The following is a 55,175-nucleotide window of genomic DNA, read 5'->3' on the forward strand; positions in this document are numbered from 1 at the left end:
CTCGACAAAAAGCTCATGCGCTATATCCGTCAGTACAACAAGGATCCCAAACCATTGAAGTGGATCTACGCCGATCCGACACGGCGCATCACCGCCGATTCTTCTGATTCAGTGGACTAGGGCACGACAAGATTGCCGTGTTTGCCTACCGTGCGGGCGCAACTCCTGCGGCGTCGGCGCTCGTGCTGCAGACCACGTTCGACATCAGCCGCTATTACGAGCGCTGCCAGCGCTATCCGGCGGTTTGCCCGGAAGACGGCAACTGGAAAGACGGCGGCCACGACCTGTATCCGGTGCCGGGCACGCGCAAGCTGTTCGTGACCACCGGCGAACGCGTTTTCACGTTCGATCTGGACGCCAACCGGGCGGGTGGCGCCGCGGTGCTCGAGCCCTATGCGCCAATGTTCGCGATCGACAGCACCGTGTCGCGCGCGCTGGAGAAAAAGTCGTCAAAAACCGGCCGCAGCCGTGCCGGGGAATTGCGGGTGGTGCTCAAGAAGGGCGGCGTCAAGAGCATCTCCCAGGTTCCCGGCAGCCGGATCGTGCTGGCCCAGGCGGCGCCCTGGTTCGCCAGCGGCAGCGAGCTCAGCTACCACTACGACCGCAATACGCTGCTGGTGGCCACGCGAGCGAGCGACCGGCCCGATGTCGACCTGAGCGATGCACTCAAGATCCAGCTGCCGAAATCGACGTGGTTCTACAAGGCACGCGTGCTCGATTGGCAAACGCCAGCGACAGAATAGCCCGGCCGGAATAGCGGGCCGGCATCAGGCAGTGGCCAGCGGCACCACTTCCTGGTCGATCGCGCCGAAAATCGACCTGCCCTCGGCATCGGTCATCTCGATGCGCACGGTGTCGTGAAATTTCATGAATCCGGTTTGCGGCGCGCCATGCTCGATCGTCTCCAGCATGCGGCGCTCGGCGATGCAGGCACTGCCCTTGCTGCGATCGACATTGGAAATCGTCCCCGAGCCGACGATCGTGCCGGCGCCGACGTTGCGGGTGCGGGCAATATGGGCCACCAGTTGCGCGAAATCGAACACCATGTCGGTGCCGCAGTCCGGTGCGCCGAATTTCTTGCCGTTCCACTGCACCATGAGCGGCCGGTGCACCTTGGCGTCACGCCAGGCATCGCCCAATTCATCGGGCGTCACCGCCACCGGCGAGAACGCCGTGGCCGGCTTGCTCTGAAAGAAGCCGAAACCCTTGGCCAGCTCCGCCGGAATCAGATTGCGCAGACTCACATCATTGACCAGCATCAACAGGCGAATGCTGGCCAGCGCGCGCTCTCGACTCGCGCCCATCGGCACGTCGGACGTCACCACCGCCACTTCCGCCTCGAAGTCGATACCGAAATCCTCCGACGCGCAGACGACGTCATCGCACGGTCCCAGCAGATCGTCGCTGCCGCCCTGATACATCAGGGGATCGGTCCAGAACTCCGGAGGCATCTCGGCGCCGCGTGCCTTGCGCACCAGCTCGACGTGATTGACGTAAGCCGAGCCATCGGCCCACTGATAGGCGCGCGGCAGCGGCGCCATGCACTCACGCGGATCGAAGGCGAAAGAATGCCGGCCGCGACCATGGTTGAGGGCCTCATAGACCTCCTGGAGTTGCGGCGCGTAAAAATCCCAATCGTCGAGCACCCGCTGCAGGGTGGGTGCGATACCATCGGCGACTTGCGCGGTGGCGAGATCGCGGGAGACAACGATCAGCAAACCGTCGCGGGAACCATCTTTGAGCGTAGCGAGTTTCATCGTGAAATCAGAGCGGACCGAATTGGAGGCGAGGTTAGCACGCCGGCCAAAAATTATGATTAGTTAAATTTATTCTATAGTTGTGAATTACCTTCATGCTTGCCCAGGCGAGCCGACGTATATTTCATGAACAGTGTACCTAACGCCGAATCCGCCGATCTCGAACCGGAAGAAAAGCTGCGCTCCGGCATTCAATCCATCGAAGTCGGCTTCAAGCTGATCGAGGTCCTCACGCATGCCACGCAGGCATTGATGCTGCGCGATCTGGCCCAGTTGGCCGGCATGAGCCCGGCCAAGGCCCATCGCTACCTGGTGAGTTTTCAGCGACTCGGCCTCGTCATTCAGGACCCGATCTCGGGCCGCTATGATCTGGGCCCGTTCTCGCTGCGCATGGGCCTGGCCTGCCTGTCGCGCGTGGACGCCTTCAAGCAGGCCCGGATCGCTCTGACCGATCTGCGCGACACCATCGATCAGACGGTCGGCATCGCCGTCTGGGGCAATCATGGCCCGACCGTGGTGCACTGGATGGAGGCCTCGCACACGCTGCGCGTGAGCCTGCGTCTGGGCGACGTCATGCCGATGCTCACCTCGGCCACCGGCCGCCTGTTTGCCGCGTATTTGCCGCCTCGCCACACGGCTCCGCTGATCGAAGCCGAACTCGCCGAGGTGCAGGGCACGCGGCTGCAGGGCATGCCGACTACCCGCCAGGCCTATGACGCGCTGCTGGACGACGTGCGCGCCCATGGGGCCGCGCGGGTCGAAGGCACGCTGCTGCCATCCATCCACGCCTTCTGCATGCCGGTGCTCGATGCCACCGGCCAGCTGGTGATGGGGCTCCTGGCGCTCGGCTCGGAAGCCCGTTTCGACAGCCGCTGGGGCGGGCCGATCGACACCGCGCTGCGCACGCTGTCGCAACGGCTATCGGCGGATATGGGGTACATTGAAGGCTAGGCCGGTTCGCCAGCCCTGTTTATCCCAAGGTTTTCCGAGCCGGGCAGGCCCGCCCGGCGCCCCCGCATGCCCAGCCGCGCCGCCCAGTCCATCCCGTTTGCACCTGCCTTGCGCGCGCCGCGCAGGCCATGGCTGCGCTCACTGGCGGTGCTCGCGTTCGTGGCCTTGCTGCACCTGCTGGGCGGCGTCTGGTTTGCGCGGCGCGAAGTCATGCCGCCCTCACCGAACACGCCGCCACTGCGCGTCACGCTGATACCCCTTGCGCCGGTGGGTGACGCGCCGATAAAAAAACCTCTCCCTCCTCGGGCGGCGCCGCGTCGTCACGCCAAATCGCCGGGGCATGCCGTGAAAGCCCTTCCCAGACCGCCCGCTCGCCCCGGCCCGACTCCGTCACCCTTGCCGCCCACTGCGACCGGAGAGCAGGCGGCGCTGGGCGGCATGCCGGCGGCAACGGCGCCACCATCAGCCGGGCCGCCGCAGTCGCGCCAGGGCGGCGGCACCCCCTTCGCACCACCGCCCTCGGCCGATCTCGAATACGACGCCTTCGTCAATGGCGTACGCAACCAGACCGGCATGATCCGCTGGCACAACGACGGCCGCCATTACTCGCTGCAAGTTGCCATACCGCTGCTGTTCGTCGGCACCTTCAGCTATACCAGCGAGGGCGGCTTCGACGCCTACGGCATCGCGCCCGCCCGGTATGCCGAACAGCGCGGCAAGCATGCGCCGGCGGTCACCACCTTCGTGCGCGGCGCGCACCCCGAAATCACCTTCAGCAAGGTCGGCACCGTCCTGCCGCTGCCCGCCGGCGCACAGGACCGTTTCAGCATGGTGTTCGAGCTGGCGAGCCTGGCGCGCGGCGACCCCCGCCGTTACAGCCGCCCCGGTGCGACGCAGCCGTTCTATATCGCCGATACCGACAGCGGTGAAATCTGGCCGATCGAATACGTCGGCCCGCAGACAATGTCCGGTCCCGACGGGTATCTGGAGACCCGGCATTTCACCCGGCTGGCGCGCCGCACCGGCGACCGCCGCAAAATCGACGTCTGGCTCGCGCCGGCCTTGGGCTGGCTGCCCGTGCGGATCCGCCAGACCGAGCCCGACGGCACCGAATTCGACCTGGTGCTGCGCCGCGGTCCGGGCGCCGCCAATGGACCGGAACCAGGAACCGGCGCCCCGGTCTGGGAGTCAACGTTTAAACAGCCATGAACGTTAATTGAAATAACCACGTCACCACGGAGCGTTCTCAAGAAATCACGCCTGCAGGCCGTTAAATCATTCAAAGCGCCAGCACTCAGGGCCCTCTTGAATTCGTCCTTAAGAGCACCATTTACGTGCCGAGAATATTTTTGCAGGAATACCGGAGAGCCGTCATGCTGATGATCTACAACAGCCCTAATTACTGCGTCGTGGAGTTTGCCGCTCTGAGCGACAACCGCTCGCTTTCCGCGGGTGGCTACGAGATTGTCGACAAGCACGCGCGTCGAGAAATCTTCCTGGACGGCGAATTGGCCGCCCAATTTCGGCAAGAAGTACAGAAATTGATCGCCACCGAACCCTCGGAAGACGAAGTCGACGACTTTCTTGGCCAGTTCGACAGCCTGATGACACATCCCGTCATACTCCACTGACGTCTCGCTGGTTTACGGCCTACCACCAACCCCGCCGCCGGCGGGGTTTTTGTTTGCGCGGCGCTGGCTCAGCACTGCTCCCAGGGCAAACCCTCGCAGCGCCAGCCATTGGTCGCGTTGCGGTGATGGCGCGCATCGAGGTCGCCCTCGAAGCCGTGCAGCACACCATAGACGAGCGAAAAACCCTGTCGCTCGAGGGCCTCGCCGGCCGCCGCGCTACGGTTGCCGCTGCGGCAGATCAGGACGATCGGCCGGTCGGATCTGGCGCCCGCGAGCTTGCGCACCCCGACGACGAAATGCGGGTTGATTTCCCAATGCGGCCCGTCGTTCCAGGCCACGTGCGCGGCGCCGATCGGATGGCCGACGAACAGGTACTCCATCTCGCTGCGGCAATCGATAAACAGGGCATCGGCCCGCTGTTGAAGCAATTCGTGGGCGCGCGAGGGCGCGAGAAATTCCATTTGGCGTTCCGCTGGTCGAGGTGGCAGCCGAGAAAAAACCCTTCGCATCGTGCGCCCATCAGGGTAGCGCCCGATGCGTCAGGCGCAAAACCATTAGAATTATAGGTTTTAGCGCGGCCTGCGCCGACCGCTGCCGCCCAAAACCGGCAAGCGGCCCGCCGGCACTGCAGCACCGTCAGGACTCTTAGCGATGAACCAAAACGTTTCCCTTCCCCGCGAGCACGCCCAGACCGAACGCGGCTACACGCGCGGCCAGGCCCTGCCCGACCTGCTGCGGCAGCGCATCCTGATCCTGGATGGCGCGATGGGTACCATGATTCAGCGCTACAAGCTCGACGAAGCGCAATATCGCGGCGAGCGCTTTGCCGATTTTCCGCACGACGTGAAGGGCAATAACGAGTTGCTCTCGCTCACCCGGCCCGACGTGATCGGGGAGATTCATCGCCAGTATCTGGCCGCCGGGGCAGACATCATCGAGACCAACACGTTCGGCGCGACCCGGATTGCGCAGGCCGATTACCACATGGAGCATCTCGCCGACGCGATGAACGTGGCATCGGCCCGTCTTGCGCGCGCCGCATGCGACGAATTCAGCACGCCCGACAAGCCGCGCTTTGCCGCCGGCGCCATCGGCCCGACCCCCAAGACCGCCAGCCTGAGCCCGGACGTGAACGACCCCGGTGCACGCAACGTGACCTTCGACGCACTGCGCGATGCCTACTACGAACAGGCCAAGGCCCTGCTCGAGGGCGGCGTCGACCTGTTCCTGGTCGAAACGATTTTTGATACGCTCAACGCCAAGGCGGCACTGTTCGCACTCGACCAACTGTTCGAAGACACTGGCGAGCGCTTGCCGATCATGATCTCGGGCACCGTCACCGACGCCTCGGGCCGCATCCTGTCCGGGCAGACCGTTGAAGCATTCTGGAATTCGCTGCGCCACGCCAAGCCGCTGACCTTCGGGCTGAACTGCGCGCTGGGCGCGGCCCTGATGCGCCCGTACATCGCCGAATTGGCCAAGCTGTGCGATTGCTATGTGTCGTGCTACCCGAACGCCGGCTTGCCCAACCCGATGAGCGACACCGGTTTCGACGAAACGCCGGAGGTCACTTCCGGCCTGTTGCGCGAATTCGCCCAGGCGGGCCTGGTCAATATCGCCGGCGGATGCTGCGGCACCACGCCGGAGCACATCGCCGCAATCGCCCAGGCACTCAAACAGGTCAAGCCGCGCACCTGGCCCAACCAATATCGGGAAGCCTGAGCCCGCCAACCTTACTGCCGAACCGACACCATGCACACACCCATGCGCCTCTCCGGCCTCGAGCCGTTCCGTATCGACGACGACACACTCTTCGTGAACGTCGGCGAGCGCACCAACGTCACCGGCTCGAAGGCTTTCGCGCGCATGATCCTCAACGGCCAGTTCGACGAGGCCCTGAGCGTGGCGCGCCAGCAGGTCGAGAACGGCGCGCAGGTGATCGACATCAACATGGACGAGGCGATGCTCGACTCCAAGGCGGCGATGGTCCGGTTTCTCAACCTGATCGCCTCCGAGCCGGACATCGCCCGCGTGCCGATCATGATCGACTCATCCAAGTGGGAGGTCATCGAGGCCGGGCTCAAATGCGTGCAGGGCAAGGCGATCGTCAATTCGATCTCGCTCAAGGAAGGGGCCGACGCGTTCAAGCATCATGCCAAGCTGATTCGACGCTACGGCGCGGCGGCGGTGGTCATGGCCTTCGACGAACAGGGCCAGGCCGACACCTTCGAACGCAAAACCGGCATCTGCCGGCGCAGCTACGAGGTCCTGGTCAACGAAGTCGGTTTTCCGCCGGAAGACATCATTTTCGATCCCAATATTTTCGCCATCGCCACCGGCATCGAGGAACACAATAATTACGCCGTCGATTTCATCAACGCCACGCGCTGGATCAAGCAGAACCTGCCGGGCGCGAAAGTCAGCGGCGGCGTCTCGAATGTGTCCTTTTCGTTCCGCGGCAACGACGTCGTGCGCGAAGCGATCCATACGGTGTTTCTCTATCACGCGATTCAGGCGGGGATGGACATGGGCATCGTCAACGCCGGCCAGCTCGGCGTGTACGAAGATCTCGACCCGGAATTGCGCACGCGGGTCGAAGACGTCGTGCTCAACCGCCGTCCGGACGCCACCGAGCGCCTGCTGGAAATCGCCGACCAGTTCAAGGGCGGCGGCGCCAAGCGCGAGGACAATCTCGAGTGGCGCAACCAGCCGGTTGAAAAACGGCTGGCGCACGCGCTGGTGCACGGCATCACTCAGTTCATCATCGAAGACACCGAAGAAGTACGCCAGCAGATCGCGCAGGCTGGCGGGCGCCCGATCCAGGTCATCGAAGGGCCGCTGATGGACGGCATGAACATCGTCGGCGACCTGTTCGGCGCCGGCAAGATGTTTCTGCCGCAGGTGGTCAAGAGCGCGCGCGTGATGAAGCAGGCCGTCGCGCATCTGATCCCGTTCATCGAGGAAGAGAAAGCCCGTACCGCGGCCGCCGGCGGCGACGTGCGCTCCAAGGGCAAGATCGTCATCGCCACCGTCAAGGGCGACGTGCACGACATCGGCAAGAACATCGTCTCGGTGGTGCTTCAGTGCAATAACTTCGAAGTCATCAATATGGGCGTGATGGTGCCTTGCAGCGAGATTCTCGCCAAGGCCAAGGTCGAGGGCGTCGATATCGTCGGCCTGTCCGGCCTGATTACGCCCAGCCTCGAGGAAATGGCCTATGTCGCCTCTGAAATGCAGCGCGACGACTATTTCCGCATCAAGAAGATCCCGCTGCTGATCGGCGGCGCCACCACGTCGCGAGTGCACACCGCGGTGAAAATCGCGCCGAATTACGAAGGCCCGGTCGTCTACGTGCCGGACGCCTCGCGCTCCGTCTCGGTGGCCTCCAATCTGCTGTCCGACGATGGCGCGGCCAAATACCTCGAAGAGGTTCGCGCCGATTACGAACGCATCCGCGTCCAGCATGCCAACAAGAAAGCGCTGCCGATGGTCTCGCTGGCCACCGCGCGCGCCAACAAAGCGACCTTCGACTGGTCGGCCTACACTCCGCCCAAGCCGAAATTCATCGGCCGCCGGGTATTCAAAAACTACCCGTTGAACGAACTGGTCGACTATATCGACTGGGGTCCGTTCTTCCAGACCTGGGATCTGGCCGGCCCCTACCCTGCGATTCTCAACGACGAAATCGTCGGCGAATCGGCGCGGCGCGTGTTCTCCGACGCCAAGAGCATGCTCAAGCGGCTGATTCTTGGCCGCTGGCTTACCGCCAACGGGGTGATTGCCCTGTTGCCGGCCAATACCGTCAATGACGACGACATCGAAATCTACACCGACGACTCCCGCACGCAGGTCGCGCTGACCTGGCATAACCTGCGCCAGCAAAGCGAGCGCCCGGTGGTCGACGGCGTGCGGCGGCCGAACCGCTGCCTGGCGGATTTCATCGCGCCGAAAGACAGCGGCGTGGCCGACTACATCGGCATGTTCGCCGTCACCGCCGGGATTGGCGTAGCCGAAAAGGAAGCCCAGTTCCTGGCCGATCACGACGACTACAGCGCGATCACGCTCAAGGCGCTGGCCGACCGGCTCGCCGAAGCCTTTGCCGAGCGCATGCACCAGCGTGTGCGGCAGGAATTCTGGGGCTATGCGAACGACGAGCAATTGACCAACGAACAGCTCATTGGCGAAGCGTATCGCGGCATCCGGCCGGCGCCCGGCTACCCGGCCTGCCCGGAACACTCGGTCAAGCGCGCGATGTTCGACGCCCTGCACTGCGACGAGATCGGCATGAGCGTCACCGAATCTCTGGCCATGCTGCCCGCGGCCAGCGTCTCCGGTTTTTATCTCTCGCATCCCGACAGCACATACTTCAGTGTCGGTAAAATCCAGCAGGATCAGGTCGAGAGTTTCATCCAGCGCACCGGCTTCGACACCAACGCCGCGCGCCGCCTGCTCGCCCCGCTGCTGTAACGAGACGCTTCGGCAGGACCGCCGAAGCGCCTTACCCCCCCCACACGAGGCAATGCCTCGCGTCTTTTTCGCGCGCGTCGCCGGTTCGTCGCGGCGGCGCGCCTGCTTCGTCCGAATTTTGGAGCCACACGCCGATGAATGCGCTGGACAACTTCCACCTCTTGCCGTTTCTCAACACGCTCCTGATTCTGGCGGTAGCCTTCGTTCTGGGCGGCGTCATCGGCTTTGAGCGCCAGTATCGCCAGCGCACCGCCGGGCTGCGCACCAACGTCCTGGTCGCCGTCGCGGCAGCCGCGTTTGTCGACCTGAGCATGCGCCTGATGCCTGGCGACACGCGCGTAATCGCCTACGTGGTGTCCGGCGTCGGGTTTCTCGGCGCCGGAGCGATCATGAAAGAGGGCGCCTCCATCCGCGGACTGAATACGGCCGCGACGCTGTGGGGCTCGGCAGCGGTCGGCGCATGCGCCGGCTCCGGATTACTCGCCGAGGCCGTGCTGACGGCCCTCTTCGTGCTGGCGGCCAACACCCTGCTGCGTCCAATGGTCAACCGCATCAACCGCGCGCCGATCAACGAGAGCGCCACCGAGGCCTCGTACGCCTTGTCGGTCGTATGCGCGCGCGACGTGCAGCGCGAGGTGCTGGCTCAGGTCGAACAATGGCTTGAGCGCGCCAGCTATCCGGTGCGCGAGCTCGACATTCAGCCGTTTGGCGACAACGACATCGAAATCGAGGCCCAGTTGCTGCCGACTTCCGTGCGAAGCGACGAACTGGATCGCCTGTGCGACCAGTTGAAGCAATTGAGTGGCGTCAGCCAGGTGTTCTGGAGTAGCCGTTCGGACGACTAATCTATCGTCAGGCAACGCAGATCTAACACCGGATCATTACAAATGATTACAACTCCTTACAGCATGCATGGAGGAGCATTTTTATACTGAAGGCTCACTTTCCCAAGTGATAGTCCGCCAGGCAAGCAGGATCGCCTGCCGGACACAACCTCGAAAGGAGTGTTTCATGAAAAAATTGACGTTGACGCTTGCCGCAATTTCGCTGGCCGCCGCTTCGGCCCTGAGCTTCGCTCAAGCCAAAACCGAGGGCACCATGGCCAAGAGCCACGCGACCGAGCATGCCAAGAGCAAGAAGCAGAGCAAACATAGCAAGCTCAAGAAGAAAGAAGGCGAAGGCATGAAGAGTGGCGGTGCCGCCGACCAGGGCAGCATGGGCACCTCGGCGATGCCGGCGGCGCCTGCTGCGCCAGCCACCCCCGCCACCCCGGCCAAGCCGCAGTGACAGCACAAGCCGCACAGCGGCGCGGTTTAGGACTTACCTGAACCAACGGACGGGAAATGTCACCAGGGCAAGGCATTTCCCGCTCAAGCAGGCCTTGGTGCGGTTTCGTCGCCGAACGTGTGCCCCAAATGAAAAAAGCCCCCTGAATTCAGGAGGCTTTTTTCATTTGGGCGGGAGCGAGCCAACGCTCGCTTGACCTCGATACGCGGCAGCTGCCGCTCAGACGCCCCACATCACGTCAGCGTTTTCCTTCTTGGCTTCACGCAGCATGTCGAGCAACGGGTAAGCGCGCTGCGACAGTCCCAGCAACTCCTCTTCGTCCCGCTCCTCCGGATCGCTGTGCTCGGCCTTCATTGCTTCGATGTGCTGCTTATCCTGTGCCATCGCCGCTTCGAGCTTGGCAATCGCCACATCCATCTCGGTGTGCGAGATCACGCCGCGTTCCCCCAGCTTCTTGTCGATCAGGCCCAACAGGAAGCGGGCCAGGTCGGTTTGCATGATCAGCGCGGGGGCCGCGGTCGACTTGAAAGTAATCAACATGTTGCACCTACCTTTCTGCTCTTATGATTGAATCCAGGTCTTGGCCCTTGCGTTACGGCCTCTGGAACATGATACACCTGTTAAAATTCACAACTCTCGAAAATGTCTCCTACATCCGGAAAATTCCGGATACTCCGGACTCTCCGCTATGTTGCCAGCACAGAAAAACACTATTGCCGCCCTCTTGGCCGACGCCGTCGCACCATTCGTCGAGGCCGGCTCGAGCTTGCCGTCGATCATCCTGGAGCGGCCCAAAGCCGCCGCGCATGGCGATCTCGCTTGCAATATCGCGCTGCAACTGGCCAAGCCGCTCAAGATCAACCCGCGCGAATTGGCGCAACGCATTGCCGCCGCCGTTCAGGCTGCCCCCCGTGCCGCCGGTCTGATCGAGCAGACGGAAATTGCCGGGCCCGGTTTCATCAATCTGCGATTGAGTCCGGCGGCCAAACAGGCGGTCGCTCGTGAGATCGTCACGCAGGGCGACGCCTTCGGCTGTCTACCGCTCGATAAAACCAGACACGTCCTGTTGGAATTTGTTTCCGCCAACCCGACGGGACCACTGCACGTCGGTCATGGCCGCCAGGCGGCGCTGGGTGACGCGCTGGCCAACCTGCTCGCCACCCAAGGGTGGGAAGTCTACCGCGAGTTTTACTATAACGACGCCGGCGTGCAGATCAATACGCTGGCCATCTCGGTCCAGGCGCGCGCCAAAGGGCTCAAGCCGGGCGACGCCAGCTGGCCGGAAGCCGCCTACAACGGCGACTACATCGCCGACATCGCGCGCGACTACCTGAATCGCCAGACCGTTCAGGCGGCAGACAACGCGCCCGTGACCGGCGCGGGCGAGCTCGACGATCTCGAAGCGATCCGCAAATTCGCCGTGGCCTATCTGCGTCACGAGCAGGACATCGACCTGCAAACCTTCGGGGTTCGATTCGATCGCTACTACCTCGAGTCGTCGCTCTACACCGAGGGCCGCGTCGAGCAAACGGTGCAAGCGTTGATCGCGGCAGGCAAGACCTACGAGCAGGACGGCGCGCTGTGGCTCAAAACCACCGACTATGGCGACGACAAGGATCGCGTCATGCGTAAATCCGACGGCACGTACACCTACTTCGTGCCCGACGTGGCCTACCACGTCAGCAAATGGCAGCGTGGCTTCACCAAGGTCATCAATATCCAGGGCTCCGACCATCACGGCACCATCGCCCGCGTGCGGGCCGGCCTGCAAGGCCTGGGCATCGGCATTCCGGCCGACTATCCCGATTACGTCCTGCACAAGATGGTCACGGTGATGAAGGGCGGACAGGAGGTCAAGATCTCCAAGCGCGCCGGCAGCTACGTGACGGTGCGCGACCTGATCGAATGGTCGGGTGGCCTGACCGAAGGCAATGCGCGCGAGAACCTGAGCGACGCGGCGCGCGAGGACGCCCTGCGGCGCGGGCGCGACGCCGTTCGCTTTTTCCTGATTTCCCGCAAGGCCGATACCGAATTCGTCTTCGACGTCGATCTGGCGCTCAAGCAAAACGACGAGAATCCGGTGTACTACGTGCAATACGCGCATGCGCGCATCTGCTCGGTGCTGACGCAGTGGGGGGGCGACCCCGCCACGCTCGATACGACCGATCTCGGCCCGCTGCGCGGCGACCACGCATTGGCGCTGCTCCAGCAGCTTGCCGAATACCCGGACGCGCTCACCCGCGCGGCCGAGGAACTCGCGCCGCATGCCGTGGCGTTCTATCTGCGCGACCTGGCCGGCGCCTTCCACTCGTTCTACAATGCCGAGCGCGTGCTGGTCGATGACGAGCCGCTTAAGCTGGCCCGACTGGCCCTGCTCAAGGCCACGCGGCAGGTGCTGCGCAACGGCCTGGCGGTGCTCGCCGTTTCGGCACCCGAGCAAATGTGACGGCACGCGCGACGGCGGCCCGATCGCCTCGCGCACTTTGCAGCGGCGACGTTCGCTGGCTGGTTATAATCGAACGTCCTGTCCGATTGAACCCCTGTAAGTACGGAAACGATTCCATGTCCAACAAACGTCGACCGGCCCGCCAATGGGGCGGCACCTTTCTCGGTATCGTACTCGGCCTGATCGTCGGGCTCGCGATAGCGGTCGTGGTAGCGCTCTACATCACCAAGGCGCCAACGCCCTTCGTCGAAAAAACGCCTCCCCAGCCCAGCAATTTGCCGGCCGCGCAATCGCCCAACCCGAACCAGGCGCTGCAGAATCAATCCGGGCTGCCGAACGCCTCGCAGAACATTCAGGTGCCGCTCATGCCGTCCGCGCCGCAGGCCGTGGCGATCCCGAACCAGGCATCGGCTGCCGCGCCGAGCCAGCCTTCCCCGGCGGATATCCTGAATGGCACGACCGGCACCTCGACCGCCGCGCAGCCGCAAACCGGCACGCAGGCCGCTGCATCCCAGCCGGCCGCGGCACCGACACCGGCGCCGGCGACCGCGGCGGACAACGGCAAGTTTGGCTACTACCTGCAGGTCGGCGCATACAAATCCAGCTCCGACGCCGAGCAGCAGCGCGCGCAATTGGCCCTGCAGGGTCTGGAAGCCAAGGTGACCTCGCGCAACGCCAATGGCCTGACGCTTTACCGGGTGCGCCTCGGGCCGTACAGCAAGCTCGATGAGATGAACCAGGTGCGTCAGCGGCTGGCCAGCGCCGGCGTCGAGACTGCCGTCATCCGCTTCACCAAACAGTAAGTCGCATTGAACCCGCCCGGGCGGCGTCTGTCTGATGGAAAGCTTTCCGTCGCAGCCGCCCACGGGCAACATGCGACGATCGCCGGGCGCGGGATGGGCACGGCGATCCCGGGTTTTTATCGCTTAACCAAACACGCACATGAAAAAAATCCTAGGCTCCCTATTCGCAGCACTCGGCCTGGCGCTCGCGCTTCAGGCACACGCCTCTCCGACCGACCCCAAAGCCGGTGTCGATTATCAGGTGCTGCAACCGGCCCAGCCGGTGAATGTGCCCGCAGGCAAGATCGAAGTCACCGAGTTCTTCTGGTACGGGTGCCCACACTGCGCCGCCTTCGACCCCAAACTCGAAGCCTGGATCAAGAAGCAGAATAAGGACGTCGTGTTCGACCGCGTGCCGGTCGCCTTTCGTAAGGACTTCGAACCGCACCAACGGCTGTACTATGCGCTGGTCACGCTCGGGCGCGAGCGCGAGATGACGCCGAAGATCTTCCACGAAATTCAGGTCAACAAGGATTACCTGCTGAGCCCGGCAACGCAGGCCGACTTTCTCGCCAAGCAGGGCATCGACCGCAAAGCCTTCCTGAATGCCTATAACGCATTCTCGATGGGCAGCCAGGTCGCGCGCGCCGACCAGATGATCCAGGCATACAAGATCGACGGCGTGCCGACCATCGCGATCCAGGGCAAGTACATCGTGTCGCCGTCGATCACCGATGCCGCGATGCAGAAGGCGGGCAATCCGCCCAAGACCGAGCAGGACATCTTCACCGCGACGCTGCAAACGGTCGACGCCATCGTTGCGCAGATCCGCGACAAGAAGCTCTAATTCTTCAAGCCGCCCGCCAATCCCGGCGCGGCGGCAATGCTCCATTCGAGGCCGTTCGCCATGCCGCCTGCCTCTGCCGCGCTCAAGGTTTTCATCACCGGCGCCTCAAGCGGCATCGGGCTTGCGCTGGCCCGTCACTACGCGGCCGAGGGCGCCATTCTTGGATTGGTGGGCCGCAACTCGGAGCGTCTGCAGGCGCTCGCCCAGAGCCTGCCACACCCGCACGCCGTTCAATGTTACGCGCTTGACGTGCGCGATGCCGCCGCGCTGCAAGCGGCCGCCCAGGATTTCATTACCCGCTTCGGGTGTCCCGACATCGTGATCGCCAGCGCCGGCATCAGCGCCGGCGTTCATACCGCCGACGCCGCCGACCTGCCTGGCTTCCAGGCGATCATGCAGACCAATTGGCTGGCGATGGTCGCGACGTTCCAGCCGTTCGTCAGCCTGATGAGCGAGCGGCGCAGCGGCACCCTGGTCGGCGTGGCCAGCGTGGCCGGCGTGCGCGGCCTGCCAGGCCATGGCGCCTATAGCGCGTCCAAGGCGGCTGTGATCTCCTATCTCGAAAGCCTGCGTGTCGAGCTTCGCGCGCACGGAGTGGATGTCGTCACGCTCGTGCCCGGTTATATCCGCACCCCCATGACCGACGGCAACCCGTTTCCGATGCCGTTCCTGATGGATGTCGACCGATTCGCCCGCAAGGCAGCCGGCGCCATCGCGCGGCACAAGCGCTTTGCCGTCTATCCCTGGCAAATGCGCGTGGTCGCCGCGCTGCTCGCCGGCCTGCCGCGCTGGCTCTACGACCGGCTGGCCAGTCGCGCTCCGCGCAAGCCGCGCGCGGCGAATCAAGCGGAGCATCGCCCTTCGAATCATGGCCAGTGACGTCGCCTCCACCCCGCTGATCGATGCGGCCGGGCAAGCGCATATGCCAGCAGGCGCGGATGCGCGCATCGTCAGCCTGGTGCCGAGCATTACCGAGCTGCTGTGCGATCTCGATCTCGCGCCGCAGCTCATCGGTCGCACGGGTTTTTGCATCCACCCGCACCACATCGTGCGCACCGTCACCAAAGTCGGCGGCACCAAGGCCGTCAAGCTCGACACGCTGCGCGCGCTGGCGCCGTCGCACGTCATTGTCAACGTCGACGAGAACGAAAAGCCAACGATCGAGCAAATCGCCCGGTTCGTGCCGCACATCGTCGTCACGCATCCGTGCGAGCCCGCCGACAATTTGGCGTTATATCGATTGCTGGGCGGGATCTTCGGCAGGCAACGCCAGGCCGAGGCGCTGTGCGGCGCGCTGTCGGCGCGGCTGGCGAGCCTGCACGCGCAGAATTTCCCGCCGCGCCGCGTGCTCTATCTGATCTGGAAGGATCCCTGGATGACCGTGGCGCCCGGCACGTATATCGCCGGCATGCTGCGCGAGATCGGCTGGCAAACGCTGCCGGCCGCACCGGCCGCGCGGTATCCGGCCTTCTCCCTCGATGCGCCGTGGTTGCGGGATGTCGACCTGGTGTTGCTCTCGAGCGAACCCTACCGCTTCCAGGCAAGTCATGCCGAAGCCCTGCGCGGCGAGCCGGTGCTGGCCGGCAAGCCCGTGCATCTGATCGACGGGGAAATGGTGTCCTGGTATGGCAGTCGGGCGATTGCCGGGCTCGACTATCTGCAGGCTTTCGCCCGGCGCATCGCGGCGGACCAAAGCGGCACCCCGTAGGCGGTTCAGGCCTGGCGCGGCGCGAAGCGCCACACCCCGTCGTCGCCCCGCTGGCGCGCCAGTTCGCCGTCGAGCCACAGCGCATGCAGATGCGCCAGCGCCTCGCCCAAGGCGAAAGTCATCTGATGCATGTCGAGCGGGCGGCGAAACATCACCGGCACGATATCGGCTGCGCTGCACGGCTTGGCCGCGCAGGCTTCGCGCACCTCCGCCAGACGCGCCGCGTGATGATCCCGCAATTGTCCCAGGCGCGTATGCAAGCCCTGAAACGGCTTGCCATGCGAGGGCAGTACCAGGCAGTCGGCCGGCAGCGGCTCGAAGGTTTGCAGCGAATCGAGAAACAGCCGCAGCGCATTGCCCTCGGGCTCGATATCGAACACGCTGACATTGGTCGAGATGCGCGGCAGCACCATATCGCCGGAAATCAGCACGTTGAGATCCTCGCAGTACAGCGACGCATGCTCCGGCGAGTGGCCGAAGCCGGTGATCACGCGCCAGCCGCGCCCGCCGATCGTCAGCACGTCGGCTTCGCGAATGCGGCGATACTGCCCCGGCACCGAAGGCACCAGATTCGAGTAATAGTTCTTGCGTTCGCGAATCTTCTGCAGCGTCGCCTCGTCGGTCAGCCCGTTCGCCTTGAAATGGCGCGCCGCGAAATCGCCGCCGGCATTAGAGCCGTGCGAATCGCCCGAGGACATCACGCGGCCCCATGCGTACTCGCCCAGCGTCATCCACAGGCGCGCCTGCCACCGACCCTGCTCGCCGCCTTCGCACAGCCAGTGCGCCAAGCCCAGATGATCGGGGTGGCAATGCGTGACAATCACCCGCAACACCGGCAACCCGCCGAGCGCATCGTCAAAAATACGCTCCCAGCACGCCTTGATCTGCTCGTGCGTAATGCCACAGTCGACCACCGTCCAACCCTCACGCCCATCGATGCGATCGCGCAGCAGCCACAGATTGATGTGATCCAGCGCGAACGGCAACGGCATGCGCGCCCACATCACGCCGGGGGCCACCTCCCGGACCGTGCCGCCGGCCGGCAAGGTATCGCCCATCGGGTAGTTCAACTGCTGCTCCAGAGCATTCACGAGGCGAGATCTCCTGAAAAATAAAAATGCAGCCGTCGCGATTGCGATTGCGCGGGGCTGCGCTTGACGATAACGTAAACGGCAATTCTATCTGCAAAAGTAAGCGACTGCTTAACAGGAACCCCATGTCCACCTACACCATCACCGACCTCGCGCGTGAGTTCGACATCACGCCGCGGGCGATTCGCTTCTACGAGGACCAGGGCCTGCTGACGCCGGCGCGCGAGGGTCCGGGCGGGCGCCATCGGGTCTATACCACGGGCGACAGGACCCGCCTGAAGCTGACACTGCGCGGCAAGCGCCTCGGACTGACGCTGTCCGAAATCCGCGACATTCTCAGCCTGTACGAATCGCCGAAAGACACCGTGCCGCAAATCAAACTGTTTCTCGCTACGCTGGCAAAGCATCGGCGCGTGCTCGAACAGCAGCTCGAAGACCTGCGCGTCACACTCGACGAGATCGCCCAGCACGAGGCGCAATGCCAGGCACTGCTCCAGGCCGCCGGCAGCGAAGCGGCCGCGGCGCGTGCCGTCCGCGCCAAATCGCCCGCCAAGGAACGCGCCTGAACCATCGCTTCGGGGAATCGGGGGCATTTCCTACTTTACGTTTACGTAAACGTAAAGTAGCATAGGCGACATTCATGATCATGCCCATCGAGGGGCGCCCATGTCAGCCACCGAACTCACTGCGGCCCAGTACGACAAGATCCACGCCAGCTTCGCATCCCAGGGCGTCATGACCGCCTGGGACGCGCGCATGACGGCGCTGCGCGCGGGTTTTTGCGAACTCACGCTGCCGTTTTCCGAGCGGGTCGCACAACAGCACGGTTTCTTTCACGGCGGCGTGATCGGCGCGCTGGCCGATTCGGCCGCCGGCTATGCCGGCTATACTGCGCTTGGTCCCGAGGGCGAGCTGGTCACTGCCGAATACAAGCTCAACATCCTCGCGCCCGGCCTTGGCGATACACTGATCGGGCGCGGCAAGATCGTAAAAAGCGGACGCACGCTGATCGTCACCACGGCGGAGGTCTTCGTTCGCCGGGACGGTCAGGAAACCCTGTGCGCCCTGATGCAGCAGACCCTGTTCGCGCTGCCGTCAACGCCCAAGCGGGCCTGAAGCGCAGCCGCCTCGCCATTCCGTATCCAGGAGACAATCCATGACCACCCTGCCCGGCCTCAAATTCGACCTCGGCGAAGACATCGACATGCTGCGCGACAGCATCGCCAGCTTCGCGCAAAATGAAATCGCCCCGCGCGCGGCCGAAATCGACCGCACCGACCAATTCCCGATGGACCTGTGGCGCAAGATGGGCGAGCTGGGCCTGCTCGGCATGACCGTCAAGGAAGAGTTCGGCGGCTCGGCCATGGGCTACCTGGCACACATGGTAGCGATGGAGGAAATCTCGCGCGCCTCGGCCTCGGTCGGCCTGTCGTACGGCGCGCACTCCAACCTGTGCGTGAACCAGATTCACCGCAACGGCAGCGCCGCGCAAAAGCAGAAATACCTGCCCAAACTGGTGTCCGGCGAGCACGTCGGCGCGCTGGCCATGAGCGAGCCCAACGCCGGCTCCGACGTGGTCAGCATGAAGCTGCGCGCCGACCGGCGCGGCGACCGCTACGTGCTCAACGGCACCAAGATGTGGATTACCAACGGCCCCGATTGCGACACGCTGGTGGTGTATGCGAAGACCGACCTGCAGGCGGGCCCGCGCGGCATCACCGCTTTCCTGGTGGAAAAGGGCATGAAAGGCTTCTCGGTAGCGCAAAAGCTCGACAAGCTCGGCATGCGCGGCTCGCACACCGGCGAGCTGGTGTTCGAGGACGTCGAGGTGCCGGAGGAAAACATCCTCGGCACGCTCGGCGGCGGCGTCAAAGTGCTGATGAGCGGACTCGACTACGAGCGCGCGGTGCTCGCCGGCGGCCCGCTGGGCATCATGCAGGCCTGCATGGACGTGGTGGTGCCCTACATTCACGAGCGCAAGCAGTTCGGCCAGGCGATCGGCGAATTCCAGCTGATCCAGGGCAAGGTGGCCGACATGTACACCACCTTGCAGGCTTGCCGTGCCTATCTCTACGCGGTCGGCAGGCAACTCGACACGCTCGGTACCGAGCACGTGCGCCAGGTGCGCAAGGACTGCGCCGGGGTAATCCTCTACACGGCGGAAAAGGCCACCTGGATGGCCGGCGAGGCGATCCAGATTCTCGGCGGCAATGGCTACATCAACGAATATCCGGTGGGCCGGCTGTGGCGCGATGCCAAGCTGTATGAAATCGGCGCCGGCACCTCGGAGATCCGCCGCATGCTGATCGGGCGCGAACTGTTCGCCGAGACGCTGTGAGCCGTCGCGATGCGGCGCTACAATCGACCTAGCGCCGCGTCCAACTCCAAGCTCCCCGATCGGTATGGCTCACTTCCCCAAACTGCTGTCGTCGCAGATCGCCTACGATGTGGCACGCACCATGCTCGACGGCTTCGACAAGCACTACCGCCTGTTTCGCGACGTCTCGGTCGACGCCAAGGCGCGCTTCGAGGCAGGCGACTGGCTGGGGCTGCAAACCCTGCAGCGCGAGCGAATCGCGTTCTACGACCAGCGCGTGCAAGAGACGGTCGAGACGCTTGAAGACGAGTACGATGCCGAAGACCTTGAGCAGGAAGTCTGGCAGCAGATCAAATTGCACTACATCGGCTTGCTGACCGATCATCGCCAACCCGAGTGCGCCGAAACGTTCTTCAATTCGGTGAGTTGCAAAATCCTGCAGCGCGCCTATTTCAATAACAATTTCATCTTCGTGCGGCCAGCCATCGCCACCGAATACATCGAAAACGACGAGCCGGCCAGCAAGCCCACCTACCGCGTCTATTACCCTGGCCATACCGGCCTGGCGAGCACGCTCGAGCGCATTGTCACTAACTTCCAGCTCGAACGCCCGTTCGACGATCTGCCGCGCGATGTCGGGTACGTCATGCGCGCCATCGAGGAAGAATTCGGCCGCTTCGACATCGCGCCGAATTTCCAGATCCATGCACTCTCGTCGCTGTTCTTTCGCAACAAGGCGGCCTACATCATCGGCCGCATCATCAACGGCGACAACCTGCTGCCCTTCGCCGTGCCGATCATGCACAATGCCGAAGGCAAATTGCGGCTCGATACGGTTCTCCTGCGCCGCGAGCAACTGCAGATCATTTTCAGCTTCACGCATGCCTACTTCATGGTCGACATGGAGGTGCCGTCGGCCTACGTGCAGTTCCTGCGCACCATCATGCCCGGCAAGCCGAAGGCGGAAATCTACACCGCCGTCGGGCTGCAGAAGCACGGCAAGAATCTGTTCTACCGCGACTTCCTGCATCACCTGAAACACTCCAGCGACCAGTTCATCGTCGCGCCGGGGATCAAGGGCCTGGTGATGCTGGTCTTCACGCTGCCCTCGTACCCCTACGTTTTCAAGATCATCAGGGATCGCTTCGGCCCGCCCAAGGAGACCACCCGCGCGCAGATCAAGGCCAAATACCTGATGGTCAAGCAGCACGATCGCGTGGGCCGGATGGCCGATACGCTCGAGTACTCCAGCGTCGCCTTCCCGCTGTCGCGCTTCGACGAGGCACTGCTCGACGAGCTCAAGCGCGAAATCCCGTCGCTGCTCGAATTCGATGGCGACCAACTCGTCATCCGGCACCTGTACATCGAGCGCCGCATGACGCCGCTCAACCTGTGGCTGCAACACGCCACCGACGACGCCATCGACCAGGTCATGCGCGAATACGGCAACGCCATCAAGGAGCTGATGGCCGCCAATATTTTCCCGGGCGACATGCTGTACAAGAATTTCGGCGTCACGCGCCATGGCCGCGTCGTGTTCTACGATTACGACGAACTCGAATACCTGACCGACTGCCAGATACGCGTGGTGCCTGCGCCACGCAACGAGGAAGAGGAAATGTCGGGCGAGGTCTGGTACAAGGTCGGGCCGCACGACGTGTTTCCGGAAACCTTCGAAACCTTCCTGATGGGCGATCCGCGCGTGCGCAAGGCGTTCATGCGGCACCACCCCGATTTCTTCGACCCGGCCCTGTGGCAGGCGCACAAGGACAATATCCTTGCCGGCCAAATGCATGACTTCTATCCGTACGATACGGCCCTGCGTTTCGTCAACCGCTACGAGACGGCTGCCGCGGCCGCCGCGGCCTAGACCATGCGCTCACTCTCTCGACTGCCAAGGCCAACGCCATGACCCCACCGGAAAATTCGCCCCTGATTCATCTGCTCGACGCCAACCGCGCCTGGGTGGGCAGCGTCAACGCCGACGATCCGACCTTCTTCGAAAAGCTCGCGCGCCAGCAAGCGCCCGAATACTTGTGGATCGGCTGCTCCGACTCGCGCGTGCCGGCCAATCAGATCACGGGGCTCGCACCGGGCGAAGTGTTCGTACATCGAAACATTGCCAATGTGGTCGTGCCGAGCGATCTGAACGCCCTGTCGGTGCTGCAGTTCGCCGTCGAACTGCTCAAGGTGCGGCACGTCATCGTGGTTGGCCACTATGGCTGCTCGGGGGTCGGCGCGGCGCTCGACGGCCTGCGCATCGGCCTGGCCGATAACTGGCTCGGCCATGTGCGCGACGTGCACGCAAAGCACCACGATCAACTCAGCGCACTGCCCGATCGCGACGCCCGGTACGACCGGTTGTGCGAGCTCAACGTCATCGAGCAAGTCACCCACGTTTGCGCCACCACCGTCGTGCAGGACGCCTGGATACGCCGCCAGCCGCTCAGCGTGCACGGCTGGGTATACGGCATTCGCGACGGCCTGGTACGCGATCTGGGCATCAGCGTCGCGTCGAACGAGACATTGCCGGCAGCCTATGAGCGCTGTGTCAATCATGTCAGCGCGGTTTGAGACCTCGATCCGACCGATACCACCTTTCGCAGCGCCTCGCGCCAACCCGCCAACCGGACTCAGGAGCCCATCATGAACACCGATTCGATCGTCATCGTATCCGCCGCCCGTACCCCGATGGGGGCATTCCAGGGCGTATTCAATTCAGTCACCGCGCCGCAATTGGGCAGCGCCGCGATTCGCGCGGCCGTCGAGCGCGCCGGCATCAAGCCCGAACAGGTCGATGAAGTGCTGATGGGCTGCGTGCTGCCCGCCGGCCAGGGCCAGGCGCCCGCGCGCCAGGCCGCGCTGGGTGCCGGGCTGCCGCTGGCCGCCGGCTGCACCACCGTCAACAAAATGTGTGGCTCCGGCATGCGCGCGGCGATGTTCGCTCACGACATGCTGCTGGCCGGCTCGTGCGACGTGATGGTCGCCGGCGGCATGGAGAGCATGACCAACGCCCCCTACCTGCTGCCCAAGGCGCGTGCGGGCATGCGCATGGGGCACGGGCAGGTCATCGATCATATGTTTTATGACGGCCTGGAAGACGCCTACGACAAAGGCCGCCTGATGGGTACCTTCGCCGAGGATTGCGCACAGCAATACCATTTCAGCCGCCAGGCCCAGGACGAATTCGCGATCGCTTCGCTGCAGCGCGCCCAGCGGGCCAACCAGGACGGCAGCTTCGCCTGGGAAATCGCTCCGGTGACGGTAGCCGGCAAAAAGGGCGATGTCGACATCGCGCAGGACGAGCCGCCATTCAAGGCCAACCTCGAAAAGATCCCCGGCCTGAAGCCGGCGTTTCGCAAGGACGGCACCGTCACCGCCGCCAATTCGTCGTCGATCTCCGACGGCGCGGCCGCACTGGTGATGATGCGCGAGTCCACCGCCGCGCGACTCGGCCTGTCACCGCTTGCGCGCATTGCCGGGCACAGCACCTTCGCGCAGGCGCCGGGGCTGTTCACCACCGCGCCGGTCGGCGCGATCCGCAAGCTGTTCGAGAAAACCGGCTGGCGCGCGGCCGACGTCGACCTGTATGAAATCAATGAAGCCTTTGCGGTGGTCACCATGGCCGCCATGCAGGAGCACCAGTTGCCGCACGACAAGGTCAACGTGCACGGCGGCGCGTGCGCGCTCGGGCATCCGATCGGCGCATCCGGCGCGCGCATCCTCGTCACGCTGCTCGGCGCGCTGCGCAAGCACGGCGCCCGGCGCGGCGTGGCCAGCCTGTGCATCGGCGGCGGCGAAGCCACGGCGATGGCCGTCGAACTGATGTAACGCCGTCTGCCGCCATAACCAATGCCCCGCCCGAGGAGACTGTCGTGCTGTTGAGCCAGGAACACCAAATGATCCGCGACGCCTTGCGCACCTTCGTGCGCGAGACCATCGTGCCGCAGGCCGCCGCCTGGGATCGCGACGGCACCTTCCCGCACGACGTGCACCGCCAGCTGGCCGGGCTGGGCGCCTATGGCGTGGCCGTGCCCGAAGCCTACGGCGGCGCCGGCCTCGACTATCTGGCGCTGGCGCTGATTCTCGAGGAAATCGCCGCCGGCGACGGCGGCACCTCCACCGTCATCAGCGTCAACAACTGCCCCGTGTGCAGCATGCTGATGGCATTCGCCAGCGAGGCGCAGAAGCAGCAATGGCTGGTACCGCTGGCACGCGGCGACAAACTCGGCGCGTTCTGCCTGACCGAGCCGCATGTCGGTTCCGACGCCGCGGCGCTGCGCACCACCGCCACACGCGACGGCGAGCACTACGTGCTCAACGGCGTCAAGCAGTTCATCACCAGCGGCCAGCACGGCGACGTGGCGATCGTCATGGCAGTCACCGACAAAAGCGCCGGCAAGCGGGGCATCAGCGCGTTCCTGGTGCCGACCGACACGCCCGGCTACACTGTCGCGCGCCTGGAAGAAAAGCTGGGCCAGCATTCGTCGGACACCGCGCAGATTCTTTTTGAAAACTGCCGGATCCCGGCGGCCAACCGGCTCGGCGACGAAGGCGAGGGTTATCGCATGGCGCTGTCCGGCCTCGAAGGCGGGCGTATCGGCATTGCCTCGCAGGCCATCGGCATGGCGCGCGCGGCGCTCGAGGCCGCGCTGGCCTATGCCAAAGAGCGGGAGAGCTTCGGCCAGCCGCTGTTTCAGCACCAGGCCGTGCAGTTCCGTCTGGCCGACATGGCCACCCAGATCGAGGTCGCGCGCCAGATGGTCTGGCATGCCGCCGCGCTCAAGGATGCCGGCTTGCCGTGCCTGAAGGAAGCGGCGATGGCCAAGCTGTTCGCCTCCGAGATGGCCGAGCGGGTCTGCTCCGACGCGATCCAGGTGCACGGCGGCTACGGCTACGTGAGCGACTTTCCGGTCGAGCGCATCTATCGCGATGTGCGCGTATGCCAGATCTACGAAGGGACCAGCGATATCCAGAAGATCCTGATCGCGCGCGCGCTGGCGCAGTGATCGCTCCATGACCCGAATGCCATCGACAAGGACGCTGCCGTGACTGCCACCTCCGCCATCGATTTTTATTTCGATTTTTCCTCGCCCTACGGCTATTTCGCCAGCACCGTGATCGACCAGCTCGCCGCGCGTCACGGGCGCAGCGTGCAATGGCATCCGATCCTGCTTGGCGCGATCTTCAAGACCACCGGCATGCAGCCGCCGGTGCAGTATCCGCTCAAGGGCGATTACATCTGGCACGACTTCGCCCGCAGCGCGCGCTTTCACGACATCCCCTATCGCCGGCCGAGCCGCTTTCCGCTGCCGACCCAGGCTGCCGCCCGGGCCACGCTGTGGGCGCACGAGGCGCTCGGTGACGAACGCGCCGTGACGCTCGCCAAGGCTATCTACCGGGGGTTGTTCGTCGACGACATCGACATCAGCGAGCCGGCCGAAGTCGTCAGGATCGGCACGGCGCTGGGCATCGACGGCAGCGCCCTCGAGCAGGGCATACAGCAGCCCTCGATCAAGGAGCAACTCAAGACCGGGGTCGAGCAGGCCCTGGCGCGCGGCGTATTCGGCTCGCCCTACGTGATCGTCGACGGCGAACCCTTCTGGGGCTTCGATCGTTTCGCGCAGATCGAAGCCTTCCTGCAAAATGGAAAGATCTGAGGCCCGCCCATGGACCACCCGAACCCAAGCCCGCCGGCCACACCCCTGGACTGCCCCTGTGGCGGCGGCCGCTATGCCGAATGCTGCGGCCGCTTCATCGACGGCGGCCAGGTGCCGGCAAGTGCCGAACAGCTGATGCGCTCGCGCTATACCGCCTATGCGCTCGCGCGCGGCGACTACCTGCGCGCCACCTGGCACGCCAGCACCGCGCCGGCCGAACTCGGCTTCGACGACGCCACGCGCTGGCTCGGCCTGCAAATCAGGCAACACGTGCAGCACGACGCCACGCACGCCGAAGTCGAGTTCGTCGCGCGCTACAAAGTCGGCGGCCGCGCCTACCGGCTGCACGAACGCAGCCGCTTCGAACGCGTGCCGCCCGAAGAGGGCGGGCGCTGGCTCTATCTCGACGGCACCCTATTCGACTAACCTCCACCCCATTTCAGACTCAGGTTTTTGCCATGCCGATCATCGAAAGCAAGCTCAATCCGCGCGCCGAGGAATTCCAGCGCAATGCCGCCGCCATGCAGGCCGTGGTCGACGATCTGCGCGCCAAGGTCGCCGCGCTGGCCGGCGGCGGCGGTGAAGCCGCCCGCAAGAAGCACCTCGCACGCGGCAAGCTGCTGCCGCGCGATCGCGTCCAGCAACTGCTCGATCCGGGCACCCCGTTTCTCGAATTCTCGCAACTGGCCGCCTACGACATGTACCGCAACGAAGCGCCGGGCGCGGGCGTGATCACCGGCATCGGCCGCGTGGCCGGCCACGAATGCGTGATCGTATGCAACGACGCGACGGTCAAGGGCGGCACCTATTACCCGATCACGGTGAAAAAGCACGTGCGGGCGCAGGAGATCGCCGAGCAAAACAACCTGCCGTGTATTTATCTGGTCGACTCGGGCGGCGCGAATTTGCCGAACCAGGACGAGGTGTTTCCCGACCGCGATCATTTCGGCCGCATCTTCTATAACCAGGCCAACCTGTCGGCGCGGGGCATTCCACAGATCGCCGTGGTGATGGGTTCGTGCACCGCGGGCGGCGCCTACGTGCCGGCCATGAGCGACGAGTCGATCATCGTCAAGAACCAGGGCACCATCTTTCTGGGCGGCCCGCCGCTGGTCAAGGCCGCCACGGGCGAGGAAGTCAGCGCCGAGGATCTCGGCGGCGGCGACGTGCATACCCGGCTCTCCGGCGTGGTCGACCATTTCGCGCAGAACGATGCGCATGCGCTGGCGATCGCGCGCGGCATCGCCGCCAACTTCAATCGCGTCAAGCCGGCCCAGATGGCCGTGCGCGCGCCGGTCGAGCCGCATTACGATCCGCGCACCCTGTACGGCGTGATCCCGGCCGATACGCGCAAGCCGTTCGACATCCGCGAGATCATCGCGCGCATTGTCGACGGTTCGGAGTTCGATGAATTCAAGGCACGCTACGGCACCACGCTGGTATGCGGCTTCGCCCACCTGTGGGGCTACCCGGTGGGCATCGTCGCCAACAATGGCATCCTGTTCTCGGAGTCGGCCCAAAAGGGCGCGCACTTCATCGAACTGTGCTGCCAGCGCAAGATCCCGCTGATCTTCCTGCAGAACATCACCGGCTTCATGGTCGGACGCAAGTACGAGAACGAAGGCATCGCCAAGCATGGCGCCAAAATGGTCACCGCGGTGGCCACCGCGCAGGTGCCCAAGCTCACCGTCATCATCGGCGGCTCGTTCGGCGCCGGCAACTACGGCATGTGCGGGCGCGCCTATTCGCCGCGCTTTTTGTGGATGTGGCCCAACGCGCGCATCTCGGTGATGGGCGGCGAGCAGGCCGCCTCGGTACTGGCGACCGTCAAGCGCGACGGCATCGAGACCAAGGGCGGGCACTGGAGCGCCGAAGAAGAAGAGGCGTTCAAGGCGCCGATTCGCGAGCAATACGAGAAGCAGGGCCACCCCTACTACGCCAGCGCGCGGCTGTGGGACGACGGCGTAATCGATCCGGCCGACACCCGCACGGTGCTCGGCCTCGGGCTGTCGGCCGCGCTCAACGCGCCGATTCCCGACACCCGTTTCGGCGTGTTCCGCATGTAAGCCGGCCTCGCCCCACGTTCTCTTATCGACAGGACATCCCCATGCAACTCGAGACCCTGCAGATCGCCATCGACAACCACGTCGCCACCGTCACGCTCAACCGCCCGGCGGTGCGCAACGCCTTCAATGAAACCGTCATCGAGGAACTGACCGGCGCGTTTCGCGCGCTGGGCGCGCGCGAGGACGTGCGCGCCATCGTGCTGGCGGCCAACGGCCCGGCCTTTTGCGCGGGCGCCGACCTCAACTGGATGAAAAAGATGGCGGGCTACTCCGACGAGGAAAACCGCGCCGACGCGATGACGCTCGCGACCATGCTCAACACCATCTACACTTGCCCCAAGGCGGTGGTCGCGCGCGTGCAGGGCGATGCCTACGCCGGCGGCTGCGGCCTGGTGGCCGTGTGCGACATCGTGGTGTGCGCCGACAGCGCGCATTTCTGCATCTCCGAAGCGAAGCTCGGGCTGAGCCCGGCGACCATCAGCCCGTACGTGATTCGCGCCATCGGCGAGCAGGCCGCGCGACGCTACTTCATCACAGCCGAGCGCTTCGACGCGGCCACCGCCCAGCGCCTGGGCCTGGCGCACGAAGTCGTGCCGGCCGACGGGCTCGATGCGGCCGTGCACGCCATCACCCGCACGCTGGCCGAGAACAGCCCGAATGCCGTGCGCGAGTGCAAGCGACTGGTGCACGACGTCGCCGGGCGTGCGCTCGACACCGCGCTGATCGCCGAGACCGCCGAGCGTATCGCACATATGCGCGCCTCGGACGAAGGCAAGGAGGGCGTGCGCGCGTTCCTGGAAAAGCGCACGCCGTCGTGGCGCTCATAAAGCGATGTCTTAAAAAAATTTCACGGCGCGGCGCGCGGGAGATGCCGAGCAATTGGTACCGGATTTTGCAAATATCGAATCATCTTCCGCCAATTCTTTTTATTTTTTGCTAATTTGCCGTCAAACTGACCTATTGATCGTTTTCGGATGCATCCATAACATGCCCCCATTCACTCTGCTTCGCCTCCCGGTTCGCCCGCTGCGCCTGTACGCGCACAGCGGGACGTGCCGGCGCCGTCCCGGCCGGCGGAGCGGGCTTTCGGGAGTCAACCATGGACGCTAATTCCAATACCGGCTGGCGCGAGCGCAGCCTGCGGCACGTCTGGCACCCCTGCACGCAGATGAAGCAGCAGGCCGAACTGCCGCTGGTGCCGCTGAGCCGCGGCCAGGGCCCCTGGCTTTATGACATGGCCGGCCAGCGCTATCTCGACGCCATCAGTTCCTGGTGGGTCAATCTGTTCGGGCATGCCAATGCGCGCATCAACGCGGCACTCGTCGAGCAGCTCGCCACGCTCGAGCACGCCATGCTGGCCGGTTTCACGCACGCGCCGGTCATCGAGCTCTCCGAGCGCCTGGCGGCGCTCACCGGCGAGGCGCTCGGCCATTGCTTCTACGCCTCGGACGGCGCCTCGGCGGTCGAGATCGCGCTGAAGATGAGCTTTCATTACTGGCGCAACCACGGCCAGACCGACAAGCGCGAATTCGTCTGCCTGCGCAACGGCTATCACGGCGAAACGCTCGGCGCGCTCGGCGTGACCGACGTGGCGATCTTTCGCGACGCCTATGACCCGCTGCTGCGCCACGCACACGTGGTCGCCTCGCCCGATGCGCGCGACGCGCGTGAGGGCGAAAGCGCGCGCGAGGTCGCGCAGCGCGCGGCCGACGAACTCGAGGCGCTGCTGCAGGCACGCCACGGGCAAATCGCCGCCCTGATCGTCGAGCCGCTGGTGCAGTGCGCCGCCGGCATGGCGATGTACGACACGCATTACCTGACGCTGGTACGCGCGCTGTGCGACCGCTACCAGGTACACCTGATCGCCGACGAGATCGCCGTCGGCTGCGGGCGCACCGGCACCTTTTTCGCCTGCGAGCAGGCGCAGCTGTGGCCTGACTTCCTGACGCTGTCCAAGGGCATCAGCGGGGGCTACCTGCCGCTGTCGCTGGTGATGACCACCGACCGCATATACGACGCGTTCTATCACGACGAGACGGTGCGCGGCTTCCTGCACTCGCATTCGTACACCGGCAATGCGCTGGCATGCCGGGCCGCACTGGCCACGCTCGACATCTTCCGCGACGACGACGTACTCAACGCCAACCGCGCCCGCGCGGCCCGGCTCACCGCCCTGCTCGCGCCGCTCGCGGCCCATCCGCGCGTGCGGCACTTCCGCCAGCGCGGCATGATCTGGGCCTTCGACGTCGCGCTCGACACGCTGGCCGAGGCCTCCGCCTTCGCGCGGCGCTGCCACGCAGCGGCGCTCGCGCGCGGCCTGCTGCTGCGCCCGATCGGCAACACCGTCTATCTGATGCCGCCGTATGTGCTCGACGACGACGCCCAGACCTGGCTGGCCACCCAAACACTGGCGGCATTGACCGACGCACTCGAGGCGCACTGACATGCAATTACTGGACTCCCTCGAACAGGGCCTGCAGGCGCTCGACGCGCAACACCTGCGACGCCGCCGGCGCACCGCCGACACCCCGTGCGCGCCGCACGTGCAGGTCGACGGGCGCGCCATGCTGGCTTTCTGCAGCAACGACTACCTGGGTCTGGCCGCCCATCCGGCCGTCACCGCCGCCTTCGCCGAGGGCGTGGCGCGCTACGGCGCCGGCAGCGGCGCATCGCACCTGATCAGCGGCCATGCGCGCGCCCACGCGCAACTCGAGGAACGGCTCGCGGCCATCATGGCGCCCCACCTGGAGCAGGCCCGGGCGCTGTATTTCTGCACCGGCTACATGGCCAACCTGGCGGTCTTGAGCGCCCTGGCGGGCAAGGGCGCGGCGATCTTCTCCGAAGCGCTCAACCATGCGTCGCTGATCGACGGCGCGCGACTGGCGCGCGCCGAGGTGCACGTGTACCCGCACGGCGACACCGGCGTGCTGGCCGAACAACTGGCCGCGTGCCGGGCCAGCACCAAGCTGATCGTCACCGACGGCGTATTCTCGATGGACGGCGACATCGCGCCGCTGCGCGAACTGCTGGCGCTGGCCGAACGGCACGGCGCCTGGCTGGTGGTCGACGATGCGCACGGCTTCGGCGTACTGGGCGACCAGGGTCACGGCGTGCTGGAGCACTTCGGCCTGCGCTCGCCGCATCTGGTGCTGATGGGCACGCTCGGCAAGGCGGCCGGCGTGGGCGGCGCGTTCGTTGCCGCGCATGCGACGGTCATCGAATGGCTGGTCAACCGCGCGCGGCCCTACATCTTCACCACGGCCGCAGCGCCCGCCCAGGCCCACGCGCTGCTCACCAGCCTGGACATCATCGAAGGCGACGAAGGCCGCAGCCGACGCACGCACCTGCAGGCGCTGATCGCGCAACTGAAGGACGACCTGCGCCTGCGTGGCTGGCAGCACATGGCCTCGCCCACCGCGATCCAGCCGATCGTGCTGGGCGCCAACGAGCATGCGCTGCGCGCGGCCGCCGCGCTCGACGCCGCCGGCCTGTGGGTGCCGGCGATCCGCCCGCCCACCGTGCCGGCCGGCACGGCCCGCCTGCGCGTGACGCTGTCGGCCGCGCATACTGCCGACGACGTCGGGCGGCTCGTCCAGACGCTCAACCAGCTCAACGCGGAGATCTGAAATGGGCGCCAAACACGCCTTTTTTGTTACCGGCACCGACACCGAGATCGGCAAGACGCTGACCTCGGCGGCCCTGCTGCACGCATTCGCCCGGCGCGGCCTGTCGACTGTCGGCTATAAATCGCTGGCCGCCGGCGCGACACAGCGCGAGGGCCGCTGGGTCAACGAAGACGTCGAACTGCTCAGCCAGGCCAGCAGCGTCGCGCTGCCGCCCGAGCGATACTGCCCCTACGTACTGCACGACGCCACCGCTCCGCACATCGCCGCGGCCGGCGAGGGCATCGCACTCGACCCGGCGGTGATCCGCGCCGGCTACGCGCAGCTCACGACCCTGGCCGATGCGGTCATCGTCGAAGGCGTAGGCGGCTTTCGCGTGCCGCTCACCGACACGCTCGACACCGCCGATCTGGCGATGCAACTCGGCCTGCCGGTCGTGCTGACGGTGGGTATCCGGCTGGGCTGCATCAGCCATGCGCTGCTCACCGCCGAGGCCATTGCCGCGCGCGGCCTGCGCCTGGCCGGCTGGGTCGCCAATCAGGTCGATCCGGCCATGCGCCACGCGCAGGCCAACGTCGAGACGCTGGCCGTGCGGCTCGGCGCGCCGCTGCTTGGCAACATCCCCTATCTGCCCCACCCGGACCCCGCCACCGCGTCCGGCTACCTCGACATCGCTCCACTGCTGGCCGAACAACTTTGAACCAAGGAACTCCCATGCAAACTCACGCCCACACCGCCGCCGCCCACCAGGACGACCTGCGCAAAAACGCCACAGCATGGCGCACCGCCGACGTGCTGGCGCTGTTCGAACTGCCGTTCGCCGATCTGATTTATCGCGCCCAGCAGGTGCATCGCGAGCATTTCGACGCCAACGCCGTGCAGCTCTCGACGCTGCTGTCGATCAAGACCGGCGGCTGCCCGGAAGACTGCGCCTACTGCCCGCAATCGGCACGCTACGACACCGGCGTCGAAGCCGACAAGCTGATGCCGCTCGACGAAGTGCTGGCCGCGGCGCAACGCGCCAAGGACAACGGCGCGACGCGCTTTTGCATGGGCGCGGCCTGGCGCTCGCCCAAGCCGCATCACCTCGAGGCGGTGCAGGACATGGTGCGCGGAGTCAAGGCGATGGGGCTGGAGACCTGCGTCACGCTCGGCATGCTCAAGGAAGGCCAGGCCGAAGAACTCAAGAATGCCGGCCTCGACTACTACAACCATAACCTCGATACCGCGCCGGAGTTCTACGGCCAGATCATCACCACCCGCACCTACCAGGACCGGCTCGATACCCTCGAGCGCGTGCGCGAGGCCGGCCTCAAGGTGTGCTGCGGCGGCATCGTCGGGCTGGGCGAATCGCGCCGCGAGCGGGCCGGGCTGATCGTACAGCTGGCCAACATGGACCCGTACCCGGAATCGGTGCCCATCAACAACCTGGTGCAGGTCGAAGGCACGCCGCTAGCCGGCAGCGAAGCGGTCGATCCGTTCGAGTTCGTGCGCACCATCGCGGTGGCGCGCATCACCATGCCGCGCGCCATGGTGCGCCTGTCGGCCGGGCGCGAGACCATGGACGACGCGCTGCAGGCGCTGTGCTTCCTGGCCGGCGCCAACTCGATGTTCTACGGCGACCAGTTGCTGACCACCGGCAACCCGCAGGCCGAGGCCGACCGCCAGCTGCTGGCGCGCCTGGGCATGCACGCCAGCACCGAGGCGCAATTGAGCGAGCGGCTCGGCGAAGCGGGTTCGTCCGACGGGTGCGGCGCGGCCTGCGCATCCCACTGAGCCCGAGATACCCCCTGCGTTGAAAACGACTGGAGACGACATGTTCGACAAGATCCTGATTGCCAACCGCGGCGAAATCGCCTGCCGCGTCGCGGCAACCTGCCGCCGCCTCGGCATCAAGACCGTGGCGGTCTATTCCGACGCCGACGCGCAGGCCAAGCACGTCGCGGTTTGCGACGAGGCCGTGCATATCGGCGGCGCGGCCGCGCGCGACAGCTATTTGCGCATCGATGCGGTAATCGACGCGGCGCGGCGCACTGGCGCGCAAGCGATTCACCCGGGCTACGGATTTCTGTCGGAAAACGAAGCGTTCGCCGCCGCATGCGCGAGCGCCGGACTGGTCTTCATCGGCCCGCCGGTCGAGGCGATCCGGGCAATGGGCAGCAAAAGCGCCGCCAAGAGCCTGATGGAGCACGCCAACGTGCCGCTGGTGCCGGGCTATCACGGCGCCGAGCAGGCGCCCGAATTCCTGCAGGCACAGGCCGACGAGATCGGCTATCCGGTCCTGCTCAAGGCCAGCGCCGGCGGTGGCGGCAAGGGCATGCGGGTGGTCGAGAGCGCCGCCGACTTCAAGGCCGCGCTCGCCTCGTGCCAGCGCGAGGCGCAAAGCAGCTTCGGCGACGACCGCGTGCTGCTGGAAAAATACCTGACCCGGCCGCGCCACATCGAAATCCAGGTATTCGCCGACACGCACGGCAACTGCCTGTACCTGTTCGAGCGCGATTGCTCGGTGCAGCGCCGGCACCAGAAGGTGCTCGAGGAAGCGCCGGCCCCGGGCATGACCGAACAGCGCCGCCGCGCCATGGGCGAAGCGGCGGTGGCCGCCGCGCAGGCGGTCGGCTACGTCGGCGCCGGCACGGTCGAATTCATCGCCAACCAGGACGGCTCGTTCTATTTCATGGAAATGAACACGCGCCTGCAGGTCGAGCATCCGGTGACCGAAATGATCACTGGCCTGGATCTGGTCGAATGGCAATTGCGCGTGGCCGCCGGCGCACCGCTGCCGCTGCGCCAGGAAGAGCTGCGCCTGCACGGGCACGCGCTGGAGGCGCGCGTCTACGCGGAAAACCCCGACAACAACTTCCTGCCCTCGACCGGCACGCTCAAATACCTGCGCACGCCCGCGGCAGTCGCTTTCGAGCGCGGCGCGCAGGGCAGCGACCCGGCGCCGGTGCGGATCGACGCCGGCGTGCGCGAGGGCGATACGATCTCGCCGTTCTACGACCCGATGATCGCCAAGCTGATCGTCTGGGGGCGCGACCGCGCCGAAGCGCTGGCGCGCATGCGCCAGGCGCTGGCCGAGTATCGGGTGGCCGGGGTGGCCACCAACATCGCCTTTCTCGACCGGCTGGTGGCCAGCGAGCCGTTCGCCACCGCCGATCTGGACACCGGTCTGATCGAGCGGCATCACGATACGCTGTTTCCGGCCGCCGAGCCGGTGCCGGCCGCCGCGCTCGCGCTGGCTACCGCGGCCCTGCTCGAGCGCGAGCAGATCCGCCAGCGCAAACAGTATCTGGACAGCACCGATCCCCACTCGCCGTGGCATCAGCACAACGGCTGGCGCCTGAATGGCCATTACGAACGGACCCTGCAATTCGACCAGGACGACACGCGGCACGACGTGATGCTCGCCTATCTGGGCGACCACAGCACGCTGGCGGTGGCTGGCCACACGCTACCCTTCGCGTACCGCCATGAGCAGGGCGCCCTGCAGCTGACGCTGGGCGACACGCGCACGCAGGGCCACGTGCATATCGACGGCGCGACCTACCACGTGTTTTACGAGGGCCGTCACTGGACGCTGCAATGGCATGACCCGCTGGCCCAGCAGGCGGGCCACGAAGGCGGCGAGGGCAAGCTCACCGCGCCGATGCCCGGCAAGGTCATCGCGGTGCTCGCCGAGAAAGGCGGCAAGGTCACCAAGGGCATGCCGCTGATCGTGATGGAAGCCATGAAGATGGAGCACACCATCAGCGCCCCGGCCGACGGCGAAATCGACGAAGTGCTGTACGGCGTCGGCGAGCAGGTGCAGGAGGGCGCGCAACTGCTGTCGCTCAAGGCGGCCGAGTAGCTCGCACATCTGGACGGGCCGCCCCGGAAAATGCAGATCCCTCCTGGGCGGCACCTAAGACATTTTAGAAAAATTTTCAGACACCTCTCGGGGTCGAGCCAGCCCGGCCCCGAGCGCAATCCGTGGTTGCGGACTCAGCGCCTGGATCTGAAGCGCGTGGCCAGCACCTTCACCAGGCTGGCGACCAGCGCCTGATCCTCCGGATTCATTTTGCCCACCGCGCGCGAGATCGCCACCATCGGGTCATTGGGATTGCCGTATGGCGTCAGCACCTGCTCGACCCTCAGGCTGCTGTTGTGCTCGAAGTTGAGTAATTCGGCGGGTGCGACGTTCAGCGTATCGGCCAGCACGCAGATATTGACCAGCGCGACGTTGCGCAGGCCGCGCTCGATGCCGCCCACGTAGGAGCGCGCCAGTCCGCTTTCAAGGGCCAGTTTTTCCTGCGACCAGCCGCGTGCCTTGCGGAACATCGCCAAGCGTTGACCAAACAATTTGAGAGGATCTTGATCCATAAGCCGTTGTGCGACGAGAGGCTCCACAGGCTAAGAATTTGCTCAACACAACACGACGCCTTTTATTAAGACACACTATAAGTAACAAATTGTCGCGTCATTAATTTGTGCGCGTAAAGCCCCAAAAACCCCGAGAAGGCCGGTAAACTCGTGCCGGCACCGTCAACGGCTATTCAATAGTTATCTATAATAGGCCGCACCATCGGCAACAACCCGGTTGCCGCGTGGCCGATGCCGCCCCGCCGCCTGCCCAGACACCCCGACCGGCGTCGGCGACCGGCCGTCGTTGTGCTCCGCTTCCCCCCGCGGCCCGCATGGCTGTCCCAATGACCATCGCGCAGGGAAACCCCATCATGTTCACTCCGCTGTCCTCCTTTTGCCACAACCCGCTGTTCGCCCTGAACTGCGCCGCCGATCTCGCCCAGCATTTCGACGCCCCCGGCGAGTCCGAACCGGCCGGGAATATCGACACCATCGACGCGCCCTGCCGGCAATGGATCGAGGCCGCGCCATTCGCGCTACTGGCCACGGCCGGCCCGGCCGGCCTCGACTGCTCGCCGCGCGGCGGGCCGCCCGGCTTCGTGCAGGTGCTCGACAGCCAAACCCTGCTCATGCCGGTTCGCCCCGGCAACAATCGCATCGACAGCATGCATAACCTGCTGGCCGATCCGCGCATGGCGTTGCTGTTCATGATCCCCGGCATCGCGCAGACCCTGCGCGTGAGCGGCAACGCGACCCTCTCGATCGATCCGGTCCTGCTCGGCACCTGCATGGCCGACGGCCAAGCGCCCAAGGTGGTGCTGGTGGTACAGGTCCAGCGAATCCTCTTTCAATGCACCGGGGCCGTGCGGCGGGCCGGTTTGTGGGGTTCGGATCGGCTTGCCGCGCCGGGCACGCTGCCGAGCGACTAGCAGCCGCTTGCGGCCGCATCGGCTATGCTTCGGGTCTGACCGACACCTTGCAGGATGCGCCGCCCCCTCATGGCACTCAAAGCCACCATCTACAAAGCCGATGTGCAAATCGCCGACCTCGATCGGCAGTATTACCAGGATCACGCGCTGACCATCGCCCGCCATCCGTCGGAGACCGACGAGCGGATGATGGTGCGCCTGCTGGCCTTTTTGCTGCACGCGCACGAGCACCTGAGCTTTGGCAAGGGCTTGAGCACCGCCGACGAGCCCGACCTCTGGCAACACGACCTGACCGGCGCGATCGCCTGCTGGATCGACGTCGGCCTGCCCGACGAGCGGCGCCTGAGCAAGGCGTGCGGGCGCGCCGAGCGCGTTTATGTCTATGCCTACGGCGGGCGCGCCGCCTCGGTCTGGTGGGAGCAGAACGCCGGCAAGCTGGCGCGCGCCGAACGGCTGACCGTCAGGCTGCTGAGCGACGACGACCTGGCCACGCTGGGCCGGCTGGCGCAGCGCAACATGCGCCTGCAATGCACCATCCAGGACGGCAGCGTGTGGCTCTCCGACGGCCAGCACAGCGTGCCGGTCACGCCCGAGACGCTGCTCGCGCCGCGCGCCGATCATTAGCGTCCCGCGTCCGGCCGGCCTTTGTTACACTTGACGTATACGTCATATATGCCGCCCGCTTAGGCCATCCCCGCTTCGTTATGGATATCCTGATTTACAGCCCCGAAGAGCAGCGCCAGCGCTGGGTCGCCGGCTTTGCCGCCGCGCTGCCCGAGGCACGCGTGCGGGCCTGGGCGCCGGGCGAGCGCGGGCATGCCGACTACCTGATACTGTGGCGGCCGACCGCCGACGTGCTGCGCCATCGCCGGGGACTCAAGGCAGTCTTCAATCTGGGCGCCGGGGTCGACGCCGTGCTGGCGCTGCTGGCGCAGGAGCCCGGCCTGCTGCCGCCGGAGGTGCCGCTGGTGCGGCTCGACGACGCCGGCATGGGCGCGCAAATGGTCGAGTACGTCACGCATGCGACGCTGCGCTATTTCCGCCGCTTCGACGCCTATGACAGACAACAGGCCCAGGGCGTCTGGCAGCCGCTCGCGCCTTACCCGCGCGAACAGTTCGCCATCGGCCTGCTCGGGCTGGGCACGCTGGGCGCACAGGTGGCCACGGCGCTCGCCCGCTTCGGTTTTCCGGTGCGCGGCTGGAGCCGCACGGCCAAGACCCTGCCCGGCGTGACCTGCTTTGCCGGCGCCGCCGGACTTGGCGATTTTCTTGCCGGCACGCGCGTGCTGGTCAATCTGCTGCCGCTCACCGCCGCTACCGCCGGGCTGCTCGATCGCCGCGTGTTCGACCGGCTGGCCCAGGGCGCGTACCTGATCAACGTGGCGCGCGGCGAGCACCTGGCAGAAGACGACCTGCTGGCGGCGCTGCGCAGCGGGCAACTGGCCGGCGCGACGCTCGACGTGTGCCGCACCGAACCGCTGTCCGCCGGGCATCCGTTCTGGCATACGCCGGGATTGACGCTGACGCCGCACATCTCGGCACTGACGTTGCATGAAGAGACGATCGAACAGATTTCGCGCAACATCCGCGCCATGGAGCGCGGCGAGCCGCTCGCCGGCGTGGTCGACCGGCAACGCGGCTATTAGAGGCCATGCATGACAGACATTGCGCCCGGCGTCCGCCGGCGCGCCGAACAGGAGGCAAATATGAGTGCGACGCAGTTACCCCGGCAGGTCAAGGTCATTGAAGTCGGACCGCGCGACGGCCTGCAGAACGAGAAGCAGCTGGTGCCGCTGGCCACCAAGATCGAACTGGTCGACCGGCTCTCGGCCGCCGGTTTCGCCAACGTCGAGGCCGCCTCGTTCGTCTCGCCCAAGTGGGTGCCGCAAATGGCCGACGGCGCCGAGGTCATGGCCGGCATCGCGCGCCGCCCCGGCACCATCTACTCGGTCCTCACACCCAACATGAAGGGCTTCGAGGGCGCGCTGGCCGCGCGCGCCGACGAGGTGGTGATCTTCGGCGCCGCCAGCGAAGCTTTCTCGCAGCGCAATATCAACTGCTCGATCGCCGAGAGCGTAGCCCGCTTCGCGCCGGTCGCGCGCGCGGCCAAGGATGCCGGCCTGCGCCTGCGCGGCGCGATCTCCTGCTGCCTGGGCTGCCCCTACCAGGGCGAGGTGCCGGTCGCCGCGGTGGTCGACGTGGTGCAACGTCTGCAGGCGCTGGGCTGCGACGAAATCGACATTGCCGACACCATCGGCGTGGGCACCGCCGGGCAGACGCGCACGGTCATCGAGGCGGCCGCCAAGGTATTTCCGATCGAGCGCCTCTCGGGCCATTTCCACGACACCTACGGGCAGGCGCTGGCCAATATCTACGCGGCACTGCTCAGCGGCATCACGATTTTTCATTCGTCGGTGGCCGGCCTGGGCGGCTGCCCCTATGCCAAGGGCGCGACCGGCAACGTCGCCACCGAAGACGTCCTGTACCTGTTGCAGGGCCTGGGCATCGAGACCGGCATCGACCTCGAGCAGGTCGTCGAGACGGGCGACTTCATCTCGCAGGCGATCGGGCGCGCCAACGCCTCGCGCGCCGGCCGCGCGCTGCTCACCAAGATGCGCGATCGGGCCGCGGCCGCCAGCGCATGAATCCAGCCAGCACGCTTGCCATGAATATCGATACCTCCCTGCCCGAGAGCGCGCAACGGGTCGCGCGCCTGCTCGCCGAAGCCGGTCACGACAAACCGGTGGTGATGCTGCCGCAAACCGGCAAAACCTCGGCCGAAGCGGCCGCCGGCCTGGGCTGCGACGTGGCCCAGATCGCCAAGTCGATCATCTTCCGGCGCGCCGCTGACGACGCCCCGGTGCTGGTCATCGCCAGCGGGGCCAACCGGGTCGACGAACGCAAGGTCGCCGCGCAGGTCGGCCCGCTGGCCAAGGCCGATGCCAAGTTCGTGCGCGACAAGACCGGCTATGCGATCGGCGGCGTGTGCCCGATCGGCCATCTGACACCACCGGTGATGCTGATCGACGCCGATCTGTTCGCGCTAGACAGCCTGTGGGCCGCCGCCGGCCATCCCCATGCGGTGTTCAACCTGAGTCCGCAGCAGCTCGAGGCGATGACCGGCGCGCCGGTGGCCGACGTCGCGCTGCGCGATTGACCGATCCTTCATTTAACCCTTTTGCTGGAGATTCGCCGATGCAAGCTGCCCTGCAACCCGGCTTCGCGTTCGAATGGACTTACCAGGTGCCGCGCAAGGCCCTGGTGCCCGAACTGTACGACGACATCGCGCCATGCCGCGAGATGCCGGCGGTGCTCGCCACCGGCTACATGGCCGGCATCATGGAATGCGCCTGCCTGCAGGCGATCCAGCCGTACCTGGACTGGCCGCAGGAACAGTCGCTCGGCACGCTGATCTCGTTCTCGCATCTGGCCGCCACGCCGGCCGGCGACACCCTGCGCATCCAGGGGCGGCTGGTCGAGATCGACGGACGCCGGCTCAAATTCGAAGTCGAAGCCTGGGACGGCCTCGACAAAATCACCGAAGGCGTGCACGAACGCATGCTGGTCGATAACACGCGCTTTCACACCAAACTGCGCGAAAAGGCCGACAAGCTCGGCCTGGCCATTTAATACGTTGCGCCGCATGCCGTCCCGCCCCGCCTCGCCACCTCACGTGCCGCAGATGCCGCCCTGCTCGCCGGTGCCGTCGCCCTGCACCAATATCTGCCGGATGAACCCGGCCACCGGCTGGTGCGAAGGCTGCTGGCGCACGCTCGACGAGATCGCCGCCTGGTCGACGCTCTCCGAGGCAGCCAAGTGCGACGTGTGGCAAGCACTCGACGCCCGGCGTGCGCAGCATGCGCGCGAATCCTTCTGACACCGACTCGATAACCCATGGGACGCATCGTTCAAATCGGCGAAACCTTCTGCGACACGTTCTCGTTTACCGCCGAGAACATCAAGACCTTTGCCCGACTGGCCAACGACAACAACCCCCTGCATCTGGATGACGACTACGCCGCCGCAAGCCGTTTCGGCGGATTGATCGCCTCGGGCACCCAGCCGATGTCGTATTTCTGCGCGATGCTGGCCACCCACTACTCGATCGATCGCCAGCCTCTGGGCCTGGAGTTCGACGTGCGGCTGAAGAAGGCGGTCGGCGTCGGCGACACCGTCACCATGCAATGGACGGTGGACGAGGCCGTATGGAAGGACAAGCTCGGCGGCGACATCGTCACGCTGCACGGCAGCGCCATCAACCAGCGCGGCGAAACGGCCCTGCTGGGCACCGCCACGATTCTCGTCTGCCCGCGCTCACAGCCCGGCACCGAGCCCGCATGAGCACACCGCCGCTGCCAGCCTCGATGCGCGTGCTGCAGCGCGGCTGGCTGTCGTCCAACAACATCCTGTTCCTGGACGAAGAACCGACGCTGGTCGACAGCGGTTATGTTTCGCATGCCGAACAGACGCTCGCGCTGGTGGAAAACGCACTCGCCGGATACCCGCAAGGACTCAGGCGAATCATCAATACGCATCTGCATTCGGACCACTGCGGCGGCAACGCGCTGCTGCAGCAGCGCTACGGCTGCCGCACCCTGATCCCGGCCGCCGAGGCCGATGTCGTGCGCGACTGGGACGAAGCGCGCCTGAGCTATCGGGCCACCGGGCAGCAATGCGCGCGCTTTGCCTTCGACGGCACGCTGCGGCCAGGCGACACGCTGACGCTCGGCCACCTTGCCTGGGAAGTGCTGGGGGCGCCGGGTCACGACCCGCACTCGCTGATGCTGTACTGCCCGGCCGAGGCCATTCTGATTTCCGCCGACGCCCTGTGGGAAAACGGCTTCGGCGTGATCTTCCCGGAACTCGACGGCGCTTCGGGTTTCGCCGAGCAGGGCGCGGTGCTCGATCTGATCGGCCGGCTCGAGGTGCGCTGCGTGATTCCCGGGCACGGTGCGCCGTTTGGCGAGCCCGCCCGCGCGCTCGACATCGCACGCGGCCGGCTGGCCTACCTGCGCGCCGACCCACGCCGCAATGCCCGCAACGCGCTGAAGGTGCTGATCGTATTCCGGCTGTTATCGGCGCGCCAGCTCGCGCGGGCAGAGCTGCAGGCAATGCTCGCTCAGGCGGATGTGATGCGTGCGGCCGCCGCGATGCTGGCGCCGCCCGCGGATTGGCCGGCGTTGCTCGATGAGCTCTGCGGCGAACTGGCACGCGCCGGCGCGGTTCGACTCGATGGCGACACCGTGAGCGCCGCCGGGCAACCTTGACTTAAGTCATGGCAATCGAGCGTGGGCGTGATAACCGATCAAAAAAAAGCATCGAATTGAGAGATAATCCGCGCAAGGGGCCCCTAGTTACTGCGACCACCGCGTACCGGTACTGAACGAGCGTCCCAATCGAAATGGGCCGCCGCCATGAAAACCAGTAAAGGGAAAGCGAAGCTTCGCCTGGCCGAAGACGCGCCCCCGCCACACTCCCCGACCGAGCCGCCTCCCGCGGCGTCGAGTCCGCCGACCACCGGCAAAGCGCTGGCCGGCAGGGGCAAAGGTTTTGCCCGCCGGATCTATCGGCTGCGCACGATGGGATGCGCGATCGGCTTTTTCTGCGTCGCTGGCGTGTTTCGCCAGTTGCACGCCGCTCCGTGGCTGTGGGCGCTGCTCGTGTTCCACGGCTACCTCTGTGGCCGCACCTCGCTTATCGCCTTGCGTTGCGCGCCCGCGTGCCCTATCGGGGCGAGCGCCGCAATCTGATGATCGACGCGGCATTCGGCGGTTTCTGGGTCGTCGCGATGCGTTTCAACCTGCTGCCAAGCCTGGTGCTCATCACCATGCTGTCGATGGACGATATCGGCGCAGGCGGCCTGGCGCTGTTCTGGCGAGGCCTGATCGCGCACGCGGCGGGCGCCGTCGTCGGCGCCGGCGTGCTCGGCCTGCACGTTGCCCCGACCTCCGACATGTTCAATATCGTGACCTGCCTGCCAATGCTGGTGCTTTATCCGATCGCGCTGGGGCAGGCGACCTACGAAATGTCGCAAAAGCTCGCCCAGCGCACCCGCGAACTCGAATACCTGAACCAGCACGACGGGCTCACGGGCCTGTTCAGCCGCTTCTACTGGGAAGCCTGCCTGGCCAGAACCTTCGATGAATGTCTCGCCAGCGGCCGGCCCGCCTGCCTGATCATGCTGGATCTCGATCATTTCAAGCAGATCAACGATACGCATGGCCATCTCGCCGGCGACCTGGTGCTGCAGAAATTCGCGGGCACGCTGCGCGAGAGCCTGCGCAGCGAGGACATCATCGGCCGCTATGGCGGCGAGGAATTCGGCGTGATCCTGCCCGGCGTGAACGCCGACCAGGCGGAGCCGATCATCGACCGGCTGCTCGCCAGGCTGCGCGCGCAAACCAGCCTCGATCGGGAAATGCCGCCCGGCTGCACCGCGAGCGCCGGCATAGTCGCCTTTTCCGCGGGATTCCCCAACCCCGACGCCTGGTTGCAACAGGCCGACCACGCGCTGTATCAGGCCAAGCGCCTGGGCCGGGATCGCCTGGTGGTCTGTTGAGCAGGCCATCATGCCTGGCTCGGCGCCACGCCGGCGACCTCGGTCCGGCGCGCCGGGTTCAACCCTGCTCGCGTACCTTCGCGCGCTGGCGATGCGCCGCCACCTTGGCGCGATTGCCGCAGATTGCCATGCTGCACCAGCGACGCGCGTGAGCGCGCGTGTGATCGGCAAACAGCAGCGTGCAGCGCGGCCCCTCGCACGCCTTCACGTAGGTGAAATCCTGCTCGCAGATCAGTCGCGCCAGCGCCTCGGCGATCGGCATCAGCAACGACGCTGGGGATTTCCAGCGGCGGCGCGAACGTAGCCTCAAGGCCGCGCCTCCGTCTGCCGCGCCGGCCACGACTTCGCCATATTGATCGTCCTGCGCGAGCAACCGGTTCAGCGGCTCGATCTCGCTCAATTTAACGGTATCCAGCGGCCGTCCCTTGCGTTTGCCGACGAAGGCGCGAAACCACTCGCGCAGTGCGCGCGCCTGCGCCGCCACTTCGTCGAGTTCGGCTGGCGCGGCCTGCGAGCGCATCTCGGCAAGCACTGAAGCCGGCACCAGATTCGCCTGGGCCAGCCATGCCAGCAAGCCTTCGCCGTCGGCGAGCCAGTCGACCGGCTCGTCCACCGGCGTGGCAACCGAATTCAGAAAGTCGAGGCCCGGTGCATCGGCCACGAATATCGCGGGAATCTGGCGGTAGTCCATTGGGGCAACGAGGAAGGAAAAATGATAAGAAAATTGTAACCTCTAAAAATAGCATTGACAAGTTACCAATTGATTGAATAACCTTTAAAAAACACAAATAGAGGTTACACATTTGCGGTACGTCACGATCTCCGGTAACGGCCGCCTTTCTCCAAAGGAGCAAGACATGTCTGTGAATAACGTAAGCGTTGTACTGGCGCACGGCGCATGGGCGGATGGATCGAGTTGGCGCAAGGTGATCGATATGCTGCGGGCGCAGCATATCGATGCCGTCGCAGCGCCCTTGCCGCTGACCTCATTGAGCGAGGACGTCGCCGCGCTCGAGCGCACACTCGAGCGAATCGATGGCCCGGTGGTGCTGGTCGGCCATGCCTACGCGGGCGCCGTCATTGCAGGCGTCCTCAATGAGCGTGTGGCGGCGCTGGTGTACGTCGCGGCGCTCGCGCCCGACGAGGGCGAAACCGTGGCCGACATGTTCTATCGCGCCGAGCCCCACCCGCAAGCCCCCCGCCTGGCGCCCGATCGCCATGGCCTGATCTGGCTGCCGCACGAAGCGTTCGCGACGGCGTTTGCTCAATATGCTTCGCCGCCTGAGCTATCGGTGCTCGCAGCGGTACAGCGCCCCATCGCGGCGGCATGCATCGGCCAGGCGCTCGAGCGCCCGCTCTGGCGCGACCGCCCCAGTTGGTTTCTGGTCGCCGGGCAGGACCGGATGATCCACCCCGAGACGCAGTCCTTCATGGCGCGCCGCATGGGTGCGCGCATCCATGCGCACCCGGTCGATCACACGCCGATGGTCAGCGCGCCGGGCGTCGTCACGGACCTCATTGTCGAAGCAGCCCGGACCATCTCAGCCAGCTAGCGACCTCACGACCTGCATTCCCCGCAATTGGGTGCCGCGTTTGGGTGCCCGTATCCCCCTCCTTTACTTTTCTTTGGGATGAAAATCATGACTGCCATTACCTATCGCCATGCCGACGTCGACGGTTTCAAGGTGTTCTACCGCGAAGCGGGCCAGCCGGGCACGCCGAAACTATTACTGCTGCATGGCTTCCCGAGCGCGAGCCATATGTTTCGCGACCTGATCCCCGAACTCGCGAACCGCTTCCACATCGTCGCACCGGACCTGCCCGGCTTCGGACAATCGGATATGCCCGGGCGCGATCGGTTTGCCTACACGTTCGACAATATCGCCAAGGTCATCGGGCGCTTCACCGAAGTGATCGGCTTCGAGCGTTTCGCGGTTTATGTGTTCGACTATGGCGCACCGACGGGCTTCAGGCTCGCGCTCGAGCACCCCGAACGAATCACCGCGCTGATTTCGCAGAACGGCAACGCCTACGAAGAGGGGTTGAGCGAGGGCTGGAATCCGATCCGCGCCTATTGGCAAGATCCGTCGCAAGCCAATCGCGAGGCGCTGCGCGCACTGCTCACGGACGAGACAACGGTCTGGCAGTACACGCACGGCGTGCCGAACCCGGCCAGCGTATCGCCGGATGGCTACTCGCTGGACGCGTTTTACCTGAGCCGGCCGGGTGCGCACGAGATTCAACTCGATCTGTTCGGCGACTATAAAAGCAACGTCGCGCTGTACCCGGCGTTCCAGCAATATTTCCGGACCCATCAACCGCCATTGCTGGCCGTGTGGGGCAGGCACGATCCGTTCTTCTTGCCGGCCGGCGCCGAAGCATTCAAGCGCGACTTGCCGAATGCGGTGGTGCGCATGTTCGACACCGGGCATTTTGCGTTGGAGACGCATGCGGCACAGATCGGCGCGGCGATCGTGGATTTCCTGACACGTTGAGCCGCGAGCCGGGCAATGCGCAGCGCGGTTGCCCGGCCATTCACGGCGCTCCGGCGCCGCACTGGCACGCCAGCGCCCCAGTGCGGCCAGCAGCAAGAACACCCCCCGAAATCAATCGACGCTGGCATACACGGAGGCCACGCAAATGAGCGGCCATCACCATGCATCCCATGCCGGCAAGGCGGGATTTTTCGTCATTCTGGTCACCTCGACTTTCCTGATGGGGTCGAGCTTCGTGTCAGGCAAGATCCTGCTGGCGCAGGGGTTTGCTCCCATGTCGCTGGTGGGCTGGCGGTTTCTGGTCGCCGCGCTCGCCACCTTGCCGCTGGCGCGGCTCGACAACCGCTCGCTGCGTGCGGCCCTGGTGCCCCGCGGCATGCGAGCGCGCGATGTGGCCCTGGTTGCCCTGATCGGGCTGACACAAACCGCGGCGGTGATGGGCCTGCTGTTTCTCTCCATGCGGTCGATCTCGGCAGCCACGGCGGCGATCCTGCTTTTCACCAATCCGATCTGGGTAGCGGTGTTGGGTCGGCTGTTTCTCGGCGAGGCATTGCATCGGCATCGGGCCGCCGGCCTGTTGCTGGGAATCGTCGGCGTCGTGCTCGCGATCGGGCTGGGCGCCGGCACGCTCTCGTCCCCGGGCGCCTTGGCCGGCGAGCTGATTGGGCTGGCCTCCGCGGTGTGCTGGGCGGCCGCCACCATCGTCAACAAGCGTGCCAACCTGCCAATGGGCGCCTGGGCCTTGAGCTTCTGGCAAATGCTGATCGGCTCGGTCGCCCTGTTGGTCATCGCGTACGCTAGCGGCGAGCACTGGCCCGCAGCGGTCAATCCGACCCAATGGGGATGGTTTCTCTGGCTGTCGATCCCGGCCTCGACCGGCTCGTTCGGCCTGTGGTTCGTCGCGCTCAGGCAAGGCGGGGCCACCAGAACCAGCGGCTATCTGTTTCTCGCGCCGCTGTTTACCGTCGTGCTATCGTTTTTCTTGCTCGACACGACGTTGTCGTGGCTGCAGGCAGCGGGCGGCTTGTTGATCTGCGTCGCGCTGTGGTTGGTCAACCGCGAAATTCCCGCGCGCACTGAACAGGAACGAATGAATGCGGCGCTCGCCGAAGGCGAAGCCTGACCATTGTTATGAACGAACGACATGGTCCGGACACGACATGAGCACCGGCAACGTCCGAGCGTGTAAACTGCTGCCTTTTTCGACACAAGCAATATGGTGCAAGTCCCGCAACGTACAACGCCGGGCGCTCCGGCGCTGGTTCGCTTGCTGGCGCGGCTCGCGCAGCTCGACGTTGCCGAACCCGGGCAGTCTCTGGCGGACCGGCTCGGCCAATGGCTGAGCTGGACCGATGCCATTACGCTGTCCTCGGCGCTGAGCGCCCGGGCGCCGGCGGCGCCGGCCCACGCCGATGCACGCTCGGCGAGTGATGATGCCGAACGCATGTGCGCACGGGTGCGTACCGCGCTGACCAACGCCATCGCCGGCGCCAGCGGCGTGGTAAGCAGCGCCGGTCGCCGCACGGCGTCGCGTGCGCCGGTGCGGCGCAACACGGCCGACCCGGTCCCCGAGTTCGCGGTGTTTCGCCAGGATTACCTCACCGTGCAGCAAACGATGCAAACCGACATCGGCCTGTTGCGCGAGCGGCTGCGCCGGCAACTCATGGCCCGGACCCCGGAGCTGGCACGGCTCGCGGTGCTGGACGCCAGCCTGGAGCAGGCGCTCGACGCCCGCGAGCGCACCCTGCTGGCCACCGTGCCCACCCTGCTCGCCGTGCACTTCGAGCGGCTGCGCGAGGCCGGGCAGCAGATGCAGGCCGATGTGCCGGAGGCGGCCATGCCGGCTGCCGCGCGCGCCTGGCTGGGCCAGTTCCGCCAGGACATGCAGCGGATCCTGCTGGCCGAGCTGGAGATTCGTTTTCAACCGATCGCGGGGCTGCTTGCCGCCCTGCGCACCTGTTAATTGGGACGCCATGTCCAGATATCGCTTTCATCTTGTGGTTTTTTTGGTCGGCTTGGCCGCCGTGTGCTGGATCGGCGCCGGCTATGCCGGCTCGAACCCGCTGGCGCTGACGGCCACCGCCGTGGTGGGCGCCTGCTATCTGGCGGGGGCCTTTGAACTGAAACGCTACGCTCAGGCCACCGCCGCGCTCGAACATGCGGTGGCGGGCCTGGCCGAGCCGCCGCCGGCGCTGGACGCCTGGCTCGGGCAAGTGCCGCCGGGCCTGCGCGGTGCCGTACGTCTGCGTATCGAGGGCGAGCGCGTGGCCTTGCCGGGGCCTGCGCTGACGCCGTATCTGGTCGGCATGCTGGTGTTGCTGGGCATGCTCGGCACACTGCTCGGCATGGTCGCCACGCTCAAGGGTACCGGGGCCGCCCTGGACGGCGCGGCCGACCTGCAGGCGATCCGCACCTCGCTGGATGCGCCGCTCAAGGGGCTCGCGTTCGCGTTCGGCACCTCGATCGCCGGGGTCTCCACCTCCGCGATGCTGGGCCTGCTCTCGGCCCTGTGCCGGCGCGAGCGGCTGCACGCCGCACAGGCGCTCGACGCCAGGATCGCCACCACGCTGCGCGGCTACTCGCACGCGCATCAGCGCGAAGAGGCATTCAAGCTGCTGCAGCGCCAAACCGAGACCATGCCCGCGCTGGTCGACCGCCTCGAAGCGGTGATGACCGCCCTGACGCAGCACAGCCGCACGGCGAGCGAGCAACAGTTGGCCACTCAGCAGGCATTCCTGGACAAAACGGAGGCGGCCTATGCGCGCCTGGCCGATTCGGTCGGGCAATCGCTGCGGCAAAGCGCCGCCGAGGGCGCCCAGGCCGCAGGGGCCGCGCTGCAGCCGGTAATGGCCGCCACCATGGCGGAACTCACGCGCGAGGCAGCCACGCAGCGCGAGACCGTTACGCAAGCCGTGCAGCAGCAGCTCGACGCGTTGGCAAGCGGGTTGGCCGCGACCAATACCTCCATCGCCGAGACCTGGAGCCGTGCGCTGGCCGAGCAGCGCCAGGCCGGCGAGCGCGCCGCCCGGGATCTGAGCGCCTCGTTCGATCGCGTCGTCGAAACCTTCGAGCAACGTTCGACGAGCCTGGTCGAGGGCGTCTCGGCGCGGCTCGAGCACGCCACGGCCAGCGCCAGCCAGACCTGGGCCCAAACGCTGGCGCAGCATGCCGAGGCCAACGAGCGGCTGGCCGGGCGCCACCAGCAGTCACTGGAGGCGGCCGCCGCGGCCGTCGAGCAGCACGCGGCGTCGCTGCTGCGCAGCGTGAGCGAATCGCATACGCGCTGGCAGGAAGACTGGCAAAGCGCATCGGCCCGGCGCGAAGAACAACGGCTGGCAGCCTGGCACGAGAGCCTCGGCGAGATGGCTGCGGGGCTCACCGAACAGCTGGCGCAAGCCGCCACCCGCGGCGAGCAGCAACAGCACGCGATCTGCGAGACCCTGGCGCGTACCGCGAGCGAAATCTCGGCCCAGGCGCATACGCAGGCCAGCCAGACGATCGCCGAAATTTCCCAGCTCGTGCAGGCCGCATCCGCGGCGCCCAAGGCCGCCGCCGACATGGTCGCGCAACTGCGCGAGCAACTCTCCGAGAGCCTGGCGCGCGATACCGCGACGCTCGAAGAGCGCAGCCGCATGCTGGCGACCGTGGAGACCTTGCTCGTTGCCGTGAATCATGCATCGACCGAGCAGCGCGCGGCGATCGACGCACTGGTGGCAACCTCGGCGGACCTGCTGCAGCGCGTTGGCGGACAATTCACCGAACGGGTCGAGGCCGAGACCGGCCGGCTCGCGGACGCGGCCGCCCAGGTGAGCGTCGGCGCAGTCGAGGTCGCCAGCCTTGGCGACGCCTTCGGCGCCGCGGTACAACTGTTCGGTCAGGCCAACGACAAGCTGACGGCGCACCTGCAACGCATCGAGGCCGCGCTGGAAAAATCGCTCGCGCGCAGCGACGAGCAACTTGCCTATTACGTTGCGCAGGCCAGGGAGGTAATCGACCTGAGCATGTTGTCGCACCGTCAGATCGTCGACGATTTGCAGCGTCTGGGCGGGCCGCTCGCCAATGGAGTCGAGGCCGCATGAACGAGGAGATCGACGGCGGCGCCGAGCCGAGCGCGCCGGTATGGGCGGCCTTCGGCGATTTGATGTCGGTGTTGCTGGGCGCATTCGTGCTGATCCTGGTCGCGGTGCTCGGCGTGCAGCTGGGTCTGTCGACCAAACTCGAGCACGAGATCAGGCAGCGGCAACTCGAGGCACAGCGGCGTCACGCGCTGGAGCAGGCGCTGGCGGGGCCGCTCGCGGCCGGCCGGGTGACGCTCGTCAACGGGCGCATCGGCATCAGCGGCAGCGTACTGTTCGCGCTCAATTCCGATCAACTGCAACCGCAAGGCCGGGTGCTGCTCAAGAGCCTGGTCGGGCCGCTCTCGGCCTACCTCAAGACGCATGACCAGATCCTGATGGTCAGTGGATTTGCCGACGACCTGCCAGTGCGCTCGACCAATCGGCGCTTCGCCGATAACTGGGAACTGTCGGCCCAGCGCGCGCTGACTGTCACGCGTGCGTTCATCGACGAGGGCATTCCCGCTTCGTCGGTATTTGCCGCGGCATTCGGCTCGGAGCAACCGGTGAGCAGCAACACCGACGCGGCGGGGCGGGCCAGGAACCGGCGCGTCGAAATCGCCGCCGTGCCGCGCCCGGGAGCCACCGATGGCGGCCTGCATGACTAGCGCCGCCGACCAGGCCCGCGCAACGCTCGAAGCCTGGCGTGCGAGCGGCGCCGACCGGCTTGATCCGGTGCGCTTTGCTTTCATCGACGCACTGCAGCGGCGCGCCGCCGGTCATACCGGGCAGGCGCGCCGCCTGCTCGATGAGCGGCTGTCGGCGCTGCTGGCAGCGTATGCCGACGGTCTGCCGCAGGCCGCCGACACGCTCGCGTCTCGGGACACTCCGGCCAGCGATTCGACCGTCCGGAGCGATACGGGCCGGCCGCTGGCCGGCCTGCTCGATGCCATCGCCGCCGGCGGTGCGGCGCAGCGCTCGCCAGACTATCCGGAGCTCGCGCTGCTCGACTACTTCAGGGAAACCTGGGCAGCACTCAGTGCCGAACAACAGTTGCGGCAATCGCTCGACCACGTGCCGGCCAACGCCGGCCCGCTCAATTCCAGCAGTCTCGTGCACCGCTCGCTTGCTCTCATGCGCGAGGTCTCGCCCGGCTACCTGCGGCACTTCCTGTCGTATGTCGATGCCCTCGCGTGGCTGGGGCAACTCGGCGGCGACGGCGCCGTGCCGGGCAACGACACACCGTCGGCCAAGCCGGTCGACAACCCCGCCGGCCGCAAAACAAAACGCGCCGCGAAGTCCCGCTGAGCACGCACGACCCGGTTATAGCCGGTTGACCGTCCTGATCATTTCGGCCATCCGGCCGCTCTCGGCGGCGAAGCGCAACGGCTTGCAGCGCTCGACGATGACCTCGGACTCGCCGCGTTCGAGCAACTGCATGACTTCATCGATGAATTGCGCAAGCGGCATCGCATTCGGGTCGGAAGCCTGGAACTCGCCAAGCAATTCGGTCTGCACATACGGCGGCGCGATCTCGACGACTTCGACGGGCGTGCCCTGCAACTGATGCCGCAGCGACATCGAATACGAATGGATCGCCGCCTTGGTGGCGCTGTAGGTCGGCGACGAAAACATCGGCACGAAGGCCAGGCCCGACGAGACCGTCACCAGCGTGCTGCGCGGCTGTTTGAGCAAATGCGGCAGCAATGCCGCGCTCATGCGCAGCGTACCCGACAGGTTCGTCGCAATGGTTTGCTCGGCATCGTGGAGATCCGCGGGGGACTGCTTGATATCTTCCTCGCGCATGATGCCGGCGTTGTTGATCAGCACGTTCAACGCGGGGAACCGGGCGATCGCCTGCTCGGCCAATGCCGCAATGCTGGCCTTGTCGGTGATGTCGAGTTGCAACGACACCATGCCGGGATTGGCTGCGGTGACTTCATCCAGGGCGGCTTGGCGACGCCCGGAGATGATGACTTGATTGCCCAGCTTGTGAAACGCTTCGGCCAGCGCCCGGCCAATGCCCGACGCGCCGCCGGTAATCAGAATGGTATTGCCCGTGATGTTCATGATCGACTCCTTTAAGTTGACGGTTTGTACGATAATGCAATCACTTTCCATTCGGAAGTAGGCACCCAAAAGATTTGTACTTACCAAAAGGAGAGCGACATGAACAAAACTCCGAAGGAACCGACGGCGTCGCCGCCCACAAAAACCTATCCACCGCTCGCCCCGGAGGTCGAGGCACTGGTGCACGAAATCATCGGCCAGGTCGCCGGCAAGTGGACCATGATCATCCTCGACCTGCTGCAGGAAAAGGGCACCTTGCGCTTCACGCAGATCGGCAAGACGGTGAGCGGCATCAGCCAGAAAATGCTGACCCAGACCCTGCGGGAAATGGAGCGCGACGGACTGGTCGTGCGCACCGTGCACCCGGTTATCCCGCCCCATGTCGACTATGCGCTGACACCGCTGGGCGAGAGCCTGAGCGAGGCGTTTTGCAGCGTCTGGCTATGGACCGAAAAGCACTACGGCGAGATTCAGAAAGCACGCGAGGCGTTTGCGGCGGTCTCGAAGCAACCCTCCAATTCGATTGCGCGCGAGCGCCGGTGAAGCCCCTATAATCGAACGGTCGTTCATTACCCGCCCAATCGAGGAGATGTTGCATGGCTCTTCCGCCGCTGCTGCAAAATCTGGCGCTGCCTGTCGTGGCCTCGCCGATGTTCATCGTCAGTTACCCCGAGCTGGTGCTGGCCCAATGCAAGGCCGGCATCGTCGGCTCGTTCCCGGCGCTCAACGCGCGCCAGCCCGAGCTGCTCGACGAGTGGCTCACACGCATCAACGAAGAACTCACCGCGTTCAAGGCGGCTCATCCGGAGCGCCCGGTCGGCCCGCTGGCCGTCAACCAGATCGTGCATCAATCGAACGCGCGGCTCGAGCACGACGTGCGGGTCTGCATCGATCACAAGGTGCCGATTTTCATCACCAGCCTGCGCGCGCCGATCAAGGAGATTCTCGACGCGGTGCATAGCTACGGCGGTATCGTGCTGCATGACGTGATCAACATCCGGCATGCGCAGAAGGCGCTCGAAGCCGGCGTGGACGGGCTGATTCTGGTGGCTGCCGGTGCCGGCGGCCACGCGGGCATGCTCTCGCCGTTTGCGCTGGTGGGCGAGGTGCGTAAATTCTTCGACGGCCCGCTGGTGCTCTCCGGGGCCATCGCAACCGGTGGCGCGATTCTCGCCGCGCAGGCGATGGGGGCCGATCTGGCCTACATCGGCACGCGCTTCATCGCCTCCGAGGAAGCGCACGCGACCGACGAATACAAGCGGGCGATCGTCGACGCCAGCGCGGCCGACATCATCTACACCAACCTGTTCACCGGCGTCCACGGCAACTACATCCGCCAGAGCATTCTCAATGCCGGCCTCGATCCGGACAATCTGCCGGCCTCGGATAAAAGCAAGATGGACTTTTCCGGCGGCACTTCAAAAGCGAAGGCGTGGAAGGATATCTGGGGCGCCGGGCAAGGCGTGGGGCTGATGGAAAGCGTGCAGCCGGCCGGCCAGATCGTCGCGCAATTGAAGGAAGAATACGAAGCCGCGCGTCGGCGGCTGCTCGCCTGAGCAAAACGCCGGCATGTGCAGGCGCACATGCCGGCGTCAAGCAATCAAATAATCAATACGTGTACACGCCGCGCCCGCTCTTGCGCCCCAGGTAGCCCGCGGCCACCATTTCCTTGAGCAGCGGGCAGGGACGGTATTTGGAATCGGCGAACTCCTCGTAGTACACCTCCATCACCGACAGGCATACGTCGAGGCCGATCATGTCGGCCAGCGCCAGCGGCCCGATCGGATGATTGCAGCCGAGCTTCATGCCGTTGTCGATTTCCTCGGGCGTGGCCAGGCCTTCGCCCAGCACGAAGAAGGCCTCGTTGATCATCGGCACCAGAATGCGGTTGACCACGAAGCCGGGAGCGTTTTTCACGGTGATCGGGGTCTTGCCGAGTTCCTTGGCGAACGCTTCGACCGCCGCATGCGCGGCGTCGCCTGTTTGCAGGCCGCGGATGATTTCGACCAGCGCCATGAGCGGCACCGGGTTGAAGAAATGCATGCCGATGAAGCGCTGCGGATGGGACACCACGGCCGCCAGCTTGGTGATCGAAATCGACGAGGTATTCGAGGCGATGATGGTCTCGGCGTCCACCAGCGCATCGATCTGCTTGAGGATCTTCACCTTCAGATCGAAATTCTCGGTGGCTGCCTCGATCACGATATCGGCGCTCTTGAGCGCCGCGTAATCGGTCGACCCCGCGATGCGTGCGAGCGCGGCGTCCTTGTCGGCCGGCTTGATCTTGTCTTTCTTGATCAGGCGATCCAGGCTGCCCGCGACATTGGCGATGCCCTTTTGCACGGCGGCCTCGCTGATATCGACCATCACCACCTGCAGCCCCACCACGGCGCAGGCCTGCGCAATACCGTTGCCCATCGTGCCCGCGCCAATAATGCCTACCTTCTGAATACCCATCTTCCTGCCTCTTCGCGATTGATGAAAATTGGCGCCCCGTCGGCGTTGCCGCGGGGCCGTTACATGTTGCGCCGGTACTGCCCGCCCACCTCGAACAGCGCGCTGGTGATCTGGCCCAGCGAGCATACCCGCACCGCGTCCATGAGCACGGCGAACACGTTGCCGTTTTCGATCACGGTCTGCCGCAGGCGCTCGAGCATGGCCGGCCCCGCATCGGCGTGCGCGCCCTGGAATTCGCGCAGGCGCTTGAGCTGCGACTGCTTTTCTTCCTCGGTGGAGCGCGCCAGCGCGATGGTGGTCGGCGCATCGGCCTGATGCGGATTGAGGAACGTATTGACGCCGATCACCGGATACGAGCCATCGTGCTTCTTGTGCTCATAATATAGCGACTCCTCCTGGATCTTGCCGCGCTGATAACCGGTTTCCATCGCGCCGAGCACGCCGCCGCGCTCTGCAATGCGCTCGAACTCCTGCAGCACCGCCTCTTCGACCAGATCGGTGAGCGCCTCGATGATGAAGCTGCCCTGGTTGGGGTTTTCGTTTTTCGCCAGACCCCATTCGCGGTTGATGATGAGCTGGATCGCCAGCGCGCGCCGCACCGAGGCCTCGGTGGGCGTGGTAATGGCCTCGTCGTAGGCATTCGTGTGCAGCGAGTTGCAGTTGTCGTAAATGGCGATCAACGCCTGCAGCGTGGTGCGGATGTCGTTGAAGTCGATTTCCTGCGCATGCAGGCTGCGCCCGCTGGTCTGGATGTGATACTTGAGTTTCTGGCTGCGCTCGTTCGCGCCGTATTTCTCGCGCATCGCCACGGCCCAGATGCGGCGCGCGACACGCCCGAGCACCGTATATTCCGGATCCATGCCGTTGGAGAAGAAGAACGACAGGTTCGGCGCGAAATCGTCGATATGCATGCCGCGCGCCAGATAGGCTTCGACGTAGGTGAAGCCGTTGGCCAGCGTGAAGGCGAGCTGCGAGATGGGATTGGCGCCCGCCTCGGCAATGTGATAGCCGGAGATCGACACCGAATAGAAATTGCGCACCTGGTGATGGACGAAATACTCCTGAATGTCGCCCATCACTTTCAGGCTGAATTCGGTCGAGAAGATACAGGTGTTCTGCCCCTGGTCTTCCTTGAGGATGTCGGCCTGCACGGTGCCGCGCACGTTCTGCAGCGCCCATGCGCGGATCTTGGCGATCTCGTCGTCGGTCGGCTCGCGTCCGTTGTCGGCGGCGAACTTGGCCAGTTGCTGATCGATCGCCGTGTTGAAGAACATCGCCAGGATAGTCGGCGCCGGTCCGTTGATCGTCATCGACACCGAGGTATTCGGCGAACACAGGTCGAAGCCGTCGTACAACGCCTTCATATCGTCGAGCGTGGCGATCGACACGCCCGAATTGCCGACCTTGCCGTAAATATCGGGGCGCTCGCCCGGGTCGAAGCCGTATAGCGTGACCGAGTCGAACGCGGTCGACAGACGCTTGGCCGGCATGCCTTCCGAGACCAGCTTGAAGCGGCGATTGGTACGGAACGCGTCGCCCTCGCCGGCGAACATGCGGGTCGGATCCTCGTTCTCGCGCTTGAAGGCGAACACGCCGGCCGTGTACGGAAACGAGCCCGGCACGTTTTCCAGCATTT

Annotated in this window: 58 protein-coding genes and 1 pseudogene (1 of these 59 running past the window's edge); 50 read left to right on the plus strand and 9 right to left on the minus strand. The window is 65.5% G+C overall.

Features of this window, described 5'->3' with window-relative positions; translation table 11 throughout:
* Together EPN80_RS20105 and EPN80_RS20110 are read left to right on the plus strand one after the other, a co-directional pair.
* A pseudogene (locus EPN80_RS20105) lies at window positions 1–120 on the plus strand (IS630 family transposase); the annotation flags it as partial.
* Between the two features lie 17 nt (window positions 121–137).
* Window positions 138–743, plus strand: coding sequence for a hypothetical protein (locus tag EPN80_RS20110; protein WP_293031653.1), 606 nt, complete (start codon window positions 138–140; stop codon window positions 741–743).
* Window positions 744–767: 24 nt separating this feature from the next.
* Here EPN80_RS20110 and EPN80_RS20115 read toward each other — a convergent pair whose 3' ends face one another.
* Window positions 768–1,757, minus strand: a complete 990-nt coding sequence (locus tag EPN80_RS20115) for a fumarylacetoacetate hydrolase family protein (protein WP_293031655.1) — start codon at window positions 1,755–1,757, stop codon at window positions 768–770.
* A 126-nt stretch (window positions 1,758–1,883) separates the two neighbouring features.
* Between EPN80_RS20115 and EPN80_RS20120 the strand changes: the two genes are divergently transcribed.
* The 3 genes from EPN80_RS20120 to EPN80_RS20130 all read left to right on the plus strand — a co-directional run bounded on the left by EPN80_RS20120 (window position 1,884) and on the right by EPN80_RS20130 (window position 4,339).
* Window positions 1,884–2,708 carry an IclR family transcriptional regulator gene (locus EPN80_RS20120; RefSeq protein ID WP_293031657.1) on the plus strand — a complete coding sequence of 275 codons (825 nt, stop codon included), beginning with the start codon at window positions 1,884–1,886 and terminating at the stop codon, window positions 2,706–2,708.
* A gap of 66 nt (window positions 2,709–2,774) precedes the next feature.
* On the plus strand, window positions 2,775–3,917 hold the full coding sequence (locus EPN80_RS20125) for a DUF3108 domain-containing protein (RefSeq protein WP_293031659.1): 1,143 nt from the start codon (window positions 2,775–2,777) through the stop codon (window positions 3,915–3,917).
* 164 nt (window positions 3,918–4,081) lie between these two features.
* Window positions 4,082–4,339, plus strand: coding sequence for a DUF3567 domain-containing protein (locus EPN80_RS20130; RefSeq protein ID WP_047215190.1), 258 nt, complete (start codon window positions 4,082–4,084; stop codon window positions 4,337–4,339).
* A 68-nt stretch (window positions 4,340–4,407) separates the two neighbouring features.
* Here EPN80_RS20130 and EPN80_RS20135 read toward each other — a convergent pair whose 3' ends face one another.
* Window positions 4,408–4,800 (minus strand): rhodanese-like domain-containing protein, encoded by a 393-nt coding sequence (locus EPN80_RS20135; protein ID WP_293031662.1) that lies wholly within the window; start codon window positions 4,798–4,800, stop codon window positions 4,408–4,410.
* A gap of 190 nt (window positions 4,801–4,990) precedes the next feature.
* Between EPN80_RS20135 and EPN80_RS20140 the strand changes: the two genes are divergently transcribed.
* The 4 genes from EPN80_RS20140 (at window position 4,991) to EPN80_RS20155 (ending at window position 10,093) form a co-directional block, all read left to right on the plus strand.
* Entirely contained in the window at window positions 4,991–6,061 is a 1,071-nt protein-coding gene (locus EPN80_RS20140) for a homocysteine S-methyltransferase family protein (protein WP_293031664.1), read from the plus strand.
* Between the two features lie 30 nt (window positions 6,062–6,091).
* The gene (metH, locus tag EPN80_RS20145; protein WP_293031666.1) at window positions 6,092–8,806 is read left to right on the plus strand and encodes a methionine synthase; all 2,715 of its coding nucleotides are present in this window, start codon (window positions 6,092–6,094) and stop codon (window positions 8,804–8,806) included.
* 134 nt (window positions 8,807–8,940) lie between these two features.
* The gene (locus tag EPN80_RS20150; protein WP_293031668.1) at window positions 8,941–9,651 is read left to right on the plus strand and encodes an MgtC/SapB family protein; all 711 of its coding nucleotides are present in this window, start codon (window positions 8,941–8,943) and stop codon (window positions 9,649–9,651) included.
* 166 nt (window positions 9,652–9,817) lie between these two features.
* Window positions 9,818–10,093 carry a hypothetical protein gene (locus EPN80_RS20155; RefSeq protein WP_293031670.1) on the plus strand — a complete coding sequence of 92 codons (276 nt, stop codon included), beginning with the start codon at window positions 9,818–9,820 and terminating at the stop codon, window positions 10,091–10,093.
* A gap of 219 nt (window positions 10,094–10,312) precedes the next feature.
* Here the strand turns inward: EPN80_RS20155 and EPN80_RS20160 are convergent, their stop codons facing one another.
* Window positions 10,313–10,633: a DUF1840 domain-containing protein gene (locus EPN80_RS20160; protein ID WP_293031672.1), complete on the minus strand. Its 321-nt coding sequence runs from the start codon at window positions 10,631–10,633 to the stop codon at window positions 10,313–10,315.
* 148 nt (window positions 10,634–10,781) lie between these two features.
* On the opposite strand from EPN80_RS20160, the gene argS reads away from it, so the two are divergent.
* The 5 genes from argS to EPN80_RS20185 all read left to right on the plus strand — a co-directional run bounded on the left by argS (window position 10,782) and on the right by EPN80_RS20185 (window position 15,876).
* Window positions 10,782–12,539, plus strand: a complete 1,758-nt coding sequence (gene argS / locus EPN80_RS20165) for an arginine--tRNA ligase (protein ID WP_293031674.1) — start codon at window positions 10,782–10,784, stop codon at window positions 12,537–12,539.
* 116 nt (window positions 12,540–12,655) lie between these two features.
* Complete coding sequence (locus EPN80_RS20170) at window positions 12,656–13,342, plus strand: SPOR domain-containing protein (RefSeq protein WP_293031676.1); 687 nt, start codon at window positions 12,656–12,658, stop codon at window positions 13,340–13,342.
* A 139-nt stretch (window positions 13,343–13,481) separates the two neighbouring features.
* Window positions 13,482–14,168, plus strand: coding sequence for a thiol:disulfide interchange protein DsbA/DsbL (locus EPN80_RS20175; protein ID WP_293031678.1), 687 nt, complete (start codon window positions 13,482–13,484; stop codon window positions 14,166–14,168).
* 60 nt (window positions 14,169–14,228) lie between these two features.
* Complete coding sequence (locus tag EPN80_RS20180) at window positions 14,229–15,047, plus strand: SDR family oxidoreductase (RefSeq protein ID WP_293031680.1); 819 nt, start codon at window positions 14,229–14,231, stop codon at window positions 15,045–15,047.
* Complete coding sequence (locus EPN80_RS20185) at window positions 15,037–15,876, plus strand: helical backbone metal receptor (RefSeq protein WP_293031682.1); 840 nt, start codon at window positions 15,037–15,039, stop codon at window positions 15,874–15,876. The genes EPN80_RS20180 and EPN80_RS20185 overlap by 11 nt, the downstream gene beginning before the upstream one ends.
* A gap of 5 nt (window positions 15,877–15,881) precedes the next feature.
* Here EPN80_RS20185 and EPN80_RS20190 read toward each other — a convergent pair whose 3' ends face one another.
* Window positions 15,882–16,967: an MBL fold metallo-hydrolase gene (locus tag EPN80_RS20190; protein WP_293031684.1), complete on the minus strand. Its 1,086-nt coding sequence runs from the start codon at window positions 16,965–16,967 to the stop codon at window positions 15,882–15,884.
* Window positions 16,968–17,092: 125 nt separating this feature from the next.
* Between EPN80_RS20190 and EPN80_RS20195 the strand changes: the two genes are divergently transcribed.
* The 16 genes from EPN80_RS20195 to EPN80_RS20270 all read left to right on the plus strand — a co-directional run bounded on the left by EPN80_RS20195 (window position 17,093) and on the right by EPN80_RS20270 (window position 34,480).
* Window positions 17,093–17,533 (plus strand): MerR family DNA-binding transcriptional regulator, encoded by a 441-nt coding sequence (locus EPN80_RS20195; RefSeq protein WP_293031686.1) that lies wholly within the window; start codon window positions 17,093–17,095, stop codon window positions 17,531–17,533.
* Between the two features lie 100 nt (window positions 17,534–17,633).
* A complete protein-coding gene (locus EPN80_RS20200; protein ID WP_293031688.1) occupies window positions 17,634–18,083 on the plus strand; it encodes a PaaI family thioesterase in 450 nt (149 codons plus the stop codon).
* 40 nt (window positions 18,084–18,123) lie between these two features.
* Window positions 18,124–19,305 (plus strand): isovaleryl-CoA dehydrogenase, encoded by a 1,182-nt coding sequence (locus tag EPN80_RS20205; protein WP_293031690.1) that lies wholly within the window; start codon window positions 18,124–18,126, stop codon window positions 19,303–19,305.
* Between the two features lie 64 nt (window positions 19,306–19,369).
* Window positions 19,370–21,154 carry a bifunctional isocitrate dehydrogenase kinase/phosphatase gene (gene aceK, locus EPN80_RS20210; RefSeq protein ID WP_293031692.1) on the plus strand — a complete coding sequence of 595 codons (1,785 nt, stop codon included), beginning with the start codon at window positions 19,370–19,372 and terminating at the stop codon, window positions 21,152–21,154.
* A gap of 38 nt (window positions 21,155–21,192) precedes the next feature.
* Window positions 21,193–21,858, plus strand: a complete 666-nt coding sequence (gene can, locus EPN80_RS20215; protein WP_293031694.1) for a carbonate dehydratase — start codon at window positions 21,193–21,195, stop codon at window positions 21,856–21,858.
* A gap of 72 nt (window positions 21,859–21,930) precedes the next feature.
* Window positions 21,931–23,115, plus strand: coding sequence for an acetyl-CoA C-acetyltransferase (locus tag EPN80_RS20220; RefSeq protein ID WP_293031696.1), 1,185 nt, complete (start codon window positions 21,931–21,933; stop codon window positions 23,113–23,115).
* Between the two features lie 44 nt (window positions 23,116–23,159).
* Entirely contained in the window at window positions 23,160–24,293 is a 1,134-nt protein-coding gene (locus EPN80_RS20225) for an acyl-CoA dehydrogenase family protein (protein WP_293031698.1), read from the plus strand.
* Window positions 24,294–24,332: 39 nt separating this feature from the next.
* Entirely contained in the window at window positions 24,333–24,944 is a 612-nt protein-coding gene (locus tag EPN80_RS20230; protein WP_293031700.1) for a 2-hydroxychromene-2-carboxylate isomerase, read from the plus strand.
* A gap of 9 nt (window positions 24,945–24,953) precedes the next feature.
* On the plus strand, window positions 24,954–25,370 hold the full coding sequence (locus tag EPN80_RS20235; RefSeq protein ID WP_293031702.1) for a YchJ family metal-binding protein: 417 nt from the start codon (window positions 24,954–24,956) through the stop codon (window positions 25,368–25,370).
* A 32-nt stretch (window positions 25,371–25,402) separates the two neighbouring features.
* A complete protein-coding gene (locus EPN80_RS20240; RefSeq protein ID WP_293031704.1) occupies window positions 25,403–27,010 on the plus strand; it encodes a carboxyl transferase domain-containing protein in 1,608 nt (535 codons plus the stop codon).
* Window positions 27,011–27,051: 41 nt separating this feature from the next.
* A complete protein-coding gene (locus EPN80_RS20245; protein ID WP_293031706.1) occupies window positions 27,052–27,837 on the plus strand; it encodes an enoyl-CoA hydratase/isomerase family protein in 786 nt (261 codons plus the stop codon).
* Between the two features lie 272 nt (window positions 27,838–28,109).
* On the plus strand, window positions 28,110–29,453 hold the full coding sequence (gene bioA / locus EPN80_RS20250) for an adenosylmethionine--8-amino-7-oxononanoate transaminase (protein WP_293031708.1): 1,344 nt from the start codon (window positions 28,110–28,112) through the stop codon (window positions 29,451–29,453).
* 1 nt (window position 29,454) lies between these two features.
* The gene (bioF, locus tag EPN80_RS20255) at window positions 29,455–30,636 is read left to right on the plus strand and encodes an 8-amino-7-oxononanoate synthase (protein WP_293031710.1); all 1,182 of its coding nucleotides are present in this window, start codon (window positions 29,455–29,457) and stop codon (window positions 30,634–30,636) included.
* Between the two features lies 1 nt (window position 30,637).
* A complete protein-coding gene (gene bioD / locus EPN80_RS20260) occupies window positions 30,638–31,333 on the plus strand; it encodes a dethiobiotin synthase (protein WP_293031712.1) in 696 nt (231 codons plus the stop codon).
* A gap of 14 nt (window positions 31,334–31,347) precedes the next feature.
* On the plus strand, window positions 31,348–32,409 hold the full coding sequence (gene bioB / locus EPN80_RS20265) for a biotin synthase BioB (RefSeq protein WP_293031714.1): 1,062 nt from the start codon (window positions 31,348–31,350) through the stop codon (window positions 32,407–32,409).
* Between the two features lie 40 nt (window positions 32,410–32,449).
* A complete protein-coding gene (locus EPN80_RS20270; RefSeq protein WP_293031716.1) occupies window positions 32,450–34,480 on the plus strand; it encodes an acetyl/propionyl/methylcrotonyl-CoA carboxylase subunit alpha in 2,031 nt (676 codons plus the stop codon).
* Window positions 34,481–34,614: 134 nt separating this feature from the next.
* Here EPN80_RS20270 and EPN80_RS20275 read toward each other — a convergent pair whose 3' ends face one another.
* Window positions 34,615–34,992, minus strand: a complete 378-nt coding sequence (locus tag EPN80_RS20275; protein WP_293031718.1) for a helix-turn-helix transcriptional regulator — start codon at window positions 34,990–34,992, stop codon at window positions 34,615–34,617.
* A gap of 353 nt (window positions 34,993–35,345) precedes the next feature.
* On the opposite strand from EPN80_RS20275, the gene EPN80_RS20280 reads away from it, so the two are divergent.
* The 11 genes from EPN80_RS20280 to EPN80_RS20330 all read left to right on the plus strand — a co-directional run bounded on the left by EPN80_RS20280 (window position 35,346) and on the right by EPN80_RS20330 (window position 42,462).
* On the plus strand, window positions 35,346–35,903 hold the full coding sequence (locus EPN80_RS20280; RefSeq protein ID WP_293031720.1) for an MSMEG_1061 family FMN-dependent PPOX-type flavoprotein: 558 nt from the start codon (window positions 35,346–35,348) through the stop codon (window positions 35,901–35,903).
* A gap of 69 nt (window positions 35,904–35,972) precedes the next feature.
* The gene (locus EPN80_RS20285) at window positions 35,973–36,527 is read left to right on the plus strand and encodes a YaeQ family protein (RefSeq protein WP_293031721.1); all 555 of its coding nucleotides are present in this window, start codon (window positions 35,973–35,975) and stop codon (window positions 36,525–36,527) included.
* Between the two features lie 80 nt (window positions 36,528–36,607).
* Window positions 36,608–37,549, plus strand: a complete 942-nt coding sequence (locus EPN80_RS20290) for a glyoxylate/hydroxypyruvate reductase A (protein WP_293031722.1) — start codon at window positions 36,608–36,610, stop codon at window positions 37,547–37,549.
* Window positions 37,550–37,609: 60 nt separating this feature from the next.
* Window positions 37,610–38,548, plus strand: a complete 939-nt coding sequence (locus EPN80_RS20295) for a hydroxymethylglutaryl-CoA lyase (RefSeq protein ID WP_047216684.1) — start codon at window positions 37,610–37,612, stop codon at window positions 38,546–38,548.
* Between the two features lie 20 nt (window positions 38,549–38,568).
* Entirely contained in the window at window positions 38,569–39,060 is a 492-nt protein-coding gene (locus EPN80_RS20300; RefSeq protein ID WP_156884879.1) for a YbaK/EbsC family protein, read from the plus strand.
* Between the two features lie 38 nt (window positions 39,061–39,098).
* Complete coding sequence (locus tag EPN80_RS20305) at window positions 39,099–39,533, plus strand: thioesterase family protein (RefSeq protein WP_047215221.1); 435 nt, start codon at window positions 39,099–39,101, stop codon at window positions 39,531–39,533.
* A 13-nt stretch (window positions 39,534–39,546) separates the two neighbouring features.
* Window positions 39,547–39,780 (plus strand): DUF1289 domain-containing protein, encoded by a 234-nt coding sequence (locus EPN80_RS20310; protein ID WP_293031723.1) that lies wholly within the window; start codon window positions 39,547–39,549, stop codon window positions 39,778–39,780.
* Between the two features lie 17 nt (window positions 39,781–39,797).
* The gene (locus EPN80_RS20315; RefSeq protein WP_293031725.1) at window positions 39,798–40,244 is read left to right on the plus strand and encodes a MaoC family dehydratase; all 447 of its coding nucleotides are present in this window, start codon (window positions 39,798–39,800) and stop codon (window positions 40,242–40,244) included.
* The gene (locus EPN80_RS20320; RefSeq protein ID WP_293031727.1) at window positions 40,241–41,170 is read left to right on the plus strand and encodes an MBL fold metallo-hydrolase; all 930 of its coding nucleotides are present in this window, start codon (window positions 40,241–40,243) and stop codon (window positions 41,168–41,170) included. Before EPN80_RS20315 ends, EPN80_RS20320 begins: the two co-directional genes overlap by 4 nt.
* A gap of 147 nt (window positions 41,171–41,317) precedes the next feature.
* Complete coding sequence (locus tag EPN80_RS20325) at window positions 41,318–41,653, plus strand: hypothetical protein (protein WP_293031729.1); 336 nt, start codon at window positions 41,318–41,320, stop codon at window positions 41,651–41,653.
* The gene (locus EPN80_RS20330) at window positions 41,623–42,462 is read left to right on the plus strand and encodes a GGDEF domain-containing protein (protein ID WP_293031731.1); all 840 of its coding nucleotides are present in this window, start codon (window positions 41,623–41,625) and stop codon (window positions 42,460–42,462) included. Before EPN80_RS20325 ends, EPN80_RS20330 begins: the two co-directional genes overlap by 31 nt.
* A 58-nt stretch (window positions 42,463–42,520) precedes the next feature.
* Here the strand turns inward: EPN80_RS20330 and EPN80_RS20335 are convergent, their stop codons facing one another.
* Window positions 42,521–43,153, minus strand: coding sequence for an ABATE domain-containing protein (locus EPN80_RS20335; protein WP_293031733.1), 633 nt, complete (start codon window positions 43,151–43,153; stop codon window positions 42,521–42,523).
* 166 nt (window positions 43,154–43,319) lie between these two features.
* Between EPN80_RS20335 and EPN80_RS20340 the strand changes: the two genes are divergently transcribed.
* The 7 genes from EPN80_RS20340 (at window position 43,320) to EPN80_RS20370 (ending at window position 50,320) form a co-directional block, all read left to right on the plus strand.
* The gene (locus EPN80_RS20340) at window positions 43,320–44,015 is read left to right on the plus strand and encodes an alpha/beta hydrolase (RefSeq protein ID WP_293031735.1); all 696 of its coding nucleotides are present in this window, start codon (window positions 43,320–43,322) and stop codon (window positions 44,013–44,015) included.
* A gap of 87 nt (window positions 44,016–44,102) precedes the next feature.
* Window positions 44,103–44,957: an alpha/beta hydrolase gene (locus EPN80_RS20345; protein ID WP_293031737.1), complete on the plus strand. Its 855-nt coding sequence runs from the start codon at window positions 44,103–44,105 to the stop codon at window positions 44,955–44,957.
* A 145-nt stretch (window positions 44,958–45,102) separates the two neighbouring features.
* Window positions 45,103–46,080 carry a DMT family transporter gene (locus EPN80_RS20350; protein ID WP_293031739.1) on the plus strand — a complete coding sequence of 326 codons (978 nt, stop codon included), beginning with the start codon at window positions 45,103–45,105 and terminating at the stop codon, window positions 46,078–46,080.
* 93 nt (window positions 46,081–46,173) lie between these two features.
* Window positions 46,174–46,920 carry a DUF3348 domain-containing protein gene (locus EPN80_RS20355; protein ID WP_293031741.1) on the plus strand — a complete coding sequence of 249 codons (747 nt, stop codon included), beginning with the start codon at window positions 46,174–46,176 and terminating at the stop codon, window positions 46,918–46,920.
* A gap of 10 nt (window positions 46,921–46,930) precedes the next feature.
* On the plus strand, window positions 46,931–49,036 hold the full coding sequence (locus EPN80_RS20360; protein WP_293031743.1) for a DUF802 domain-containing protein: 2,106 nt from the start codon (window positions 46,931–46,933) through the stop codon (window positions 49,034–49,036).
* Window positions 49,033–49,680 carry an OmpA family protein gene (locus EPN80_RS20365; protein ID WP_293031745.1) on the plus strand — a complete coding sequence of 216 codons (648 nt, stop codon included), beginning with the start codon at window positions 49,033–49,035 and terminating at the stop codon, window positions 49,678–49,680. The genes EPN80_RS20360 and EPN80_RS20365 overlap by 4 nt, the downstream gene beginning before the upstream one ends.
* Window positions 49,673–50,320 carry a DUF2894 domain-containing protein gene (locus EPN80_RS20370; protein WP_293031747.1) on the plus strand — a complete coding sequence of 216 codons (648 nt, stop codon included), beginning with the start codon at window positions 49,673–49,675 and terminating at the stop codon, window positions 50,318–50,320. Before EPN80_RS20365 ends, EPN80_RS20370 begins: the two co-directional genes overlap by 8 nt.
* A 15-nt stretch (window positions 50,321–50,335) precedes the next feature.
* On the opposite strand, the gene EPN80_RS20375 is transcribed toward EPN80_RS20370, so the two are convergent.
* Window positions 50,336–51,082 (minus strand): SDR family oxidoreductase, encoded by a 747-nt coding sequence (locus tag EPN80_RS20375; protein ID WP_293031749.1) that lies wholly within the window; start codon window positions 51,080–51,082, stop codon window positions 50,336–50,338.
* A 99-nt stretch (window positions 51,083–51,181) separates the two neighbouring features.
* Here EPN80_RS20375 and EPN80_RS20380 point away from each other — a divergent pair, with 99 nt between their 5' ends.
* Entirely contained in the window at window positions 51,182–51,625 is a 444-nt protein-coding gene (locus tag EPN80_RS20380; RefSeq protein WP_293031751.1) for a helix-turn-helix domain-containing protein, read from the plus strand.
* A gap of 53 nt (window positions 51,626–51,678) precedes the next feature.
* The gene (locus EPN80_RS20385) at window positions 51,679–52,638 is read left to right on the plus strand and encodes a nitronate monooxygenase family protein (protein ID WP_047215235.1); all 960 of its coding nucleotides are present in this window, start codon (window positions 51,679–51,681) and stop codon (window positions 52,636–52,638) included.
* A 52-nt stretch (window positions 52,639–52,690) separates the two neighbouring features.
* On the opposite strand, the gene EPN80_RS20390 is transcribed toward EPN80_RS20385, so the two are convergent.
* Together EPN80_RS20390 and icmF are read right to left on the minus strand one after the other, a co-directional pair.
* Window positions 52,691–53,665 (minus strand): 3-hydroxybutyryl-CoA dehydrogenase, encoded by a 975-nt coding sequence (locus EPN80_RS20390; protein WP_293031754.1) that lies wholly within the window; start codon window positions 53,663–53,665, stop codon window positions 52,691–52,693.
* Window positions 53,599–55,175 carry the end of a fused isobutyryl-CoA mutase/GTPase IcmF gene (gene icmF / locus EPN80_RS20395; RefSeq protein WP_293031756.1) on the minus strand. Its footprint extends 1,711 nt past the window's final position, so the window shows 1,577 of its 3,288 coding nt (coding positions 1,712–3,288); the start codon falls outside the window, past its right edge — the gene reads right to left on this strand; its stop codon occupies window positions 53,599–53,601. Before icmF ends, EPN80_RS20390 begins: the two co-directional genes overlap by 67 nt.

Origin of the sequence: Pandoraea sp. (assembly GCF_004297875.1) — a bacterium.
Lineage (GTDB): Bacteria > Pseudomonadota > Gammaproteobacteria > Burkholderiales > Burkholderiaceae > Pandoraea.

What these genes read in the sequence shown, in the direction of transcription:
- EPN80_RS20200 (WP_293031688.1), top strand. Translation starts at nt 17,634, where the DNA reads ATGTCAGCCACCGAACTCACTGCGGCCCAGTACGACAAGATCCACGCC.
- EPN80_RS20340 (WP_293031735.1), top strand. Translation starts at nt 43,320, where the DNA reads ATGTCTGTGAATAACGTAAGCGTTGTACTGGCGCACGGCGCATGGGCG.
- EPN80_RS20140 (WP_293031664.1), top strand. Translation starts at nt 4,991, where the DNA reads ATGAACCAAAACGTTTCCCTTCCCCGCGAGCACGCCCAGACCGAACGC.
- EPN80_RS20285 (WP_293031721.1), top strand. Translation starts at nt 35,973, where the DNA reads ATGGCACTCAAAGCCACCATCTACAAAGCCGATGTGCAAATCGCCGAC.
- EPN80_RS20295 (WP_047216684.1), top strand. Translation starts at nt 37,610, where the DNA reads ATGAGTGCGACGCAGTTACCCCGGCAGGTCAAGGTCATTGAAGTCGGA.
- EPN80_RS20380 (WP_293031751.1), top strand. Translation starts at nt 51,182, where the DNA reads ATGAACAAAACTCCGAAGGAACCGACGGCGTCGCCGCCCACAAAAACC.
- EPN80_RS20115 (WP_293031655.1), bottom strand. Translation starts at nt 1,757, where the DNA reads ATGAAACTCGCTACGCTCAAAGATGGTTCCCGCGACGGTTTGCTGATC.
- EPN80_RS20290 (WP_293031722.1), top strand. Translation starts at nt 36,608, where the DNA reads ATGGATATCCTGATTTACAGCCCCGAAGAGCAGCGCCAGCGCTGGGTC.
- EPN80_RS20350 (WP_293031739.1), top strand. Translation starts at nt 45,103, where the DNA reads ATGAGCGGCCATCACCATGCATCCCATGCCGGCAAGGCGGGATTTTTC.
- EPN80_RS20185 (WP_293031682.1), top strand. Translation starts at nt 15,037, where the DNA reads ATGGCCAGTGACGTCGCCTCCACCCCGCTGATCGATGCGGCCGGGCAA.
- EPN80_RS20335 (WP_293031733.1), bottom strand. Translation starts at nt 43,153, where the DNA reads ATGGACTACCGCCAGATTCCCGCGATATTCGTGGCCGATGCACCGGGC.
- EPN80_RS20125 (WP_293031659.1), top strand. Translation starts at nt 2,775, where the DNA reads ATGCCCAGCCGCGCCGCCCAGTCCATCCCGTTTGCACCTGCCTTGCGC.
- argS (WP_293031674.1), top strand. Translation starts at nt 10,782, where the DNA reads ATGTTGCCAGCACAGAAAAACACTATTGCCGCCCTCTTGGCCGACGCC.
- metH (WP_293031666.1), top strand. Translation starts at nt 6,092, where the DNA reads ATGCACACACCCATGCGCCTCTCCGGCCTCGAGCCGTTCCGTATCGAC.
- EPN80_RS20315 (WP_293031725.1), top strand. Translation starts at nt 39,798, where the DNA reads ATGGGACGCATCGTTCAAATCGGCGAAACCTTCTGCGACACGTTCTCG.
- EPN80_RS20170 (WP_293031676.1), top strand. Translation starts at nt 12,656, where the DNA reads ATGTCCAACAAACGTCGACCGGCCCGCCAATGGGGCGGCACCTTTCTC.
- EPN80_RS20305 (WP_047215221.1), top strand. Translation starts at nt 39,099, where the DNA reads ATGCAAGCTGCCCTGCAACCCGGCTTCGCGTTCGAATGGACTTACCAG.
- EPN80_RS20150 (WP_293031668.1), top strand. Translation starts at nt 8,941, where the DNA reads ATGAATGCGCTGGACAACTTCCACCTCTTGCCGTTTCTCAACACGCTC.
- EPN80_RS20320 (WP_293031727.1), top strand. Translation starts at nt 40,241, where the DNA reads ATGAGCACACCGCCGCTGCCAGCCTCGATGCGCGTGCTGCAGCGCGGC.
- EPN80_RS20365 (WP_293031745.1), top strand. Translation starts at nt 49,033, where the DNA reads ATGAACGAGGAGATCGACGGCGGCGCCGAGCCGAGCGCGCCGGTATGG.
- EPN80_RS20375 (WP_293031749.1), bottom strand. Translation starts at nt 51,082, where the DNA reads ATGAACATCACGGGCAATACCATTCTGATTACCGGCGGCGCGTCGGGC.
- EPN80_RS20355 (WP_293031741.1), top strand. Translation starts at nt 46,174, where the DNA reads ATGGTGCAAGTCCCGCAACGTACAACGCCGGGCGCTCCGGCGCTGGTT.
- EPN80_RS20370 (WP_293031747.1), top strand. Translation starts at nt 49,673, where the DNA reads ATGACTAGCGCCGCCGACCAGGCCCGCGCAACGCTCGAAGCCTGGCGT.
- EPN80_RS20130 (WP_047215190.1), top strand. Translation starts at nt 4,082, where the DNA reads ATGCTGATGATCTACAACAGCCCTAATTACTGCGTCGTGGAGTTTGCC.
- aceK (WP_293031692.1), top strand. Translation starts at nt 19,370, where the DNA reads ATGGCTCACTTCCCCAAACTGCTGTCGTCGCAGATCGCCTACGATGTG.
- EPN80_RS20195 (WP_293031686.1), top strand. Translation starts at nt 17,093, where the DNA reads ATGTCCACCTACACCATCACCGACCTCGCGCGTGAGTTCGACATCACG.
- EPN80_RS20235 (WP_293031702.1), top strand. Translation starts at nt 24,954, where the DNA reads ATGGACCACCCGAACCCAAGCCCGCCGGCCACACCCCTGGACTGCCCC.
- EPN80_RS20240 (WP_293031704.1), top strand. Translation starts at nt 25,403, where the DNA reads ATGCCGATCATCGAAAGCAAGCTCAATCCGCGCGCCGAGGAATTCCAG.
- EPN80_RS20120 (WP_293031657.1), top strand. Translation starts at nt 1,884, where the DNA reads ATGAACAGTGTACCTAACGCCGAATCCGCCGATCTCGAACCGGAAGAA.
- EPN80_RS20390 (WP_293031754.1), bottom strand. Translation starts at nt 53,665, where the DNA reads ATGCTCGCTGGGCCAGATCACCAGCGCGCTGTTCGAGGTGGGCGGGCA.
- bioB (WP_293031714.1), top strand. Translation starts at nt 31,348, where the DNA reads ATGCAAACTCACGCCCACACCGCCGCCGCCCACCAGGACGACCTGCGC.
- EPN80_RS20155 (WP_293031670.1), top strand. Translation starts at nt 9,818, where the DNA reads ATGAAAAAATTGACGTTGACGCTTGCCGCAATTTCGCTGGCCGCCGCT.
- bioA (WP_293031708.1), top strand. Translation starts at nt 28,110, where the DNA reads ATGGACGCTAATTCCAATACCGGCTGGCGCGAGCGCAGCCTGCGGCAC.
- bioD (WP_293031712.1), top strand. Translation starts at nt 30,638, where the DNA reads ATGGGCGCCAAACACGCCTTTTTTGTTACCGGCACCGACACCGAGATC.
- EPN80_RS20220 (WP_293031696.1), top strand. Translation starts at nt 21,931, where the DNA reads ATGAACACCGATTCGATCGTCATCGTATCCGCCGCCCGTACCCCGATG.
- EPN80_RS20300 (WP_156884879.1), top strand. Translation starts at nt 38,569, where the DNA reads ATGAATATCGATACCTCCCTGCCCGAGAGCGCGCAACGGGTCGCGCGC.
- EPN80_RS20180 (WP_293031680.1), top strand. Translation starts at nt 14,229, where the DNA reads ATGCCGCCTGCCTCTGCCGCGCTCAAGGTTTTCATCACCGGCGCCTCA.
- EPN80_RS20135 (WP_293031662.1), bottom strand. Translation starts at nt 4,800, where the DNA reads ATGGAATTTCTCGCGCCCTCGCGCGCCCACGAATTGCTTCAACAGCGG.
- EPN80_RS20325 (WP_293031729.1), top strand. Translation starts at nt 41,318, where the DNA reads ATGAAAACCAGTAAAGGGAAAGCGAAGCTTCGCCTGGCCGAAGACGCG.
- EPN80_RS20360 (WP_293031743.1), top strand. Translation starts at nt 46,931, where the DNA reads ATGTCCAGATATCGCTTTCATCTTGTGGTTTTTTTGGTCGGCTTGGCC.
- EPN80_RS20270 (WP_293031716.1), top strand. Translation starts at nt 32,450, where the DNA reads ATGTTCGACAAGATCCTGATTGCCAACCGCGGCGAAATCGCCTGCCGC.
- EPN80_RS20280 (WP_293031720.1), top strand. Translation starts at nt 35,346, where the DNA reads ATGTTCACTCCGCTGTCCTCCTTTTGCCACAACCCGCTGTTCGCCCTG.
- EPN80_RS20205 (WP_293031690.1), top strand. Translation starts at nt 18,124, where the DNA reads ATGACCACCCTGCCCGGCCTCAAATTCGACCTCGGCGAAGACATCGAC.
- EPN80_RS20385 (WP_047215235.1), top strand. Translation starts at nt 51,679, where the DNA reads ATGGCTCTTCCGCCGCTGCTGCAAAATCTGGCGCTGCCTGTCGTGGCC.
- bioF (WP_293031710.1), top strand. Translation starts at nt 29,455, where the DNA reads ATGCAATTACTGGACTCCCTCGAACAGGGCCTGCAGGCGCTCGACGCG.
- EPN80_RS20345 (WP_293031737.1), top strand. Translation starts at nt 44,103, where the DNA reads ATGACTGCCATTACCTATCGCCATGCCGACGTCGACGGTTTCAAGGTG.
- EPN80_RS20175 (WP_293031678.1), top strand. Translation starts at nt 13,482, where the DNA reads ATGAAAAAAATCCTAGGCTCCCTATTCGCAGCACTCGGCCTGGCGCTC.
- EPN80_RS20160 (WP_293031672.1), bottom strand. Translation starts at nt 10,633, where the DNA reads ATGTTGATTACTTTCAAGTCGACCGCGGCCCCCGCGCTGATCATGCAA.
- EPN80_RS20275 (WP_293031718.1), bottom strand. Translation starts at nt 34,992, where the DNA reads ATGGATCAAGATCCTCTCAAATTGTTTGGTCAACGCTTGGCGATGTTC.
- can (WP_293031694.1), top strand. Translation starts at nt 21,193, where the DNA reads ATGACCCCACCGGAAAATTCGCCCCTGATTCATCTGCTCGACGCCAAC.
- EPN80_RS20310 (WP_293031723.1), top strand. Translation starts at nt 39,547, where the DNA reads ATGCCGTCCCGCCCCGCCTCGCCACCTCACGTGCCGCAGATGCCGCCC.
- EPN80_RS20245 (WP_293031706.1), top strand. Translation starts at nt 27,052, where the DNA reads ATGCAACTCGAGACCCTGCAGATCGCCATCGACAACCACGTCGCCACC.